General features: G+C 48.6%; 47 protein-coding genes and 2 tRNA genes (2 of these 49 cut by a window edge). 19 read left to right on the forward strand and 30 right to left on the reverse strand.

The window, feature by feature from the left end:
• Both trxA and ITJ87_RS06590 read left to right on the forward strand, forming a co-directional pair.
• On the forward strand, window positions 1-290 hold the 3' portion of the coding sequence (gene trxA, locus ITJ87_RS06585; protein ID WP_005824191.1) for a thioredoxin. It extends 25 nt beyond the left edge of the window; the window shows 290 of its 315 coding nt (coding positions 26-315); the start codon falls outside the window, past its left edge; the stop codon is at window positions 288-290.
• A gap of 118 nt (window positions 291-408) precedes the next feature.
• The gene (locus ITJ87_RS06590) at window positions 409-741 is read left to right on the forward strand and encodes a hypothetical protein (protein ID WP_005824189.1); all 333 of its coding nucleotides are present in this window, start codon (window positions 409-411) and stop codon (window positions 739-741) included.
• A gap of 61 nt (window positions 742-802) precedes the next feature.
• Here the strand turns inward: ITJ87_RS06590 and ITJ87_RS06595 are convergent, their stop codons facing one another.
• From ITJ87_RS06595 to ITJ87_RS06615, 5 genes are all read right to left on the reverse strand, one after another.
• Window positions 803-1,021, reverse strand: a complete 219-nt coding sequence (locus ITJ87_RS06595) for an immunity 17 family protein (RefSeq protein WP_117964911.1) — start codon at window positions 1,019-1,021, stop codon at window positions 803-805.
• A 49-nt stretch (window positions 1,022-1,070) separates the two neighbouring features.
• On the reverse strand, window positions 1,071-1,496 hold the full coding sequence (tsaE, locus tag ITJ87_RS06600; protein ID WP_117964909.1) for a tRNA (adenosine(37)-N6)-threonylcarbamoyltransferase complex ATPase subunit type 1 TsaE: 426 nt from the start codon (window positions 1,494-1,496) through the stop codon (window positions 1,071-1,073).
• Window positions 1,497-1,509: 13 nt separating this feature from the next.
• Entirely contained in the window at window positions 1,510-2,322 is an 813-nt protein-coding gene (locus ITJ87_RS06605) for a metal ABC transporter permease (RefSeq protein WP_016274158.1), read from the reverse strand.
• A 50-nt stretch (window positions 2,323-2,372) separates the two neighbouring features.
• Window positions 2,373-2,801 carry a hypothetical protein gene (locus ITJ87_RS06610; RefSeq protein WP_055288493.1) on the reverse strand — a complete coding sequence of 143 codons (429 nt, stop codon included), beginning with the start codon at window positions 2,799-2,801 and terminating at the stop codon, window positions 2,373-2,375.
• Window positions 2,802-3,055: 254 nt separating this feature from the next.
• Window positions 3,056-4,372 (reverse strand): 3-phosphoshikimate 1-carboxyvinyltransferase, encoded by a 1,317-nt coding sequence (locus ITJ87_RS06615; RefSeq protein WP_117877836.1) that lies wholly within the window; start codon window positions 4,370-4,372, stop codon window positions 3,056-3,058.
• Window positions 4,373-4,548: 176 nt separating this feature from the next.
• Here ITJ87_RS06615 and ITJ87_RS06620 point away from each other — a divergent pair, with 176 nt between their 5' ends.
• The gene (locus ITJ87_RS06620; protein WP_057097244.1) at window positions 4,549-4,938 is read left to right on the forward strand and encodes a DUF2721 domain-containing protein; all 390 of its coding nucleotides are present in this window, start codon (window positions 4,549-4,551) and stop codon (window positions 4,936-4,938) included.
• 5 nt (window positions 4,939-4,943) lie between these two features.
• On the opposite strand, the gene ITJ87_RS06625 is transcribed toward ITJ87_RS06620, so the two are convergent.
• From ITJ87_RS06625 to ITJ87_RS06655, 7 genes are all read right to left on the reverse strand, one after another.
• Window positions 4,944-5,540 carry an aminotransferase class IV family protein gene (locus ITJ87_RS06625; protein ID WP_117964907.1) on the reverse strand — a complete coding sequence of 199 codons (597 nt, stop codon included), beginning with the start codon at window positions 5,538-5,540 and terminating at the stop codon, window positions 4,944-4,946.
• Window positions 5,524-6,513, reverse strand: a complete 990-nt coding sequence (locus tag ITJ87_RS06630; protein ID WP_117964905.1) for an aminodeoxychorismate synthase component I — start codon at window positions 6,511-6,513, stop codon at window positions 5,524-5,526. The genes ITJ87_RS06625 and ITJ87_RS06630 overlap by 17 nt, the downstream gene beginning before the upstream one ends.
• A gap of 3 nt (window positions 6,514-6,516) precedes the next feature.
• Window positions 6,517-8,115 carry an aspartate:alanine exchanger family transporter gene (locus tag ITJ87_RS06635; protein ID WP_117599288.1) on the reverse strand — a complete coding sequence of 533 codons (1,599 nt, stop codon included), beginning with the start codon at window positions 8,113-8,115 and terminating at the stop codon, window positions 6,517-6,519.
• Window positions 8,116-8,282: 167 nt separating this feature from the next.
• Window positions 8,283-11,555: a S41 family peptidase gene (locus tag ITJ87_RS06640; protein WP_117964903.1), complete on the reverse strand. Its 3,273-nt coding sequence runs from the start codon at window positions 11,553-11,555 to the stop codon at window positions 8,283-8,285.
• A gap of 76 nt (window positions 11,556-11,631) precedes the next feature.
• Window positions 11,632-12,411: a DnaJ domain-containing protein gene (locus tag ITJ87_RS06645; RefSeq protein ID WP_117964901.1), complete on the reverse strand. Its 780-nt coding sequence runs from the start codon at window positions 12,409-12,411 to the stop codon at window positions 11,632-11,634.
• Between the two features lie 201 nt (window positions 12,412-12,612).
• A tRNA-Pro gene (locus tag ITJ87_RS06650) sits at window positions 12,613-12,686 on the reverse strand.
• Window positions 12,687-12,869: 183 nt separating this feature from the next.
• The gene (locus ITJ87_RS06655; RefSeq protein ID WP_195690836.1) at window positions 12,870-13,619 is read right to left on the reverse strand and encodes a NigD-like protein; all 750 of its coding nucleotides are present in this window, start codon (window positions 13,617-13,619) and stop codon (window positions 12,870-12,872) included.
• A 373-nt stretch (window positions 13,620-13,992) separates the two neighbouring features.
• On the opposite strand from ITJ87_RS06655, the gene ITJ87_RS06660 reads away from it, so the two are divergent.
• Window positions 13,993-14,523: an HU family DNA-binding protein gene (locus ITJ87_RS06660; RefSeq protein ID WP_008665685.1), complete on the forward strand. Its 531-nt coding sequence runs from the start codon at window positions 13,993-13,995 to the stop codon at window positions 14,521-14,523.
• 51 nt (window positions 14,524-14,574) lie between these two features.
• Here the strand turns inward: ITJ87_RS06660 and aroB are convergent, their stop codons facing one another.
• Window positions 14,575-15,636, reverse strand: coding sequence for a 3-dehydroquinate synthase (gene aroB, locus ITJ87_RS06665; protein ID WP_117974686.1), 1,062 nt, complete (start codon window positions 15,634-15,636; stop codon window positions 14,575-14,577).
• A gap of 207 nt (window positions 15,637-15,843) precedes the next feature.
• Between aroB and ITJ87_RS06670 the strand changes: the two genes are divergently transcribed.
• The 3 genes from ITJ87_RS06670 (at window position 15,844) to cls (ending at window position 20,907) form a co-directional block, all read left to right on the forward strand.
• A complete protein-coding gene (locus tag ITJ87_RS06670) occupies window positions 15,844-16,257 on the forward strand; it encodes a hypothetical protein (RefSeq protein WP_016274145.1) in 414 nt (137 codons plus the stop codon).
• Window positions 16,258-16,365: 108 nt separating this feature from the next.
• Entirely contained in the window at window positions 16,366-19,290 is a 2,925-nt protein-coding gene (locus ITJ87_RS06675) for a TonB-dependent receptor (RefSeq protein ID WP_117964895.1), read from the forward strand.
• Window positions 19,291-19,467: 177 nt separating this feature from the next.
• A complete protein-coding gene (cls, locus tag ITJ87_RS06680; RefSeq protein ID WP_117964893.1) occupies window positions 19,468-20,907 on the forward strand; it encodes a cardiolipin synthase in 1,440 nt (479 codons plus the stop codon).
• 64 nt (window positions 20,908-20,971) lie between these two features.
• On the opposite strand, the gene rsmD is transcribed toward cls, so the two are convergent.
• The 3 genes from rsmD to ITJ87_RS06695 are packed head-to-tail and all read right to left on the reverse strand — an operon-like array spanning window position 20,972 to window position 22,995.
• A complete protein-coding gene (gene rsmD, locus ITJ87_RS06685) occupies window positions 20,972-21,520 on the reverse strand; it encodes a 16S rRNA (guanine(966)-N(2))-methyltransferase RsmD (protein ID WP_117964891.1) in 549 nt (182 codons plus the stop codon).
• The gene (locus ITJ87_RS06690; protein WP_117588673.1) at window positions 21,511-22,290 is read right to left on the reverse strand and encodes a DUF3822 family protein; all 780 of its coding nucleotides are present in this window, start codon (window positions 22,288-22,290) and stop codon (window positions 21,511-21,513) included. The genes rsmD and ITJ87_RS06690 overlap by 10 nt, the downstream gene beginning before the upstream one ends.
• Window positions 22,291-22,308: 18 nt before the next feature.
• The gene (locus ITJ87_RS06695) at window positions 22,309-22,995 is read right to left on the reverse strand and encodes a hypothetical protein (RefSeq protein WP_117964889.1); all 687 of its coding nucleotides are present in this window, start codon (window positions 22,993-22,995) and stop codon (window positions 22,309-22,311) included.
• A 95-nt stretch (window positions 22,996-23,090) separates the two neighbouring features.
• Between ITJ87_RS06695 and ITJ87_RS06700 the strand changes: the two genes are divergently transcribed.
• Together ITJ87_RS06700 and ITJ87_RS06705 are read left to right on the forward strand one after the other, a co-directional pair.
• Complete coding sequence (locus ITJ87_RS06700; RefSeq protein ID WP_117964887.1) at window positions 23,091-24,509, forward strand: ATP-dependent RecD-like DNA helicase; 1,419 nt, start codon at window positions 23,091-23,093, stop codon at window positions 24,507-24,509.
• A 76-nt stretch (window positions 24,510-24,585) separates the two neighbouring features.
• Complete coding sequence (locus ITJ87_RS06705; protein ID WP_117588670.1) at window positions 24,586-25,395, forward strand: hypothetical protein; 810 nt, start codon at window positions 24,586-24,588, stop codon at window positions 25,393-25,395.
• A 453-nt stretch (window positions 25,396-25,848) separates the two neighbouring features.
• On the opposite strand, the gene alaS is transcribed toward ITJ87_RS06705, so the two are convergent.
• The gene (alaS, locus tag ITJ87_RS06710; RefSeq protein ID WP_117680640.1) at window positions 25,849-28,467 is read right to left on the reverse strand and encodes an alanine--tRNA ligase; all 2,619 of its coding nucleotides are present in this window, start codon (window positions 28,465-28,467) and stop codon (window positions 25,849-25,851) included.
• A gap of 171 nt (window positions 28,468-28,638) precedes the next feature.
• On the opposite strand from alaS, the gene ITJ87_RS06715 reads away from it, so the two are divergent.
• Together ITJ87_RS06715 and ITJ87_RS06720 are read left to right on the forward strand one after the other, a co-directional pair.
• Window positions 28,639-29,607 (forward strand): M23 family metallopeptidase, encoded by a 969-nt coding sequence (locus tag ITJ87_RS06715; protein WP_117964885.1) that lies wholly within the window; start codon window positions 28,639-28,641, stop codon window positions 29,605-29,607.
• Window positions 29,608-29,636: 29 nt separating this feature from the next.
• A complete protein-coding gene (locus ITJ87_RS06720; protein WP_005824060.1) occupies window positions 29,637-30,026 on the forward strand; it encodes a MerR family transcriptional regulator in 390 nt (129 codons plus the stop codon).
• A 17-nt stretch (window positions 30,027-30,043) separates the two neighbouring features.
• On the opposite strand, the gene ITJ87_RS06725 is transcribed toward ITJ87_RS06720, so the two are convergent.
• The 7 genes from ITJ87_RS06725 to ITJ87_RS06755 all read right to left on the reverse strand — a co-directional run bounded on the left by ITJ87_RS06725 (window position 30,044) and on the right by ITJ87_RS06755 (window position 38,727).
• Window positions 30,044-32,302 carry a bifunctional (p)ppGpp synthetase/guanosine-3',5'-bis(diphosphate) 3'-pyrophosphohydrolase gene (locus ITJ87_RS06725; RefSeq protein ID WP_117588666.1) on the reverse strand — a complete coding sequence of 753 codons (2,259 nt, stop codon included), beginning with the start codon at window positions 32,300-32,302 and terminating at the stop codon, window positions 30,044-30,046.
• Window positions 32,303-32,378: 76 nt separating this feature from the next.
• Complete coding sequence (locus ITJ87_RS06730; RefSeq protein ID WP_117964881.1) at window positions 32,379-33,695, reverse strand: lytic transglycosylase domain-containing protein; 1,317 nt, start codon at window positions 33,693-33,695, stop codon at window positions 32,379-32,381.
• Between the two features lie 31 nt (window positions 33,696-33,726).
• On the reverse strand, window positions 33,727-34,506 hold the full coding sequence (locus ITJ87_RS06735) for a DUF5683 domain-containing protein (protein WP_117964879.1): 780 nt from the start codon (window positions 34,504-34,506) through the stop codon (window positions 33,727-33,729).
• Entirely contained in the window at window positions 34,507-35,391 is an 885-nt protein-coding gene (locus tag ITJ87_RS06740) for a ParB/RepB/Spo0J family partition protein (RefSeq protein ID WP_061411439.1), read from the reverse strand. It lies immediately after the preceding gene.
• A gap of 185 nt (window positions 35,392-35,576) precedes the next feature.
• Window positions 35,577-36,350 (reverse strand): ParA family protein, encoded by a 774-nt coding sequence (locus ITJ87_RS06745; RefSeq protein WP_117964877.1) that lies wholly within the window; start codon window positions 36,348-36,350, stop codon window positions 35,577-35,579.
• 421 nt (window positions 36,351-36,771) lie between these two features.
• Window positions 36,772-37,245, reverse strand: a complete 474-nt coding sequence (locus ITJ87_RS06750; protein WP_117964875.1) for a DUF456 domain-containing protein — start codon at window positions 37,243-37,245, stop codon at window positions 36,772-36,774.
• A gap of 45 nt (window positions 37,246-37,290) precedes the next feature.
• Complete coding sequence (locus tag ITJ87_RS06755) at window positions 37,291-38,727, reverse strand: DUF1080 domain-containing protein (protein ID WP_117964873.1); 1,437 nt, start codon at window positions 38,725-38,727, stop codon at window positions 37,291-37,293.
• 157 nt (window positions 38,728-38,884) lie between these two features.
• Between ITJ87_RS06755 and surE the strand changes: the two genes are divergently transcribed.
• From surE to ITJ87_RS06770, 3 genes are all read left to right on the forward strand, one after another.
• Complete coding sequence (gene surE / locus ITJ87_RS06760) at window positions 38,885-39,649, forward strand: 5'/3'-nucleotidase SurE (RefSeq protein ID WP_117964871.1); 765 nt, start codon at window positions 38,885-38,887, stop codon at window positions 39,647-39,649.
• Window positions 39,650-39,673: 24 nt separating this feature from the next.
• Window positions 39,674-40,819 (forward strand): lipid-A-disaccharide synthase, encoded by a 1,146-nt coding sequence (lpxB, locus tag ITJ87_RS06765; protein ID WP_117964870.1) that lies wholly within the window; start codon window positions 39,674-39,676, stop codon window positions 40,817-40,819.
• A 98-nt stretch (window positions 40,820-40,917) separates the two neighbouring features.
• Complete coding sequence (locus ITJ87_RS06770) at window positions 40,918-41,667, forward strand: NigD-like protein (RefSeq protein WP_174646336.1); 750 nt, start codon at window positions 40,918-40,920, stop codon at window positions 41,665-41,667.
• Between the two features lie 117 nt (window positions 41,668-41,784).
• On the opposite strand, the gene ITJ87_RS06775 is transcribed toward ITJ87_RS06770, so the two are convergent.
• The 3 genes from ITJ87_RS06775 to rsfS are packed head-to-tail and all read right to left on the reverse strand — an operon-like array spanning window position 41,785 to window position 45,001.
• The gene (locus tag ITJ87_RS06775; RefSeq protein ID WP_117599303.1) at window positions 41,785-42,627 is read right to left on the reverse strand and encodes a phosphatidate cytidylyltransferase; all 843 of its coding nucleotides are present in this window, start codon (window positions 42,625-42,627) and stop codon (window positions 41,785-41,787) included.
• Entirely contained in the window at window positions 42,617-44,632 is a 2,016-nt protein-coding gene (ftsH, locus tag ITJ87_RS06780; RefSeq protein WP_016274133.1) for an ATP-dependent zinc metalloprotease FtsH, read from the reverse strand. Before ftsH ends, ITJ87_RS06775 begins: the two co-directional genes overlap by 11 nt.
• A gap of 9 nt (window positions 44,633-44,641) precedes the next feature.
• Window positions 44,642-45,001 carry a ribosome silencing factor gene (gene rsfS / locus ITJ87_RS06785; RefSeq protein ID WP_117599304.1) on the reverse strand — a complete coding sequence of 120 codons (360 nt, stop codon included), beginning with the start codon at window positions 44,999-45,001 and terminating at the stop codon, window positions 44,642-44,644.
• A 217-nt stretch (window positions 45,002-45,218) separates the two neighbouring features.
• Here rsfS and ITJ87_RS06790 point away from each other — a divergent pair.
• Window positions 45,219-45,289: transfer RNA gene (locus ITJ87_RS06790), tRNA-Gln, on the forward strand.
• Between the two features lie 185 nt (window positions 45,290-45,474).
• A complete protein-coding gene (locus ITJ87_RS06795; protein ID WP_117599305.1) occupies window positions 45,475-46,653 on the forward strand; it encodes a phosphoribosylaminoimidazolecarboxamide formyltransferase in 1,179 nt (392 codons plus the stop codon).
• 88 nt (window positions 46,654-46,741) lie between these two features.
• On the opposite strand, the gene ITJ87_RS06800 is transcribed toward ITJ87_RS06795, so the two are convergent.
• The 3 genes from ITJ87_RS06800 to rsmA form a co-directional block, all read right to left on the reverse strand.
• Window positions 46,742-48,595 (reverse strand): DUF349 domain-containing protein, encoded by a 1,854-nt coding sequence (locus tag ITJ87_RS06800; RefSeq protein ID WP_117599306.1) that lies wholly within the window; start codon window positions 48,593-48,595, stop codon window positions 46,742-46,744.
• Window positions 48,596-48,712: 117 nt separating this feature from the next.
• Complete coding sequence (mgtE, locus tag ITJ87_RS06805; protein ID WP_165491386.1) at window positions 48,713-50,059, reverse strand: magnesium transporter; 1,347 nt, start codon at window positions 50,057-50,059, stop codon at window positions 48,713-48,715.
• 26 nt (window positions 50,060-50,085) lie between these two features.
• Window positions 50,086-50,880: a 16S rRNA (adenine(1518)-N(6)/adenine(1519)-N(6))-dimethyltransferase RsmA gene (gene rsmA, locus ITJ87_RS06810; protein ID WP_117599307.1), complete on the reverse strand. Its 795-nt coding sequence runs from the start codon at window positions 50,878-50,880 to the stop codon at window positions 50,086-50,088.
• A 135-nt stretch (window positions 50,881-51,015) separates the two neighbouring features.
• On the opposite strand from rsmA, the gene ITJ87_RS06815 reads away from it, so the two are divergent.
• From ITJ87_RS06815 to ITJ87_RS06825, 3 genes are all read left to right on the forward strand, one after another.
• Window positions 51,016-52,002, forward strand: a complete 987-nt coding sequence (locus tag ITJ87_RS06815; protein WP_117599308.1) for a lysylphosphatidylglycerol synthase transmembrane domain-containing protein — start codon at window positions 51,016-51,018, stop codon at window positions 52,000-52,002.
• A gap of 337 nt (window positions 52,003-52,339) precedes the next feature.
• Window positions 52,340-53,797: an aminoacyl-histidine dipeptidase gene (locus ITJ87_RS06820; protein ID WP_117599309.1), complete on the forward strand. Its 1,458-nt coding sequence runs from the start codon at window positions 52,340-52,342 to the stop codon at window positions 53,795-53,797.
• A gap of 699 nt (window positions 53,798-54,496) precedes the next feature.
• Window positions 54,497-57,671, forward strand: partial view of an alpha-2-macroglobulin family protein gene (locus ITJ87_RS06825; protein WP_117964866.1) — the 5' portion only. 2,723 nt of this gene lie beyond the right edge of the window; only the first 3,175 of its 5,898 coding nucleotides appear in the window; its start codon is at window positions 54,497-54,499; its stop codon lies off the right edge, out of view.

Genomic DNA, 57,671 nt, shown 5'->3' on the forward strand with positions numbered 1-57,671 from the left:
ATTTTCAAGAAATCTTGGCAGAGGGAAAACCGGTAGTTATGGATTTCTGGGCACCTTGGTGCGGCCCTTGTAAGATGGTGGGACCAATCATCGATGAATTGGCTACTGAATATGAAGGAAAGGTAATCATTGGCAAATGTGACGTGGATGAGAACGGCGACGTGGCTGCCGAATATGGTATACGCAACATCCCTACAGTCTTGTTCTTCAAGAATGGAGAGCTGGTGGACAAGCAAGTAGGTTCTGCTCCGAAATCTGCTTACGTGGCCAAGATAGAAGCGATATTATAAGGTACTATTTGACGATTTACTATTTACGATTTACCCTTTCGGCATCATAGCGCAGCCAAATAGTAAATCGTAAATCGTCAAATAGTCAATAACATTAACCCTTTAAGCAATAGTAAGTATGGGAATGGAAGACGATTTTTTGCAGAATGATGTCGATGATGAAAAGACCATCGAGTACATCAAGAATTATTTGCCGCAGGAGTTGAAAGAGAAGTTCTCTGACGACGAGTTCTATTATTTTCTCGATTTGATTGACGAGTACTATTCCGAGAGCGGCATCCTTGATGCGCAGCCGGATGCGGATGGGTACATCGAGATTGATTTGGGGAAAATCGTGGACTATATTGTCAAGGAAGCCCATAAGGATGAGATGGGTGACTATGATCCGGAAGAAATCCTTTTCATCGTACAAGGTGAGATGGAATATACGGAATCTTTGGACGAAGAATAGTCTGTATCAAAAGTATAGGAAAATCGCGGATGAGCATGGCTTCATCCGCGATTTTTTGTTTTTATGTAGCCGGTGGCGTATTCAGAAAAAAGAAGATGGACGTGCCGATGAGGATGACACCCAATACGCCGTAGAACAGGCGGGCTTGTCGCCGCCCTACATTTTGTACGATAAACTGGGTGTTTCGGGCAGTAAAGAACCAGTTCCAGTCCAATATGGCTGCCAGCAAGGCGGTGATGCCCGCGACGGCAAAAATTCCTTGAACGATGTATTGGCTCATCAGAAATAACAATTAAGAATTAAAAATTAAAGTGGGGGAAAAGCATGCCTTATTCAAAGTTCTCTAACGTGACTTTCCGCTCTCCGTTCTCCACTTCTTCGATGGTGACCTTAATGGTGTTACCCGGCAAGAGCTCCTCTACCAGCTCCGGCCATTCTATGAAGCAGAGGGCGCCGCTGTAGAAGTAATCTTCGTACCCCATGTCATACACTTCTTCCAGTTTCTTGATGCGGTAGAAGTCAAAATGGTAAATCAGTTCGCCGGCAGTGTCGGAACGGTATTCGTTGACAATGGCGAAGGTAGGGGAGGTGATGACGTCGGAAACGCCCAATTCCTTGCAAACGGCTTTGATGAAAGTCGTCTTGCCCGCCCCCATTTTTCCATAGAGGGCGAAGACGGTATTGTCACCCATTTCAGCGATGAACTGGCGGGCGGCTTCGTGAATCTGGTCTAATGACTGAATTTTGATTTCCATTGTGTCTTTTGATTTAGCGTTGCAAATATAGCCAAAAACTTTTTCCCGTCTTGCAAATGGCATAGATAATGATGGAAAAGAATATGATGGATGCACCCGAGGGGACATTCAAGTAGAAAGAAATCATCAGCCCGCCCAGGCAACTGAGGTAACCGATGCCGATGGAAAGCCAGATGATGCGGTGGAACCGGTGCGAGAACAAGTTGGCGGTCATCTGCGGAACGGTGAGCAGTGAAATGACCAGCACGATGCCCACCATGCGCAAGCATGCCACGATGGTCAGCGCAATGAACATCATCAGTACATATTCGAATACCTGCACCGGAATACCTTGCGAGCGAGCAAACTCCCGGTCGAAAGCCACGTAGATGATGGGATGGAGATACAGCGCGAAAAACAGTATCAGCAGCAGGGCAAGCCCGCCCAATAGAGCGATGTCGCTCCAGGTAATCGTGAGAATGTTGCCGAAGAGATAGGCGGACAAGTCGGGTGCGAATCCCGGCGAAAGGAAAGTGAACATGATGCCCAGTGCCATGCCCAATGTCCAGAATACGGCAATAGCGGAGTCTTCCCGCATATCCTTTCGTTTGCTGAGCCACTCTACACCGAAAGCGGACAAGACTGCAAACAAGGCTGCCGACAGAATGGGAGAAATGCCGGTATACAATCCCAGACCGATACCGCCAAAAGATGCATGCGTCAATCCGCCGCTGATGAACACCAGTCTCCGGGTGACGATGTATGTGCCTATCAGCCCGCAAGCAATGCTTGCCAGCAGACTGCCGATGAGGGCATGTTGGAAAAAGGTGTATTGCAGTAGCTCCATTTATTCAATTAAAAATTAAGAATTACAAATTAAAAGTTGGATGTGGAGTGTTAGGAATGGGGGGTGAGACGACGTTCGCCGATAATGAGGAATACTTCATCCTTGATATTCTCCGGCAGGGCTATGCCACGCAGTTGCAGGCTGCGCACCCATCCGGCTACGTCCGTGTCTTGCATGGTGTAGAACACGTCGCGGAACTCGTCTTCCTGCTCGGGAGTATAGGCATCGGGAGCGGTGCCGATGTATTTGTCCAGTTCTTCGTCATCGTAATATTCTATTTGCTTGCTGACGGCTGCCAGTAAGCTGTCACGTTCGCAGATTTCATGCTGTCCGCAGCATTCGGAATCCACTTCCTGCACTTCGGGCATGGCGTCCAGTTCGCCGCGGTCTATCTTCTTCTGCAGTTTCCGGTTGCGTATAATTCCGGCTGTGGCTGCCACGAGGGCAAGGACAATCAGGCTAATAATCAATATCCACATGGGCTTCCTTTTCTTGAAAAACATGTTCCATTAATAGAACGGACAAAGATACACATTGTTTTGTACACGACAAAATAATGAGTCAGATTGCAGGTAGGCAGATTACTTCCACCCGACGCAGGCATTACTTGCCTGGAACGCAGTATAAAACTACTTTGGATGCATCCTAATCTTAGAATGTATCCTTTATTCCTAAGAATAAAGGTTATATTCTTAAGAATAAAGGCTGTATTTCTAAGAATAAAAGCTTTATTCTAAGATTGCATTGCATCTTGGCAGACTTTAAATCCCGCCTTTTGCAAGTCTTCCCAGTAAGCAGGGTAAGATTTGGTAACGACCTGTGGTTCATTTATCCGTATTTGGGGCAGTACAAGGCAGGCGGGGGCAAATGCCATGGCCATACGGTGGTCTTCGTAGGTGGCGATGACGGGGTCAGCGTCTGCCGGGCAGCGTTCGCCATCCCACAACAAGATGCTGTCTTGCTCGGAGCGCACGACGTAACCCAGTTTACGCAGTTCCGTAATGAGGGCGGTGATACGGTCGGTCTCCTTTATTTTGAGGCTTTGCAGTCCGGTGAAGCGGAAAGGGATGTCCATCAAGCAGCAGGTGACGACAAAGGTCTGCGCCAGGTCCGGGATGTCCACCATGTCTTCGTCGAGACGGGTGGCGGGAGTACCCTTCCGGGTCAGTTTTACTCCCCGGTCTGTATATTCGGTATGGACGCCGAGGCGGGTAAAGACTTCCGCGCCGCGGCTGTCGCCTTGATAGCTGTGGGCGAAGAGACCGAGCAGTTCGATTTCTGCCGTGTGCGCTTCTTCCTTCGTGCTGTCTTCACTTTCTTTTGCGCTACTTCTGTCTCCCCCTTTTATTTTTTCATTTTTAATTCCTTCTATTGCCATCATCTGATACCAGTAAGAGGCGGCGCTCCAATCGCTTTCTACGGTGAAAGGGGTATCCGTGTATCCGCCGGGGCTGACGGTGATGCAATCTTCGGAGACCCAGTCGGCTTGGGCGCCGAAGTCGCGCATCAGTTGCAGGGTCAGGTTGATGTAGGGGCGGGAGATGATGTCACCCGTCAAGTGCAGGCGCAGGCCTTTGGGAAGGACGGTACCAATCATCAGCAGGGCGGATATGTATTGTGAGCTGACATTGCCGGCGAGGGATATTTCGCTGCCGGTCAGTTCTGTTCCGGTGATGCGCAAGGGAGGGAACCCTTCGTTTCCGACGTATTCTATGCGGGCGCCGAGCTCTCGCAGGGCGTCTACCAGTATGCGGATGGGGCGTTGCTGCATGCGTTGCGTACCGGTGATGATTCGGGTGCCAGGAGTTACGCTGAGGTAGGCGGTGAGGAAACGCATGGCGGTGCCGGCGGCAAGGATATCTATATGTCCGGGATTTCCGTCGAGGGCGCGAGTCATCACTATGGTGTCGTCACAATCGCTCAGATTGCAGGGCAGGATATTGCCGTGGGCAAGGGAGTGGAGGATGAGTGCCCGGTTACTGATGCTTTTGGATGCCGGGAGCTGTATGGCTGCGTGCAGTGAGGCAGGAGCGGAAACGGTATATCGCATGGTCGTATTTGTTAAGTTACGGTGGTAAGGCGTTTTTTATTGTCACTGCAAAAGTAGGATAAATCTTTGGGAAATGGAAAAAAGGAAACTTGTTTCTGTGGTTTCAATCTTTCGTTTATCTTTGCGGAAGTAAGTCCTGCTATCGGGACGGATAGATATAATTAAGCATCATTCTTATGGAAATAGATTTAACCACCCCCGCTTTGCTGTTTTCGGCCATATCGCTGATTATGCTGGCCTATACCAACCGTTTCTTGTCCTATGCCCAACTGGTGCGCACCTTGAAGGAACAGTACATGGAGAACCCGTCTTCGGTGAAGGCGGCGCAGATTGCCAACCTGAGGAAGCGGCTCTACCTGACGCGTGCCATGCAGGTGGCGGGTATCGGAAGCCTGCTGCTGTGTGTGGTCAGCATGTTCTTTGTCTATATCCGTCTCCATCTGCTTTCGGCCTATATCTTCGGTTTAGCGCTGATATTGCTGATTGTTTCGCTGGCCATATCAGTGTACGAAATATATATATCGGTGAAGTCTTTGGAGATACATCTCAACGATATGCACGAGTAGCGGCTCTATGGGATGATGTTCCGTACGGGGAGCTCCAGTTCTCCCCAGTCAATCATGGCATTGAATAGTCTGACGGTAGAGAATGAAGGCAAGTCTTCCGGTCTGATGTCTTTTTCCTGCAAGATTCCTTCTTCCAGCAAGGCTGCCCGTTTGGTTCCTTTCAGCAGGGGATGTGCCGGCGTGTACCAGTGGGTGCCGTCGGAAAGGGCGATGTTGGCGATGGAGGTGTCTGTCAGCAGGCCTTGTTTCACAATCAGAATGTCGTCGCATGCGTCGCGCAGGGCAAAGAGGCGGTTCAGCGGTTCGCGTCCGGCGCTTTTGTAGGTGTAGTCGATGTGGTCTGCCTGTATCAGTGCCAGCGAATGCACGTGCCGCATGGTGTAGGGGGAGTAGCTGACATCTTCAATACCTTTCTCACCATACACTACGCGTGCCTTGACGATACCTGCCTCGCAGCCGAGAGACGACAAATGGTCACGCAGTTGTAGCGGTGTACTTTCCGGCCAGAAGTGGGCGCGGGTATCGTTCAGCCTCCGATTGTGGCGGGAAAGGTTGCAGGCTTTTCCGTGGTCGATGCGTATGGTTTCAATAAATAGGCACATATATTTTCTGTATTACTTCGTTGTATTCGCTTTCCCACCGGCTTTTGGCGGTGATGCCGCCTCCTGCCTTGAAGTGGAGCCGGCCGTTTTCCTGCTCGATGAAGCGTATCATGACTGCGCTGTCCAGCTGTCCATCGGCATAATGCCCCATGATGCCGGTGTAGAAGCCCCGTTCGTAATCTTCGGCTTCGGCAATGATTTCCACGGTTTTGGGCTTGGGGGCACCGGTGATGGAACCGGCGGGAAGCAGGCGGAAGAGGATGTCGCCGATGTGTGCGGTATAATCTTCGGGGAGGGTCCCGCATATTTCGGAGCTGGTCTGGAGGATGGGGCCTTTGTTGGTTTGCAGGCGGTCTATGTATCGGTAGGAGGTTACCTCTACGTGCTCTGATACCATACTTAGGTCGTTGCGTATCAGGTCGACGATGGTGGCGTGCTCGGCGGCCTCTTTGGCATCCTGCATCAAAAGCTGTTCCGCATCAGGCAGGGTAGCGTCGATGGTGCCTTTCATGGGGAAGGACTTTATCTTGCCCTTCTCTATGCGGACAAAGATTTCGGGGGAGAAGCAGACGAATCGGTCTTTCAGCCACAGCTTGTACAAGGCTTCGGAGTGGAGGAATATTTCGTCCATTGTCAGATTGGTGCTGACGGGCACCCGGCAGGTGAGGTTTGTCAAGTAGCTGTTGCCCGCCAGTAGATTTTGCTTCACGAGGTCAAACGAGTGTTTGTATGCGGCGGGGGAAGGGGGAGTGATGTCCCACTGAATAAGACCGGCGTATCGGGCGGCTGTTGCAGCTACCCCCACGTTGCCTGCCTTCGGGAATTGGAAAAGGCAAGTGGCGGGATTTATCTGGTCGAGGGGCTCTACGTGCGACTGCTCTTGTGCGTAGTCTACGATGAAGAGGAAGGGCACATTGTCCCCGGCCAGTGCGTTCATGCGGGCGATAGCTTCTGTTCGGTTGTAAGTTTTCATATATCAGTAGACTGCAGAGGATATCACCTGGATTATCAGAATGAGGAATACCATTGCAATGGGATATACCGTGGCATAGGCTACGCTCGGTATGTTGCTGTCCGTCATGGAGTCGGCGGCGGCAAGGCCGGGCGTGCTGGTCATGCCACCGGTGATGGTGCCCAGCAGGTCGAGAATGTTTATCTTGAATACGAACAGTCCGACGATGACGGCCACCAGCATGGGTACCAGCGTGATGGCGGCACCTACGCCGAACAAGAGCCAGCCGCTTTCCTGGAATGTGGCTACCAGGTTCCGTCCTGCCGAGGTTCCCACTTCGGCCAGGAAGAGCAGCAGTCCCAGCTGGCGCAGCAGTTGGTTGGCTGGGCCGGACATAGACCACAGAATGGGACCGGTCTTTCCGATGGCACTGAGGAAGAGGGCCACCATGAGGATGCCTCCCGTCAGTCCCGGTGAGAACGACAGACTGTCCGAGAAGGAGATGTTCAGCTTGCCGAAGAGCACGCCCAGCACGATACCCAGGGCGATGGGAAAGAAGTCGGTGTCGGACAGTTGCTTGTTGTCGTTGCCCAGCAGGCGTGCCACGCCTTTAATACCGTCTTTCTCGCCTACCACCATCAGCTTGTCGCCGAACTTCAGTGCCAGATCTGGCGAGGGGGAGAGGTCGATACCGCTTCGGCGGACGCGGGTGACGGTACAGCCGAAGTTCTTCATCAGGTTGAGGTCGCCCAGTTGTTTGTTTATCATGTCCTTCTTGGTGAGCAGTAGAGATTCAATCTCCTGCATGTCTACGAGTGGCAGTTCGCCTTCTTCGCGCTGGCCCACGAGGACGGCGAGCTGGTTCAAGGCCTCTTCGCTGCCCACGGCTTGTATGTAGTCTCCCTCGTGAAGTATGGTCTGGGCGGTGGGGATGGCTATCTGCTCATTGTGCTTATGGCGTGAGATGACAGCTCCGGTCATGGCGCGCGCATTGATTTGCATCAGGCTCCGGTCGAAGACGGCGGGGTTGGTTACACGGAACAGGCAGGTTGTCAGTTCCGGGAACTGGCTGCGGCGTTCCTTCTCCAGTCGGCGCGCCTCCTTGTCGAGGTCGATGCGCATAATGCGGGGCAGCAGCTTGACGAAGAGGATGACGCCGATGACACCGAAGGGATAGGCGATACCGTAGGCGATGGAGGCTAGCGGAGAGTGGGTGCTGTCGATGGCTACGGCGAGTCCCGGCGTACTGGTCAGCGCGCCGGCTATGAGACCGACCACGCTGGGTGTGTCTATATCGAAAGCGTACTTCAATCCTACGGCTGTGAGGGCGGCAGAACAGATAATGAGCAGGGTGATGACGATAAGTGTCTTGCCCTTGCTCCGGAAGGAGTCGAAGAATCCGGGACCGGCCTGGATACCGATGGTGAAGATAAACAGCACCAGTCCGAAGTTGCCTAACTCTTTGGGGATGATGACGCCGAAGTGTCCGAACAGCAGGGCAATGAAGATGACAGCGGAGACGTCGAGTGAAAGCCCTTTAATCTTGATTCTTCCCAACATGAAGCCTAAAGCCACAATAAGAAAGAGCGCGAAATAGGAGGAGTTTAACAAGTCAGCAAACATAATCAGTTAAAGAGTTAGGAGTTTATGCCACAAAGATAGTGCAAAAAAGTGAGATAGAAAAAGGCATTGTTTTCTTGTGGTATATATTAAGGAGTTAAACCACGGTTTAACTCCTTAATATATATTGGCCTATATGGCCGGTATTCCTGCGTGGGGCAGGGCGGTACTTATTTTTCGAGTTCCTTCAGCAGTTCCTCTACGGCAGCTTTCAGTTGTGTGTCTTCTCCCTTCACGATGGTCTCGGGTGAATTGGCTACCTTGATGTCCGGCTCCAGCTGCGAGTTCTCCAGATAGCTGCCGTCTGGTAGGCGGTAGCCTACGACGGGGATGCCGAATACCAATGACGGGTCTTGCAGGCGCTCCCACGACACGCTGGTCATGGTTCCCGGCACGGGCATACCTACCAGCTTGCCGATGCCGCGGTGGCTGTATACCCACGGCGTGCCGTGCGCATTGGAGTAGTTGGCCTCGCACATCACCATGATGGAGGGTTTGTTCCAGCGGCGGCTGGGCATGTCGCACGCCTCGCGGCCGCGCACCACCTGGGTGAAGTATTTCTGTCCGCTGAAAAGTATTTCTATATCCTCGTGCAAGCGTCCGCCGCCATTGAAACGGGTGTCGATGACGATGCCTTCGCGGTTGTTGTACTTGCCCAGGATGTCCGAGTAGACAGAACGGAAACTGTCGTCTCCCATAGACTCAATGTGCACGTAACCCAATCGGCCACCCGACCATCGGTCAACGTCTGCCGCGCGCTGTTTCACCCAGCGGCTGTAGAGTAAATCGCTGAACGCACCGTTCGTAATGGGGATAATGACCTCTTCCCAGTGCTCCTTGGTCTGCGGGTCGAAGAGAGAAACAAGTGTTTTCTTCCGTGCCTTGTTGTTGAGCAGCGTGTAATAGTCCGCATCGGGGGTGATTTCCACGCCGTCTATCTTTTCGATGACTGTGCTGGCTTTCACCCGGGTGTTGGCTGTGTCGAAGGGGCCTTTCTCTACTACTTCGGCAATGAGCATGCCCCGGCCCGTGTAGTTCCAGTCGAAGAACAGTCCCAGACTGGCAGTAGGCTCGGACTGCCCTTTGGGATAGAAACGGCCGCCGGTGTGAGATACGTTCAGCTCGCCCAGCCATTCGCTCAGCAGTTCGGCAAAGTCATAATTGTTGTCGATATGGGGCAGGAAGCGGCGATAGGCGGCGGTCATCTTCTCCCAGTCCACTCCGTGCATATTGGTATTGTAGAATCGCTTCTGCTGCTGGCGGTACACGTGGTCGAACATGTATTCGCGCTCCGCAGCCAAATCCATCTTGGCATCTACCTGGAAGGTGATGGGGGTCAGCGCATCGGATGAAGTGTCCATTTTCTGCATCTTACGGCTGCCCAGCAGGAAGAGGTTTTTACCGTCCTTGTCCAGCTGCATGTCTGCCCATCCGGCATCCATCTTGTGCAGCAGTTTGGTTTCCTTCTTGCGGAGGTTCATCTTCCAGAGGTCGTAGCCACCTTCGAAGGCTGCCAGGTAGTAGAGTGTCTCGCCATCCTTGGAGATGATGGTGCTGCCCATGTCGGAAGAGTTCGGGGTGAGGCGCACCACACGGTCTTCGATGCCTTTCAGCTCTACGACGATGTCTTTCGGCTGGTCATCTTTTTCGTCAGCATTGCTGTCTTTCTTGTCGTCTTTCTTCTTTTTATCCTTGTTTTTTCCTTGGGGGGTGTCCTTCCCGGCAGACTTCTTCTGCTCCTTCTTCAGCTCCTTGTGCAGCTCGTAGTCTTCTTTGCTCAGACAGTATTTGTCGTAGGCGTCTTGGTTGAGGAAGACGAGCATGGCGTCGTTCAGCGAGCCCCATGAGGCGTGGGCACGCATGCCGTAGCGTTCGGTGGTGAAGAGGATGGCGTTGCCGTCCAGCGCAAAGCGGGGATAGCCGCTCATGTAGCCGCTATTGGTGAGGTTGATGATGTCTTTGCCTCCCTCTGCGTTGACCAGGCCGATGTCGGAGTAGGGGTCGTGCTTGTTGCCGGTGAACTCAAGTGTAAACCACTTGCCGTCCGGCGACCATGCGTAGTCAAATCCTCCGCCGGTGCTGTACCAGGTGGAGCCGTCCGTAATCTGGCGCACCTTCTTCGTTTCCAGATTGAGCACCATCAGCCGGATGCGGTCTTCGATAAAGGCGAGTTCCTTACCGTCGGGCGAGAATTGCGGATAGGCACGTTCCACGGTGGTGGAGGGCAGCAGCACTTCTTCTTCAATCAGCGTGGCGTTCGGGAAGTTAGGGTCTTCCTTGCGGACTATCTTGGCAAGGTAGAGCTGCCAGTTGCCGCCTCGCTCGCTGGCGTAGGCCAGGGTGCGGTTGTCTGGCGCAAAGGAGAGGCCCGCTTCGCGTGCCGGTGTGTGTGTCACTTGCTTGGTAGTGGCATAGTCTGCCGAAGTGACAAAGACTTCGCCGCGCAGCGTGAAGGCAATCTGCTTTCCGTCCGGGGACACAACGGCAGAAGTGGCTCCGTCGGAAGACTGCAGGTTGGCGAATTGCGGCCGGTCATCGCGCACAATTTCTATGGCGACTTTCTTCGGGGTGGCATCCGGCTGCTGGGTATAGATTTCGCCGTCGTAACCGTAGCACAACGTCCCGCCGTCACTCATGGAGAGGAAGCGCACGGGATGTGTCTTGAAGCTGGTGATGGGCTTCACCTCTCGGGGCTGTGCCAGCGGGAAGGCATACACGTTGAATGAGCCGCCGTTTCTCTCACTCAGAAAGTAAACCGTTCTTCCATCGGGTGACAACACCGGGTTGCGGTCTTCGCCCGCGCGGTCGGTGAGGTTGGTATGGATACCCGTCTTTGCATCATACAGCCAGATGTCGCGGGTGATGGAGGAGGTGTGGTGCTTTCTCCATTCATCTTCAAATCCCTTGCGGTCTTGGTAGAGGAACTGCTGGCCCGCCTTGTCGAAGCAGACCGCTTCGGCAGGGGTGCCCAGCACTTGTTCCGTACGCCCTCCCGTTGCAGGTACTTTGTAAAGCTCGGTCATGGCCGACGTGGGGAAAAGAGCGCTGCTTGCCGGGTCCTGGATGGAGGCGGAAAACAAGATATACTTTCCGTCCGGAGTGAATGTGGAGGGTATCTCACCGGTGGAGTGGGTAGTGAGCCGTTGGGCGGTTCCGCCGTCTGCCGGCATCACGAATACGTCGAAGTTGCCGTATCTGTCGCTGGCAAAGGCTATTTGTTTGCCGTCCGGCGACCATATGGGGGTACATTCGTAGCTCTCTTGGGTAGTAAGCTGTGTGGCGGTTCCACCTTTGGCAGGCACCTTGTAGATGTCTCCTTTGTAGCAGAATGCGATTTCCGTACCGTCGGGAGAGATTTGTATATCACGCATCCAGAGCGGCGTAGCGGCATGTCCGGCAATTGCGGTAAGGCCTAGTGCAAGGATTGCAAGGGGTTTCTTCATAAGTGTGTGGGTTGATGTTAATATAGAATGTTTATAAACGTCATGATGCTGTCCACAAGGCAAGGCACGAGGTGCGTCATTTCATACCTCGTGCCTTGTATATCTGTTCTTTGGCATTGTTGATGCTTTGGAACTTCTCTTCTGCGGCTTTCTTGATGTCTTCGCCCAGCGTTGCCACCCGGTCGGGATGGTGTTTCAAGGCCAGACGGCGGTAAGCGGCACGCACTTCGTCATTGGTGGCGGTGGGTTCAATTTCAAGTACTTTATAGGCCTCGTTCAGTGAGCTACCGCCCAGGTTGAGCATGGATTCCACTTCCTTGACGGATAGTCCCATGTACATGGCCACTTCTTTCAAGGCTTCTATCTCCTCGTTGCAGACGTGTCCGTCGCTTTTGGCAATTTCTACCAAGAATACCAGCAGTTGCAGGCGTTCCTCGTATGTCAGGTTGGCGGCAATCTGCGTTCCGCAGTCACGGATGGTGTTTTTAAATGCCAGTGGGTTTTGTCTGTCCATCTGCTTGCGCTGTTCGAAGAGGTTGAGCAATATCCGTTCTCCCTCGCCCATGGCAGCCTCACCGAATGTGCTTCTCAAAAAGCGGCGGACGAATTCCATTTCACTATGCATGATGCGCCCGTCTGCACGGATAATGTACGAAGACATCACGAGCATGGAGAAGAGGAAACTGTTCCGTTGCCCGGTATAGGTAGTACTGTGTGTAGGTTCTTCTCCATAATAATTGCCTGCTTCATTTGAATCGGTGTCGAACAATGAACCGAATACAAAACCTGCCAAGGCTCCCAGCGGTCCTCCGGCCATGAAGCCGATAATGCCGCCTATCCATTTAGCTGCTCCCATAATTTTTCTTGTTTAAAATGCAAAAATAGAGATTTCTTACGAGAATTCCAGTAATTTGATGGGCTATTCCCACTGAAGCGAATAGGCACCGTCTTCTTTTTGTACATATTCAGCATATTCATGGCAGCAAGTCTGTCATTAAGAAATACTATAAAAAAATGAGGAGCTAAGTTTATAACTTAACTCCTTAATGCTCAACAGTCGGGATGACAAGATTCGAACTTGCGACCACACGCCCCCCAGACGCGTACTCTACCGGGCTGAGCTACATCCCGAATTGCGGGTGCAAATGTACGGCTTTATTTTAAAATAGCAAATATTTATAGTGCTTTTTTTATTGAATGAACCTATATTTTGCAGTTTTAAGGCTTTCGGTCAACGTGTCCTGCTCTCTTTTTACTTGTATGCCTGCTTCGCAAGGCAATGGCTTTGAGCGGGCAGGCATACTTTGAATGAAGTTATTGCAGGTTTAGGCTATTTCTTACGGAAGTGACAGCCGGACTTTCGGACGTTACGGATTTCCGGGTACAATAATCGAATTCCGCAGACTTTTCGCCGCTGAATGATTTCCATTTCAGTTTCAATTTAACGGTCTTGCCTTCTGTATCAGGCAGGGCATCCAACTTGAAAGCAACCAGACCGTCCGCATACCTGCCGTAAATATCGCCCTTGGCATTGTGGCGGAATTCTACTTCATACGGGTTTTCCGGATTCTCGCTCAGCAGCAGATTGACAAAGTGCTTTGTTTGATAGTCTCCTTGCTGAGTTCTAAAGCGAAGGGTTAGATAACCGTCTTCTGCAATGGTCACCCAATCGTTCACAATTTCCACCGGGTCGGTGCCGTATACGGTATCGTTCTCTTCACCCAAATCCGGGGCGATGGGTTTGGTAAGGATACTGTCTATCCAGTTTATATGTACAGCTTGGGTGTAGATATCGCTGGGCTCGTCCACTTCCTTGTAGTTTACCAAAGCGCGGACTTCCTTTTCGCCATAGGGAGATTTCGTCATGTTGGTAGGCAGCAGAGTGGTCTTGTCATCCAATTGCAGAAAGACTGTCTGGTCTGCATCGGTCTTTACCGTTACCAGGGCATTGGGGAATCTCATGGCATAATTATCATCGTCGTCCAGGCATGATTGGAGGCTTAAGGAACTGATGGTTGCAATAGCGATTAAAATTTTCTTGTTAAAGATTGACTTTATTTTCATAGTGTACTCTTTTAAATTAAACATTCGGAATAGGCTTCACTTTTATAAAAATAGCATATTTGCGAAAACCCTGCATGCGGCATTGTTAATTAATGATAAGAGCCGGAGTAAGCTGGTGCGGAACATTATTCCCCGATACATGAAAGATATTTGTATATCAGGTGGAATATGATTATCTTTGCTGTATGAGATGCACATCTCGCGTGTGTTGAGATGTATGTCTCGAACTGCATGAGATGTGCATCTCGTGCATGTTGGGGAATAGCTGTCCGGCAGTATGGAAACTGGCTTTCTGTTGAGGGGAAGTAAACTTCGGGTGGGGTGTCGGCAGTCTGGTTGCAGTAAGAAACATTATGTTCATTGTGAAAAGAGTATGAGTATAGTCTATTTGGTTCGAAAGAAGGTTTTCCGCACGGCGGAAGGGGTGAAGCAACTCTATTATGCTGTGCAGCGTGTGTTACAGCGGCGTGGAGGTGTGACGGCAGAGCTGCTGGCGCAGCGTATGGCATCCAGAAAAGGGATGAGTTCGGGAGACGTGCAGAGTGTATTGATAGATTTGCCGAAGTTTATAGAGGAAGCGCTGATGGAGGGAGAGTCGGTGACCATTAAGGGGCTGGGTTCCTTCCATGTGGCGGTGACGAGTGACGGGTTTGAGCATCCCGACGATGTGATGCCGGGCAAGGTGCGCTTATCTCGTGTCTATTTTCGTCCGGATAAGTCGCTGGTGGCGAGGCTGAACAGCGGGATGGATTTCTACCGTTATCCGCTTAGCCGATATTTCCCTCACGATATGTTGCGGCCGGAAACGCTGCGAAAGGAGCGGGCCGAGGGAAAGACGGGAATTCCGGATGAAGACCCGGTTGGGATGGAAAATGATACGGAGGACTTTTCGGGGGAGGAGTGAGCGATGAATGTGGAAGAATTCAGAGAATACTGTCTCTCCTTGCCGGGAGTGCTATGCTCCCATGCACTCCCTATAAAAGTCGAACATCTCGAAGATAGTATCCTTGTCTGCCGTCTGGTTGAGACAGATGTTACCCACTTCTTTCAATAGGGTGAAGTTGATGACTCCGGCGGTATTCTTCTTGTCATGCTTCATCAGTTCGTACAGCTGGTCGTACTGTTTGCAGTTGAAGGAGAAGCTGCCATAATTCTCTTTGACGAATTGGATGGTCTGGCGCATCTTGTCCTTCGGGAATCCGGTCTTTATATAAGAAAGGTATAGTTCGCAGACCAGCCCCCATGCCACTGCATAGCCGTGCAGCACCGGACGGTTTTCGGCAAGGGCGAGGCTTTCGAAGGCGTGTCCCACGGTGTGCCCCAGGTTCAGGGCTTTGCGGATGCCATGTTCCTGCGGGTCTTCTTCTACGATGTGTTCCTTTACCTGCACGGAACGTCCTACCATGGACTTCAGCAAGGCATAATCTATCTTCTCCGTATCGAAGGCCAGCAGTTCTGCCAGATGTTCCGGGGTACTGATGAGGCCGTGCTTCAGCATCTCCGCATAGCCGGAGAAGAAGTTATGAGCATCGAGGCTGCGCAGGAACTCGGTTTCCAGCAGCACGCAGGCGGCAGGAGCAAAGACGCCGATTTCATTCTTCAGACCGTTGAAGTTGATGCCCGTCTTGCCTCCCACGGAAGCGTCGACCATGGCGAGCAGCGTAGTGGGAACGTTGATGTAGGCGATGCCCCGCTTGAAGGTGGAAGCGGCAAAACCGCCAAGGTCGGTCACCATGCCACCGCCCAGGTTGATGAGCAGGGAGTGGCGGCTGGCCCCTTTCTCACTCAGGGCTTGCCATACGGCAGCCAGCGTTTCCAGATTCTTGTGTACGTCTTCTGCACCGATAATAATTTCTTCCGCTTCTTCCAAGGCGGGGATACCGTCCAGATGCGGGCGGCAGAGGCGGTGGGTATGCTCGTCGGTAAGGATGAAAAGCTTGTCATGGGGACACTTCGCTATGGCATGCGTCAGGCTGTTTGCCAGTCCTTCGCAAAGGATTACTTCTTGTTTACTCATCTTGTTAATTACAAATTACGAATTACCAATTACTGATGTTACGGATTATGAAGGAAAGGGGGCCTTCTTCATTATATTGTGGCACAAAGATAGCTCTTTTGGCAATAAAACGTTATCTTTGTCCCGTGAAATTCTATGGGTGGCAAGGCGTTTCCGTCATCTGCCTCCCACTATTTGTAATTAGTAATTTGTAATTGATTGATAGAAATGAGAGCATTACTTCCCGTTTATTGCCGTCCGCTGGGTTATTTCATCATAGCTTTGGCGTTGTTCCTCCCTTTCATATTCCTATTGTGGGGAAAAGTGACAGATGCCAACTTGCTGTTTTACAAGGAATGCTCCAAACTCCTGATGATGATGGGGGCACTGATGATAATCTTTGCCTTGACGAAGAACGAGAATAAGGAGATAGAGCAGGTGCGCAACAAGGCCACGCGCAATGCCATCTTTCTGACCGTTCTTTTTATCTTCGGCGGTATGCTCTACCGGGTGGCGCAGGGTGACCTCCTTTCGGTCGATTCTTCTTCTTTTCTCATATTTCTTATATTGAATGTGCTTTGCTTGGAATTTGGTATAAAGAAAGCGACAGTTGATAGATTATTTAAGCGGAATAGTCGATAAACGGAGCAAATCGTCATGTGGGGCATTAAACCTTTTGCCCGGAAGTCTGTCAAATGAAACAGTGAATAAAAGGCATTGTTCATTTAAGAATAGACAAAGAATAGACACATGAAGAAAATTATCACGGGGATGGCGTTGCTGTTGGTAACAACGCTGTCTGCATTCTCACAGACCAAAAACATTACGGTATCGGGCCGTGTCGTGGAGGACACCAAGGAGCCCGCGATACAAGCTACCGTGCAGTTGCTTTTGTTGCCAGACAGTGTCCAGGCATCGGGTACGGCTACTACGGCACAAGGTTATTTCACTCTTCCCAAAGTCAGTGCGGGTAAATACGTGCTAAAGGTTTCTTATATCGGGTTCAAGAGCCGGTACATCCCTTTACATCTTTATGCCACGACAACCGCCAAGAACGTGGGTACCCTGACACTGGAAACGGATGCGGTGATGCTGGCCGAGGCTGTGGTTACGGCAGAAGCGCCGCAAGTGCAGGTGGTGGAAGATACATTGGTCTATAATTCCTCTGCTTATCGTACCCCCGAGGGAGCCATGCTCGAAGAGCTGGTGAAGAAGTTGCCCGGTGCGGAGATTGATGACGAGGGGAATGTGAAAATCAACGGTAAGGACTTGTCGAAGATTATGGTCGACGGGAAGGAGTTCTTTGGTGGAGACGTAAAGACCGGTTTGAAGAATCTGCCGGTAGATATGATAGAGAAGCTGAAAACCTACGACAAGAAGTCCGATTTGGCACGTATCACCGGTATTGACGACGGTGAGGAGGAGACGGTGCTCGACCTGACCGTAAAGAAAGGCATGAACCAGGGGTGGTTCGGTAATGCCGATGTGGCCGGAGGTACGGAAGACCGCTACATGGGACGTGTTATGCTGAACCGTCTTGTTGAAAATACTCAAGTTACTCTTATTGGCTCTGCCAATAACGTGAACGACCAAGGCTTTTCAGGCGGTGGCGGTCCTCCGCGCTGGCGCAGGAACAACGGACTTACTGCAACGAAAATGCTGGGTGTAAACTTCGCTACCCAGACCGATAAACTGGAACTGGGTGGTAGTGCACGCTACAACTATCAGGATGGGGACATTGCAAGCATTGGCTCTACCGAGGACTTTCTGCCGGACGGCAACTCTTACTCCAACTCGAACAGCAAGCAACGTAACAAAGCCAAGAATTTCAATGCCGATTTCCGTATGGAGTGGAAGCCGGATTCGATGACGAATATTATTTTCCGCCCCAACTTCTCGTATGGTAAAACGGACAATCTCTCCAATTCTGAGAACGGTACGTTCAATTCCGACCCTTACAGTCTGGTGAGCGCCCCCAATAACTGGCTGAATCTGGAGAAGATTCTCAATCCGGACGATGACCCGTTGAGAAGTATCCGTATAAATGCCATCAATAGCGGTTCGCTGAGTGACAATAAGAGTGTGTCTACGGATGCAACCTTGCAGTTGAACAGAAAGCTGAATGACAAAGGACGCAATGTCACGTTCCGTGGAAGGTTCGGTTATACCAATACTGACAACAACCAGTATACGGAGTCGGAAACGCACTACTTCCAGTTGTTGAATGCTTTGGGAGGAGACTCCATCTTGGTACGTAACCAGTACATCACTACTCCTACCAAGAACTACAATTACAGTGCACAGCTGACTTACAGCGAACCGATAGCCCGTGCCACTTTCCTGCAATTCAGCTATCAGTTCCAGTACAAGTACAGTGAGAGTGACAAGACGACGTACGATTTGCAGGGCTTTCCGGATTGGGGATTGTCAACCCAGCTTCCCACGGGATATGAAGAGCATGCGGTGGACAGTCTGGGTAAGTATGCGGAATATCGCTACTACAACCACGATGCATCCGTGTCCTTACGCTTTATCCGCGAGAAGTATCAGCTGAGCGCAGGTATGTCGTTTCAGCCGCAACATTCTGTGTTGTCCTATAAACGTGGCGACTATATGATTGATACCACCCGCAATGTGTTCAACTTCGCTCCGAACCTGGACTTGCGCCTCCGTTTCTCCAAAGTGAGCCAGCTGCGTATAACATACCGCGGGCGTAGCAGCCAACCGAGTATGGAGAATCTGTTGCCGATTGTGGACAACTCCAATCCGCAGAATGTGCGTATCGGTAATCCGGGCTTGAAGCCTTCCTTCACGCACAGCATGAGATTTTTCTATAATACGTATAATGCCGAAAAGCAACGCGGTATTATGTCGCACGTCAATTTCTCGGCAACGCAGAATAGCATCAGCAACAGCCGTGTGTACAATTCGGAAACCGGTGGATGGACTACAACTCCGAAGAATATCAACGGTAATTGGAATGCGTTCGGCTTGTTCGGCTTCAATACAGCGCTGCCCAATAAGAAGTACACCATCAGTTCTTTCTCCAATGCCAGATATCAGAACAATGTGGCTTATCTGACGTCCGGTAAGGGAGCAGATGCCGTGGAACGGAAGAATACGACCACCAACCTGACGCTGGGCGAACGTCTGAATGCCGCCTATCGTAACGACTGGTTTGAATTCGGCTTGAACGGAAGCATCTCCTATTCAATAGAGAAGGATAAACTGACGCCTGACAATAACCAGGAGCCCTATACCTTCTCCTACGGTGCCAATACGCAGATTTCCATGCCGTGGAACATGACGCTCTCTACCAACATTGCCAATCAGAGCCGTCGCGGATATACGGACAGTAGTATGAACCGTAATGAGCTTATCTGGAATGCGCAGTTGTCGCAGACTTTTCTGAAAGGAAATGCCACTGTCAGCTTCGAGATGTACGACATTCTGAAGAAGCAGAGCAACATCAGTCGTTCGCTGACTGCAAGCGGTCGCTCGGTGTACGAATATAACGGCGTGAACAGCTATTGCATGCTTCACTTCATCTATCGTCTGAATATTTTCGGCAGCAAGGCCGCACGCGACAAGATGCAGGGTCGACGTGGCTTCGGTGGTCCGGGCTTTGGTCCGGGGCATGGTCCTGGCCGTTTCGGAGGGCATAGGCCGTTCTAAAATCCTTTTCTGTATAAGGTTTGTAAAAGACACAGAGGCACAGAGCTTATTCTTTATATTATATAAGCTCTCTGTATCTCTGTGTCTTTGTGATTTTCCTTTTCTTTTTCTTTCATTTCATTTTTTGTACTTCATTTCTTTTTCCTACATTTGTTTCACACTTAATTGTCTGTGAACATGCTTGATTGGAACTTCATTGCCAGCCAGATTGCTACGATAGCCTTCGACATTGTTTATTTCGGTGCCATCATCGGAACGATTGTCGTCATTATCCTCGACAACCGCAATCCGGTGAAAACCATGGCATGGATACTGGTATTGATGTTCCTTCCTATCGTGGGGCTGGTGTTTTACTTCTTCTTCGGGCGTAGTCAGCGCCGTGTGCGCATGATAGGGAAGAAGAGTTACAGTCGCTTGTTGAAGAAACCTATGGCGGAATATCTGGCGCAGGATTCATGTACGCTTCCCATCAATTACAGCCGTCTCATATCTTTGTTCCGTAATACCAACCAGGCTTTCCCCTTCGATGGAAACCGGGTGGAAGTCTATACCCTGGGGCTCTCCATGCTGCAATCCCTGCTGCGCGAATTGGGGAAAGCAACGAAGCATATCCACATGGAATTCTATATCTTTGAGGACGATGCCATCGGGCGCTTGGTGCGTGATGTCCTGATGGAAAAGGCGCGTGCCGGGGTAGAGGTACGTGTGATTTATGATGATGTGGGTTGCTGGCATGTTCCCAACCGTTTTTTTGAAGAGATGCGCGAGGCCGGTATCGAGGTACGCAGCTTCCTGAAGGTACGTTTTCCGCTTTTCACCAGCAAGGTGAATTATCGTAATCATCGGAAAATAGTTGTCATTGACGGGCACATCGGCTTTGTGGGGGGGATGAATCTTGCCGAACGCTATATGCGCGGATTCTCATGGGGCATCTGGCGGGATACACATCTGCTGCTGGAGGGCAAGGCTGTTCACGGATTGCAGACCGCCTTCCTGCTCGATTGGTACTTTGTGGACCGTACACTGATTACGTCTACCCGCTATTTCCCGAAAATAGAAAACTACGGTACTTCCTTGGCACAGATTGTAACGAGTGAGCCCGTGGGCCCATGGAAAGACATTATGCAGGGCCTCGTCATATCCATTTCCAGCGCAAAGAAATACTTCTATATCCAGACTCCCTACTTCCTGCCAACCGAAGCCGTACTTGTTGCCATGCAGACAGCTGCCTTATCAGGTGTGGATGTGCGTCTGATGCTGCCCATGCGTGCTGATAATCGCTTGACACATCTGGGCTCCTGCTCTTATCTGGCAGATGTGCTCTATTCGGGAGTCAAGGTCTATTTCTATAAGAAGGGCTTCCTACACTCCAAACTGATGGTTTCGGATGATGAGTTGTCCACGGTAGGCTCCACGAATGTGGATTTTCGCAGTTTTGAACATAACTTTGAGGTGAATGCCTTCATCTATGACACAGAAACAGCGCTTCAGATGCGCGAAATCTTCCTCCAAGATCAGCGCGACTGCGTACAGGTATTCCTGAAGAACTGGGTGAAGCGCCCTTGGTATCGTAAGGCTGCAGAGAGTGTGGTGCGGCTGATGGCGCCGCTTTTGTAAGTGGAAAGTTGAAAATGAGATAAAAATCAATACCTGATACATTCTCACCATTCATTTCCCATTTTCAATTTTCACCTTTCCGTTTAAAGAATGAGAAGTTCACGCTCCCGTACACCCTTCTCTCCACAAAGTGCGGATGTCCTTCGAAACTGTTTTTCTTCCCGTGTTCCAGAACGAAGAGGCCGTCTTCTTTCAGCAGGTTGTTTTCGAAGATAAGGTCGGGCAAAGTTTCCAGCCCGGCAAGTTCGTAGGGAGGATCGGCAAAGATAAAGTCGAATTGCTCCCGTTCGCTTTTGAGGTATTTGAATACGTCACCGCGTATGGGCAGGCACTTGTCCGTCTTTAATTCCTGCATAATCTTGCAGATGAAGGCATAGTGGTCGCGGTCTTTTTCCACGCTGATTACTTGGTCGCAGCCTCTGGACACAAGCTCGATGCTGATGCTGCCCGTACCGGCAAATAGGTCGAGGGCACGGATGCCGTCCTCAAAGTCCATGTAGTTGGAGAGTACATTGAACAGATTCTCTTTGGCAAAGTCTGTGGTGGGGCGTGCCTTGAAGGAGTGGGGCACGTCGAAACGTCGTCTTTTGTATATTCCACTGATTACTCGCATAGGGTTATGGCTTGCAGGTCAAGATTAGTGGCGGGATTCATGATGAATACCTGCCGGATGAATTTTCGCAGTTCGGGCAGTAGCAGCTCTTTGTCGTTCAGGTCACCGGTTAGGTGCAGCTCATCGCGCTCCTGCTCGAAGCCGAGTTGTTTCCATATATATAATAGGTAGTAGACGCGGTCGGGTGTGCTTCTGCACTCAAAGGAATTGGCTAGAAGCAGGCGTCCGCGCTCGTAGCCGTATACGTCTACGGCATCTTTTCGCAAGTGTGCATACATTTTCCGGCTGTTGCCCAAGCGGCTCTTTGAAGAGAAGAACTCAATGAAGGGGCTGGCTTGGGAATAGAACTTGACACCGGGATACTGTTCGCGAAGGAAGGAACAGGCACTCTTATCCATGCCGAACAGTACGACAGTGTTGTTCTTATGCAGTATGTTGTATTGTACGGTTTCATTTTCCCGTTTAGGGTGGTTGTGATAGAAGATGATTTCCGTTTGTTCGTCTTCGAAGAACTCCAGGGGAATGAACGTGAAGCGTTTGTCTGCCATGAGCACATTGACACGGCGGAAGGGGCGTTTCAGCCACTCCAGCTCGCGGAAAGTCTGTTTCAGATTGGCAGTGAGGGAGAGGGACTCATCCACTTCACGGTCGTAGTAAGAAAACTCACCGTCGCCCAGAGGATTGAACACAGAAAAAGAAAATCCATCCGTGCTGAGACGGATGGATAATGTATACTGTTCCGATTTATTAAAATCAGTCGTTTCTATCATACGTTTGTCGGGGTGAGATTATTCCCAGTTACCGGCGTTGTTGTTAGCTGTTTCCAAGCTACCAATCATCAGACCGCAGTACTTGCCAAGTTTGGTTTGTACGTCCTTGATGTTAGCAATTTCCTGCTTATCCAGACCGTTCAAGTAAACTTCATACGGAGTCTTCACTTCGAGCAAACAGAAAGGAGCACCGGATTTGGCTGTATCGTTCTTGATGGCCATTTCGAATTGTGCACCGTTTCCGAAGGGAACATATCTCATTGAATCGGGGTTGAAACCTTTCGGGAAGATAGTGTCCAATACGGCTACCCACAAGGTATCACGTTTGAAGTTTTCCAATCCCCATTTCTTTACTTCATCATATTTGCCGGTCTTCTTGGCTTTATTGATGATGTTGATGGCTTTCTTTTCAGTCAGACCGTCTTCCAGCTGCTTATCGTTCAGTTCTCCTTGCTTGAAGATGAACGGAAGTTTCTGGTTTTTAACAAAGTCAATCAGAGAGTCGAAGCTTGCAGTATATTGCTGGTCATGTAAAGTACGATATTCCAATTGTGCTTTACGGATGTCAATCAGACGTGCAATGACAGCTGCATCTCTGTGCTTCTTTGCTTTTTCAAAGTTGATAGGACCCATAATGCTGGCGTAACAAATATAAATTAGCACCAAAGCACATAAGCCTAAAATGACATTAAATACTGTTTTCATGATAAATATGTTTTTTAGTTGTTATATTCGCACCGCAAAAATAAAAGAAATTAATTTAAAAACGATAGTTCCCTTTACTTTTTTCTGTTACAAAAATGATAAATAACTATTTAGAAAGGCAAATTAAGGAAAATTTTCCTTACCAACCAACTCCTGAGCAAGAAATTGCTGTAAAATCTTTATCGGAGTTCCTTCTATCACCTCGTAGCGAGGTGGTTTTTATGCTTCGTGGTTATGCGGGGACGGGCAAAACATCGTTGGTCGGTGCCTTGGTGCGGACGTTGGATAAGCTGCAACAGAAGTCGGTATTGCTGGCACCGACCGGGCGGGCGGCAAAAGTTTTTTCATCGTATGCGGGGCATCCGGCGTTTACAATTCATAAAAAAATCTATAGACAGCAATCTTTCTCCAACGAGCTGAGCAATTTTTCTGTGAACGATAATTTGACAACTCACACTCTCTATATAGTGGATGAGGCCTCGATGATTTCCAATGGGGGACTGTCCGGTTCCATGTTCGGCACGGGCAGGTTGCTGGACGACCTGGTGCAGTTTGTCTATTCCGGCCAGGGATGCCGTTTGCTGCTGATGGGCGATACGGCACAGCTGCCGCCAGTGGGGGAGGAGCAGAGTCCTGCCCTCTTTGCCGATGCCTTGAAAGGCTACGGGCTGGAAGTGGTGGAGGTGGACTTGACGCAGGTAGTGCGTCAGGAGCAGCAGTCGGGTATCTTGTGGAATGCCACCCGCCTGAGGCAGTTGATAGCGGAAGACGATTGTTACAGCCTGCCAAAAATAAAGGTTTCGGGGTTTGCCGATATTAAAGTTCTGCCCGGTAATGAGCTGATAGAAACGCTGAGCTCTTGCTACGACCATGACGGGCTGGATGAAACCATCGTGGTGTGCCGTTCCAACAAGCGGGCGAACATCTACAACAAGGGCATCCGTGCGCAGATTCTCTGGCGTGAGGATGAATTGAACACCGGTGATTTGTTGATGGTGGCGAAAAATAACTACTTCTGGACGGAAAAAGAGAAGGAGATGGACTTCATTGCCAACGGTGAGACTGCCGTAGTGCGCCGCGTGCGCCGTACGCGGGAGCTGTATGGTTTCCGCTTTGCGGACGTGACGCTGGTCTTTCCTGACTATAACGACTTTGAACTGGAAGTGAACATGCTGCTCGATACGCTGCATACCGACTCGCCTGCGCTGCCTAAGGCAGAGAACGACCGGCTTTTCTATTCCGTCCTCGAAGACTATGCCGACATCACCGTGAAGCGTGAGCGGATGAAGAAGATGAAGGCAGACCCGTATTACAATGCTTTGCAGGTGAAGTATGCCTACGCCGTGACTTGCCACAAGGCGCAGGGCGGGCAGTGGAGGAATGTATTTCTGGACCAGGGCTATATGACGGACGAATATTTGACACCCGATTACTTTCGTTGGCTCTATACGGCTTTTACCCGTGCCACGGGAACGCTCTACTTGGTGAACTATCCGAAAGAACAAATCGTTTGAAAAAGAGAGGGGTACCGATGCAGTATTCCGGTATTTTTTGTATTTTTGTAGATAGAACAACTATAACAGAACAAGTATGAAGAAGCTATATTCTCTCTTTGCCTTGATAGCACTACTGTTTACCGCTTCCGGTTGCGAGGACGATTACCGGAGCATGGTACTTTTCGAAGGCGTGGAGCCTATTTATCAGATTGGGACATGTGATAATCTGGTGTCTAATCTTTCTTATTATCTTTCTGAAACAAACGAAGATACAGTGCTGGGCATTGACGGTGGTGACGGTTCCTATAATGTGATTAACGAACATGAGTCGGTGGCTTCCGTGACTTTTACCGATGAGGTCAACGGTTATCAGCGTATCAAAATTCATCCGTTGGCAGAGGGAGAGACGATTGTGAAGGTGATGGATGGTTCCGGTGAGGAGACCCAACTGCGCATCACGGTGAAAGGTCGCAGGCAATATACGTTGACGAAGATGGGCTCCGAGTATGGTATCAGTAATGGTGCACTGACGGAACTGCTGAGTGATGTCTCTAAGGCGCTTGCCGAGCGTCCTTGGGTGAAGGATGGCGGGTATTATGTGCTGGTACCCGAAGATTTCTCCAATAGTATGTGGAAAGGTGTATTGGAAATCTATCCGACGGGGAAAGAGGAGGAACCGCTAATGGGAATATACGAGACAGTTCCAGTGGAAGATGAGAACGGAGATACATATGCACTGTGGCAGTTTACTTATAATGGAGAGAAGAGGCTCTTTACGCGGACGGTCTCGGGAAATGGTAAATGTGTACTTGCGGAAAATGTAACTCCTTTCTGTCCTTCCGGTTTGTTGCCCGAAGGTGCACTGGTGGTTTATCGCGAGATGTTTCTACTTCGGACGGAATGAGGTTTTAGTGAAAATCTTGTCAAGAGTAGATTTACGAAAGATTAACAGACGGGAGGCTTAGGCTTCCCGTTTTTGTTTCTGTTGTGCATCATCTGTCTGTTCTGTATGCATCATTCGTTTGCTTCGAATGCATTGTCTGTTTGTTCTGGACTAATCATCCGTTCCCTCCACTTCACTGTCCCAAACCTTAGGGTTTTTCACGGAAACCCCAGGGCTTTGGAGGGTAAATGCCAGCCATTTCACTTGCTAAGGTGTGGCATTTAGGATGGTAAGGTGTGGAGTTTGGGGAGCCGGCATGTGGCATTTCAAATGGAATACCGTGGAGGATAAAAAGAAAAGGAGAAGCAATGCTCCTCCTTTCCCGGTAGTTTAATTTTGAAATATCTAAAAAATGACATTACAAATATACAACATCACAGAGGCGATGTCAAGTGTTTCGCCAATTATTTTCAATTATAATCCTGCCAATTCCAAAACTTTGTCAATGGCAGCGTTCAGTCCGTCAGCATTCTTACCGCCGGCAGTTGCAAAGTGGGGCTGGCCACCGCCACCGCCTTGGATAAGTTTGGCAGCTTCTTTCACCAGGTTACCGGCTTTCAGTCCGCCTGCCACGAGGTTGTCGCTCAGCATGACGGTCAGCATCGGCTTGCCTTCGGCTTCTGTTCCCGCTACGAAGAACAGGTTTTCCGTAATCTGGCCACGCAACTGGAAGGCGATGTTCTTCACTGTTTCTGCCGACAGGGGAGCACAGAACTTGATGACTTTAACGCCATTGACTTCCTGCACGTTCTTCAGCAGTCTTTCTTTCAGCTGTGCTTCTTTCTCTTTCATGAAGTCCTCTACCTGCTTCTTCAGTCCGGCGTTTTCGTCAATATACTTACGGATGGTTCCGGCAAGGTCGGGTGCGTTGTTGAAGAGCGCCTTCAAGTCGTGCAGCGTGTCCTCGATGGTGTTCATCAGTTCCTCCACGCGTGCACCCGTGTAGGCTTCGATACGGCGCACACCGGCAGCCACGGAGCTTTCGGAGATAATCTTCACCATACCGATGTTTCCGGTTGCAGCCACGTGCGTACCACCACAGAATTCTACGGAAGAACCGAACTGGATAACGCGTACATGGTCGCCGTACTTCTCGCCGAACAGAGCGATGGCGCCCAGTTCTTTGGCTTCTTCGATAGGAATGTTGCGGTATTCCTTCAAAGGTATGTTGGCGCGAATCTTTGCATTAACGATGTGTTCCACCTTGCGGATTTCCTCGTCCGTCACCTTCTGGAAGTGTGAGAAGTCGAAACGCAGGGAGTCCGGTGTAACCAAAGAGCCCTTCTGCTCTACATGCTCGCCCAATACTTCGCGCAGCGCAGCATCCAGCAAGTGGGTGGCAGAGTGGTTGGCGGCACAAGCGGCACGCTTGTCGGTATCCACGCATGCCATCATCGGAGCTTCCATGTGTTCGGGCAGCTTCTTGGTGATGTGGATAGGCAGGTTGTTCTCCTTCTTGGTGTCTACCACTTCGATGGTTTCAAACTCGTTCACCAATACACCGGTGTCACCTACCTGACCGCCGCTTTCGGCATAGAACGGAGTCTTGTCCAGTACAATCTGATACAAGGTTTGGTTCTTCTGCTTCACTTGGCGGTAGCGCAGAATGGATGTTTCGTATTCCGTATAGTCATATCCTACGAATTCGGTAGTACCCTCCTTTAGCGTAATCCAGTCACCAGTCTCTATGGCGGCGGCATTGCGGGCACGCTGTTTCTGCTGCTGCATTTCGGCGTCAAACTCCTTGATGTCGGCAGTCATGCCGTTTTCGCGGAGAATCAGTTCCGTCAAGTCGAGCGGGAAACCGAAGGTATCATATAAGGTAAAGGCATCCTTTCCGCTGATTTCGTTCTTGCCGGCGGCTTTGGCGTCTGCCATGGTCTTTTCCAGCAGGCGGATACCCGTCTCCAGGGTGCGGAGGAAGGAATCTTCTTCTTCCTTGATAACTTTGGCAATCAGTTCCTTCTGTGCATCCAGTTCGGGATAAGCGGCGCCCATGTTCTCGATGAGTACGGGGAGGAGCTTGTACATGAATGCCTGCTTCTGTCCGAGGAACGTGTAACCGTAGCGCACGGCACGGCGGAGGATACGACGGATGACGTAACCTGCCTTGGCATTGCTCGGAAGCTGTCCGTCGGTGATGGAGAAGGCGATGGTGCGGATGTGGTCGGCAATTACACGCATGGCGATGTCCGACTTCTCATCTTCGCCATACTTCTTGCCTGCCATGTCTCCGATGGCTTTCAGTATCGGTTGGAATACGTCGGTGTCGTAGTTGGAGGTCTTTCCTTGCAGTGTGCGCACCAGTCGCTCGAAGCCCATGCCGGTGTCGATAACCTTGGCGGGAAGTCCTTCCAGGCTGCCGTCCGCCTTGCGGTTGAACTGCATGAACACGAGGTTCCAGATTTCAATCACCTGCGGGTGGTCTTTGTTCACCAGCTGGCTGCCGGGTACTTTGGCCTTCTCTTCTTCCGAACGGGAGTCCACATGGATTTCCGAACACGGACCGCACGGTCCCGTATCACCCATTTCCCAGAAGTTATCGTGTTTGTTGCCATTCAGAATGTGGTCTTTCGGCAAGAACTGCTCCCAGTAAGAAGCGGCTTCGTTGTCGCGTTCCAGTCCTTCTTCGGCGCTACCTTCGAATACGGTGGCGTAGAGGTCTTTGGGGTCGAGTTTCAATACATCCACCAGATACTCCCATGCCCAGGAGATGGCTTCCTTCTTGAAGTAGTCGCCAAACGACCAGTTGCCCAGCATCTCGAACATGGTGTGGTGGTAGGTATCGTGACCCACTTCCTCCAGGTCGTTGTGCTTTCCGCTTACGCGAAGGCATTTCTGCGAGTCAGCAACTCTTTTGTATTTCGCCGGGTGGTTGCCCAAAATGATATCTTTAAACTGGTTCATTCCCGCATTGGTGAACATCAACGTGGGGTCATCCTTAATCACCATCGGGGCCGAAGGCACTATCTGGTGGCCTTTACTTTCGAAGAAACTCTTGAAAGAGTCTCTGATTTCGTTTGCAGTCAACATACTCTCTATTGATTTATCTGATTCTAATTTGATTTACCTTCTCTTGTCGTTTTTTGCCCGTTTCTTACTACTAACTACTTGCTACTTAGTCTTAATATTCTTGAAAAAACTGTGCAAAGATAGCTTGTTTTTATTACTTTTGTCGCATTGACAAGCGAAATATTTCCTAAGATGCGCAAAGTTTACTACATTTATAATCCCCAGACGCAGACGTACGACCGTATTTATCCTACCGTGAGGCAGCGGGCGCTGAGCATTCTCCGCCGTTTGTTCATCGGTATGGGGCTGGGTGCGGGCAGTTTCATCGTATTGCTGCTTATCTTCGGCTCTCCGTCGGAGAAGGAGTTGCGAAAGGAGAACAGCAAACTGCAGGCGCAGTACAACGTCCTCTCCCGCCGGCTGGACGAGGCTATGGGAGTGCTGCAAGACATACAGCAGCGTGATGACAATCTGTACCGGGTGATTTTCATGGCCGACCCTATTCCTTCTGCCATCCGTCAGGCTGGATACGGCGGTACCAACCGCTATGAGCATCTGATGGATATGGCTAACTCCGACTTGGTTATCAATACCACGCAGAAAATGGATATGATTAGCAAGCAACTCTATATCCAGTCCCGCTCCTTTGACGATGTGGTGGAGATGTGCAAGAATCATGATGAAATGCTGCGCTGCATTCCTGCCATACAGCCGGTTTCCAATAAAGACCTCCGTAAGACCGCTTCGGGTTACGGTACGCGTATCGACCCCATTTATGGTACCAGCAAGTTCCATGAGGGTATGGACTTTTCGGCTCCCCAGGGCACGGATGTCTATGCCACGGGAGATGGCACCGTGGTGCAGATGGGCTGGCAATCGGGCTATGGCAACAGAATTGTGATAGACCACGGCTTCGGTTATCAGACGGTGTATGCACACTTGCGCGATTTCCGGACGAAGTTGGGCAAGAAAGTGGTACGTGGTGAGGTCATTGGCGGGGTAGGCAGTACGGGCAAGAGTACTGGTCCGCACTTGCACTACGAAGTACACGTCAAGGGAAAAGTTGTGAATCCCGTCAACTACTACTTCATGGATCTCAGTGCTGAGGATTATGACCGCATGATACAGATTGCTGCGAACAATGGTAAGGTGCTTGATTGACGGATGATTGATAAAGAAAGGATTACATCATGTTGAATACAGATAAGAATTTGAAGTTATATTACTCCATCAGTGAGGTGGCTGCCATGTTCGACGTCAACGAATCGCTGCTCCGTTTCTGGGAAAAGGAGTTTCCGCAACTCAATCCGAAGAAAGGAGGGCGGGGAATACGCCAGTACCGTAAGGAGGACATTGAGACAGTGAAACTTATCTATCATCTGGTGAAGGAGCGCGGAATGACCTTGCCCGGCGCCCGCCAACGGATGAAAGACAATAAAGAAGCTACGATACGCAACTTTGAAATCGTAGATCGCCTGAGAGCTATCCGCGAAGAACTGGTAGGCATGAAACTGGCATTGGATGAGTTTACTTACGAGGATGTGGAGAGCTTGAAGGAAAATATTCAAGGACTGAAGTAGAATAAATACCACTCCGTTTATTCCTCTACTCTCGTCACTTGTTTTATATTCTGTATCTGCTTCAGATTATTGCAGATAGTGCGCACGTCGTCCACATCGTGTACATAGAGTTGTATCTTTCCTTCGAAGATACCGTCGTTGGTTTCGATGGTCAGTTTACGGATATTCACGTTGAGCTGGCGGGAGATGACTTGAGTTACTTCGTTCAGCAATCCCATGCTGTCTATACCTTTTATATATATGGTGACGAGGAACGACAAATCCTTGTGAGTGTCCCACTCGGTGGCGATGATACGGTTTCCGTAGCTACTCTTAAGGCGGGTGGCAACGGGGCATTGGCGCTTGTGGATGACAACACGGTTTTGCTCGTCGATGTATCCCAGTACGTCGTCACCCGGAATGGGATGGCAACAGTCGGCCATAATATAGTTCTTTGAGATGGTCTCTTCCGTCAGCTTCAGAATCTGCTTGGTGTTGATTTTCTCTTGCGGTGCTTTCTCTTCCGGTTGTTCTTTGGCATCCTTGTTGTCCTTGTTACCGAAGGAGAAGGTCAGGAACTTCTTCCAGTTGCTGTTCTGTTTTTCCTTGAACACATTCTTGTCGGCATCGCCCAGCACAACCCGCTTGTTACCAATGGCAACGAACAACTCGTCTCGGGTGTGGAAGCCGTGCAGCCTGGTCAGTTTGTCCAGAGCGGCATCATCCATACGTATATCCTCGTTTTTGAAGAATTCGTTCAGTATGGTTTCACCTTCTTTTTGATAGGCTTTTGCTTCTTTACGCAAGATGGCGGCAATCTTGGTACGGGCACGGGCAGTGGTGGCATATACTTCCCACTCCGGCTGCACGCGTTGCGATTTGGAGGTCAATATCTCTACCTGGTCACCGCTTTGCAGTTTGTGGCTTAGGGGGACCAATTTGTGGTTTACCTTGGCGCCGATGCAGTGGCTGCCGATGTCGGTATGCAAGGAGAAGGCAAAGTCCAGTGCCGTAGAGTTCTGCGGCATGGTCTTGAGGTCGCCTTTCGGGGTGAAGACGAAAATTTCCGACGCGAACAAGTTTAGTTTGATGGTATCGAGAAAGTCGATGGCGTCCGGTTGCGGGTCATCCAGAATTTCTTTGATGGTACGCAGCCATTTCTCCAGTTCGCCTTCATCTTCGCTGCCTCCGCCTTCTTTGTATTTCCAGTGGGCGGCAAAGCCTTGTTCGGCAACGTCATTCATACGCTCACTGCGGATTTGTACTTCAATCCATTGCCCGTTGTTACCCATAAGGGTGACGTGCAGGGCTTGGTAGCCGTTGGCTTTGGGATGGCTCACCCAGTCGCGCAGGCGGTCGGGGTGGGGCTTGTATATCTTGGATATGGAGACGTAGATGTCGAAGCAGTCGTTTAGCTCTTCCTCTATATTGCGAGGCTCGAAGATGATGCGGACAGCAAGCAGGTCATAGATTTCCTCGAAGGGGACATGTTTGGTCTGCATTTTGTTCCAGATGGAGTAGATGGACTTTACACGGGCAAGGATACGGTATTTCAGTCCCATTTTGTCCAGTTGCGCCCGTATCGGAGCGGTGAACTCATTGAATACCTTGTCGCGCTCCACAGCGGTGGCTTCCAGTTTCTCTTCTATCTCGTGGTACTCTTCCGGATGTTCGTACTTGAAGCTCAGGTTTTCCAGTTCTGTCTTGATTTTGTACAAGCCGAGGCGGTTGGCGAGAGGAGCATAGATGTAGAGTGTTTCGCCTGCAATCTTAAACTGTTTGTTGGGCAGCATGGAGCCGAGTGTACGCATGTTATGCAAACGGTCGGCTATCTTGATAAGGATAACCCGGATATCGTCGGACATGGTGAGCAGCAGCTTCTTGAAGTTCTCCGCCTGCGCCGAGGCACGGTCGCCGAAGATACCGCCGGAAATCTTTGTCAGCCCGTCTACAATCTGGGCGATTTTGGGACCGAAGATGTTTTCGATATCCTCTACGGTGTAGTCAGTGTCTTCCACCACATCGTGCAGCAATGCCGAGCATATGGAAGTAGACCCCAGTCCTATCTCATTACAGACAATCTTTGCCACAGCAATGGGGTGCATGATGTAGGGCTCGCCGGAACGACGCTTGATGCCCTTATGCGCCTGGTTGGCAAAGTTGAATGCTTTGGTTATTATTTCGATGCGCTTGCGGTGTTTGGTGGCCAAATAGTCGTTCAACAGTTCTTGGAATGCTTGTTCGATCATTTCCTCTTCGGCTTTTTCCTTTTCCTTCTGACTTATATTTTCTTCCATATACTGCTTTCTCCTTTCTTCACTTCACTTTTTGCAAAAATAAGCAATTTTCAACACCGGGCAAGCGTTTATGTCTTTATTTATAAATCTTCAAGCGCTTTCCTGCGGAGATTCTGGTACTACGCAATCCATTCCAACTTTTTAACTGATTGACTGTGACGCCGTATTTTCGTGCAATGCTGCCGAGATTGTCACCCTTGCGTATCTTGTAGTAAGTGACATTCCCCGTAGTGGTACTGCTTTTGCTGCTGCGTGCCGTCGGGCGTGTATTGGAAACGGCCACGACTCTGCGGTTCTTGAACAGCTCATTGCTGCGGTGGGCATAGATTGTATCTTGTTTGTCGATGAAGGCACTGATATAATTGATGGGGAGGCGTAGCGTCTGTGGCTTGCTCTCTCCGGGGATGATACTTTTCTTGAATTGAGGATTCAGACTCTTTATCTGATCCAGACTGATGCCGCATAGGTCGGAAATCTGTTCGAAATGAAGGTTACGGCTTACCTGCACCGTATCGGTTGCTTCCGGAATGTCGGTTTCCATGGGGCAGATGTTGTGCTTGCAGTAGTAGGTCATTACGTAGTTGGCGGCAATGAAGGCGGGCACGTAGCCACGTGTCTCTTTGGGCAGATAGTTGTAGATTTCCCAATAATCGGTTTTCCCTCCCGAACGACGGATGGCTTTGTTGATGGTGCCCGGACCGCAGTTATAGGCGGCAATCACCAGGTTCCAGTCTTTGTAAATGTCGTACATGTCCTTCAGGTAGCGTGCTGCCGCCCAGGTTGCCTTTATCGGGTCGCGGCGTTCGTCTACGAGGCTATTGCTTTCCAGTCCGTATATCTTCCCGGTGGCGAGCATAAACTGCCATAGTCCGCAAGCTCCAGCGCGGGATACGGCAGAAGGGTTGAGAGCGGATTCTATGATGGGCAGATATTTCAGCTCGAGCGGCAGACCGTAGGCATCCAGCGCTTCTTCGAAGATGGGCATATAGAAGTTGCAGGCGCTCAGCATGAAGGCAACTTGGTTGCGCAGGCGTCCGGTATACATGTCGATGAATTTGCGTACAATCTCGTTGTACGGCATTTCCATGACGGTCGGCATGCGCGACAACCGGTCTATGTATACAGAGTCACTGAACATCGGGTTTACGGTAGAGGTGCTGCAGTCTTTTCCCAAGTCTATGTAATTCTTGGCTTTCCAGTCATTGAGCAGGCTGTCCAGCGGATAGGTCATGCTTTTGGGCAGCTCGATGGATTCCTGGCGTTCTGTACCGTTTTCGCGGATAAGTACTTCCACGCTTTCTTGCGCATGCATGGCCGGAACGGCGAAGAGGGCGCAAAACAGAAGCGAGGAACCGAGAATAATTCTTTTCATATATATGGCCTTGTGTATCATTAGGTAATAATTTATGCTTTAATTTTCGTTTTTAGAATCGGAAACTGCATTGCACGCCGACGTTCTTATTAGAGGAACCGGTCATCTGACTGTTGATTATGGCAGGTTCCACTTTCATGCTGAGGTCGGGGGTGATGTCGAAGTTGGACAGTTCTGCGTCTACGTATGCGTCGACAACGGACAATAGATATACACCGATAAAGGCGAAGATGCTCAAGTCGCGGTATCGTCGGAAGGTGTCCTTACGCTTCCGCAGTGTCTCCGTCAGCTGGCTTTCGGTATAGTTATAGTTGGGAGGCAGCAGGTCGGTAATGGTACTGGAGTTGAAATTACCATTTACGGCATCCTTGTAGGCGGCCGAATAGTCCTTGTACATCTTGCTGTTCCACGTGAGGGCATAGGCACAACCGGCAAATCCTCCATAGAAGATGGGCAGTTTCCAATATTTGCGGTTGTAGATTTGTCCACCGCCGGGAATGACGAGGGCAAGCCAGGTGGCTTTTGTGGGGTTGGGCACCCATCGCTTGGGGTCGATGGCCTTTTGCAGGCTGTCTGTAGGTACGGGCTGTTCCTTCAGGTCGGGGCTGGCGGTCATTTCCAGCATCTTCCGTTTGTTTTCGGCCGCAAGACTGTCGGCAACAGCGAGGCTGTCCCGGTTTACCACGGTGTTGAGTGTATCGGTCTGATGCCGCTGCGCACGCTTGGAAGCGGCACGCGGACGGTCCTGACCATACATAGCAATCCCTGCCGTCTGTAAAAAACAGAGCAGCAGGGTAATGGCTAACTGATATATTCTTCCTTTTTTTCTCATTTATTTCTTCAGCGTATCAAGAATGCCGATGATACGTTCCAATTCTTCTTCGTTATTGAACGGGATACTGATTTTGCCTTTTCCTTTCTCCGAGCAGGTGAGTTGCACCTTGGTACTGAAAAAGCCCGAGAGTTGTTGTTTCAGCATATTGAATTCTTCGGGCAGTTTGGCGCGCTTGGGAGCAATCTTACGACCACCGCTTTTCACGGTTTCGCCTTCACTCAGTGACTTTACTATTTCTTCCACTTTGCGTACGGAATACCCGTGCTCCAGGATTTCCTCGAAAATCTTTACTTGCAGTTTGGGGTCGCCGAGCGTTACCAACGCGCGGGCATGTCCCATGTCTATCTGCTTGTTCTGCAGCCCCATCTGGACGGGAGCTGGCAGTTTGAGCAGCCGCAGGTAATTGGCGATGGTGGTGCGCTTCTTGCCTACACGTTCGCTGAGGCGCTCTTGCGTCAGCCCGTATTGCTCCAATAGATGCTGGTAAGCGAGAGCTATTTCTACGGAGTTCAAGTCTTCGCGCTGTATGTTTTCGATGAGCGCCATTTCCATGACGTTCTCATCGTCTGCAGTGCGGATATAGGCGGGGATGCTGGTCAGTCCGGCAAGCTGCGAAGCGCGGAAACGACGCTCGCCGGCGATAATCTGGTATTCGTCGTCGCTAAGCTTGCGCAGGGTGATGGGCTGTATGATGCCGATTTCGGAGATGGAATCAGCTAACTCCTGCAACGCAACCGGGTCGAATTCATGACGGGGCTGGTTGGGATTGACCGTAATCTTCGACAACTCTATTTCATTGATAGAAGAGGAGCCTTCGGTCTTTACTTCATCCATGGAGAAGAGGGCGTCCAGCCCGCGTCCTAATGCATTTCTTTGTGCCATCTATTTATTTACTATTTATTCCCTACGGTCATGACACATTTCTTATCTTTGACACATAGGTACGTTGACGATTTACAATTTACTATTTAGCCATACGGGGTGATTTTGTTGTGTATTGTAAATATGGTATTTATCACTACCCCCTAATCATTAATCACTAACTGCTTATTCCTTATCCCTAACCGCTAATCCCTTCTTTCGTTTCTGCTTATCAGCTCCTTGGCAAGTGCCATGTGGTTCTTGGCTCCGGTTGAGTCTGCGTCATAGAGAATGGTGGGCAGGCCGTAGCTGGGAGCTTCGCTCAGTTTCACATTACGCTGGATGACGGTGTTGAACACCAATTCCTGGAAGTGGCGTTTCACTTCATCGTAAATCTGGTTGGCTTGGCGCAGACGCGAGTCGTACATCGTCAGCAGGAAGCCTTCGATTTCGAGGGCAGGGTTCAGCTTGGACTTGATGATTTTAATGGTATTCAGCAATTTGCTGATGCCTTCTAGTGCAAAATATTCCGCTTGTACGGGGATGATTACTGAATCGGCGGCAGTCAGTGCGTTGACCGTAATCAGGCCCAAAGACGGGGAACAGTCTATCAAGATATAGTCAAATTCATTCTTCAGCGGAGCGAGTACCTCTTTCAGTATCTTTTCGCGGTTTTTCAGATTGAGCATCTCTATTTCGGCACCTACCAGATTGATGTGGGAGGAGATTACCTTCAGTGTGTCTATCTCCGTGTCATGAAGGGCTTCGCGTACGTCTGCACGGTCAATAATGCACTCGTAGATAGTACATTCCGACTGCTTGATGTCCACACCCAATCCTGAGGAGGCATTGGCCTGAGGGTCGGCATCCACAACGAGCACTTTCTTTTCAAGTGTGGCGAGTGAGGCTGCGAGGTTGATCGTCGTCGTAGTCTTGCCTACACCACCCTTTTGGTTAGCCATAGCAATTATTTTTCCCATAATCTCAATATTTATTGGCAGCGAAATAAGTGATAATTCCGGATAGCGCCTACAAATTTGGAGAAAGATTGCAAAAACGGTTGATAAGTCGGCTGTTTTGTTAATAACTCACAGACGTTTACCGCTGTTTTTCTTCCTGTAAATTACTCGTAAAGCGTTCTTTCTCTGTTTAGTGGGCAAATATACGTATTTATCTTGAAATGAAGCTGTTTTTTTGTCTCGCTTGCAGAAGATTAAGATTTGTAAACCAATGGAAGACATTGGCTTGGACTATTCTCTCTACTTGCATGAGATGTACATCTCGTGTTGTTTGAGACGGGCATCTCATGTTGCTCGAGATGCACATCTCATGCAGATGGACTACTGTGTGGATGGCGGTCGGCAGATAAGTTGTTCCCAGGCGGAAGGAGAGGAGATGGTGTCAGACCAAGGCTTTGACGAACTCCCAGCAGAAGTATGCACATATGACACATTTCACTACTGTGCCCAGCAAGAATCCAAGCAGCGAGCCCAGCCCCGATTTCAAGGCCTGGTCTGTCTTGCTGCCTCCCATCAGTTCGCCGGCAAAGGCTCCGAGAAAGGGGCCGAGGATGATGCCCCAAGGCATGAAGAACAACCCTACGATGGTGCCTATGAGGCAGCCGCGCGTTCCCCACCGACTGCCTCCGCTATATTTGCTGCCCAGCATCGGGACGAAATAATCCAGTATCTGTACAAGGACGACTGCTGCCAGCCATAGAAGTAACTGCGTGGTGGAAAACTGCGCCTTGTCCGTGAAATGTAGAAGCAACAAGCCTGCATAGGCTACGGGCGGTCCCGGAATCATAGGCAGGATACATCCTGCCAATCCGACAATCAGGCAGAGGATGCCTAAGATGATGAGAAGAATGTCCATAGGTGTATCGTTTCTGTTGGTGAAGATGACAGCGGTTGTTCCCTGCTACTCGAATCGGTTGTATATGACAATGGGGCGGGAGCGGCGTGTGCTCATCGACGGGAACCATATATCGTCGGCTGTGAGGCCGCATTGCTTGATGGCTTCGGCGCAGTATTCCAGTCGTCCGAAGTCGGCATTGACATTGTTTGTACCGAATGTGAATTTGATTCCACGTGCTTTGGCGCGACGGATAATATCGAAACTGGGAATCCGGTAGCGTGCATTGATTTCCAGAGCGATTCCATGTTGTTGCAATACATTCAATACGCGTTCAATGCGTCCGTCCGTCCAGTACTTGTCGTAATCATGCGCCATAGTATCGGGCAAGAAGGTAGGGTTGGCATAAATGTCGGCTGGCTCGTTGGTCAGAATCAGAACTGTTTGGTCGACAAGGTGGTCCATATACTGTTCAAGCGTAATGTCATCAAAGAGTGCTTCTTCGGCCCGGTAGATACGCGAATTACGTCCTTTGTGGTCTATGATGGTCATGGCGTCGGTAAACAGGTAATCGAAAATCCCCAAGGCTTCCTGCGAGAAAGTTGCCGTCCATTTGCGTCCCTCACCTTGTACACCGCACAGGAATGGCATCCCTTTTACTTCATTAAAATAGTCGTACACTTCTTTGTCATCGGCCAGCATACGTCCTACGCCTCCTTCTCCGGCATTGGGGGCGACACCATAGTTGATACCGTAATTCATGGACATGGCGTGTGCCGTTTCCTTCGTCAGCCCTCCTTTCAAGTGAACGTGGTAGTCTATAACTGGGAAATCGCGCTGCTGTAGCCTGATTATCTCATCCGTGCGCTCGTCTACCGGAGCAAGCGTGTCGGCTTCGTTGCGTGCTTCCTTGGCAAGCTGTTCGATGGCGAGATTCCGGAATGACACTTCGCCGTGTATGCCTTGCAAGGCTATGGAACCTTGACTCAACAGTTGCCGGGCGTGCTCCTCTGTGCGATATGGATGTTCGGGTTCGGTATAGCAGACAACTTCGGTTCCGTTAATGCAGACAATGATGTTTTGTCCGCGTACGGTTATCTCGAAGTCAAACCATTCTCCATCTTTTGCGAGTGAGCGATAGAGGTTGCGCACCGAGGCGAGTGAGCCGCTCTTGCGTGTGCCGTCGATGTCTCCGTTACGGAATATCATTTCATAACCGGACTCGCCGTCCGTATGAAAGAGGAGGCCTGCTTCGGAGCCGGGTTGTGTGAGGGCTTCTCCGGTGAGTCGGAAATTTTGGTATTCTTTGTCGTTGAAGAGCTTCCGGTCTTCTGCAATGACCGGGTCTGCCGTGTGAAGCGTAGATGTCCCGTCATTCCATTGGTCAAGTGGCTCGGGAGAACTGCTCCTGCCACAGCTTGTCAGGGTTGTTAGAAACAGAATAATTGCGGCAGCTGCCGTCTCGATGCGTGCAGCAATGGTAGAATGGCAAAAAGTGTTCATTATAGCATGGATTTTATGAATGATTATATTCCAATTATTGTCGGTACAAAGTTAGCCTTTTCTGAAAATATCTTTGAATACAAAAGAATTATTATCTTTGTAGTATTCTGTTTAAAGCCTTTTTAGCTACTTTTGCACGATAATAAAAAAGAAAGTTATGGAAAATCAGAGACCTTTGATATTGATTTCCAATGATGACGGCATCATTGCGAAAGGTATTAGCGAGTTAATCAAATTCCTCCGTCCGCTGGGTGAGATTGTGGTAATGGCGCCGGATGCACCCCGCTCTGGAAGTGCGTGTGCGCTGACAGTAACGGAACCTATCCACTACCAGCTGGTTCGTAAGGATGTTGGGCTGACGGTATACAAGTGTTCCGGTACGCCGACCGACTGTGTGAAGCTGGCTTTTCATACGGTGCTCGACCGCAAGCCCGACTTGGTGGTAGGCGGCATCAATCATGGCGACAATTCTTCCGTAAACCTGCATTATTCCGGTACGATGGGCGTTGTGATAGAGGGATGCCTGAAAGGAGTGCCTTCCATTGGATTCTCTCTTTGCAGCCATGAGCCGAACGCTGATTTTGAGCCTGCAGGTCCTTACATCCGAGAGATAACCCGGCTGGTATTGGAGAAAGGACTCCCTCCGTTGACGTGCCTCAATGTCAACTTCCCCGATACCAAAGAACTGAAGGGTGTGAAGATTTGCGAACAAACCAAAGGGCAATGGACTAATGAATGGGAAAACTTTGCCCATAGAGGAGATGCCCATTACTACTGGCTGACCGGTGAGTTTGAGAACAACGATGCCGAAAATGAGAAGAATGACCATTGGGCGCTTGATAACGGTTATGTGGCAATCACCCCGACCACGGTGGATGCAACGGCATACGGCTTGATTGATGAACTGAAAGCATGGTTCTGAATTAATTGACAATTATCAATTGATATGAAGTATTACTTGATTGTCGGTGAAGCTTCCGGCGACCTGCATGCCTCCCATCTGATGGCTGCATTGAAGGAGGAGGACTCGCAAGCGGAGTTCCGTTTCTTCGGAGGCGACCTCATGGCTGCAGTGGGCGGTGTGATGGTGAAGCATTACAAAGAGTTGGCGTATATGGGGTTCATTCCCGTATTGCTGCATCTGCGCACCATCTTTGCCAATATGAAGCGCTGCAAGGAGGATATTGTTGCGTGGCAGCCGGATGTGCTGATTTTGGTGGACTATCCGGGCTTTAATCTGGATATAGCCAAGTTTGTCCATGCCAACACGAGGATTCCTGTCTTTTATTATATCTCTCCCAAGATTTGGGCATGGAAGGAATACCGCATCAAGAATATTAAACGGGATGTAGATGAGCTGTTCTCCATCCTACCGTTCGAGGTGGAGTTTTTTGAAGGGAAGCACGGGTATCCGATACGTTATGTCGGCAATCCGACAGTGGATGAAGTGACGGCTTTTCTTGCTTCCAGCTCAGAGACATTCGACGACTTTGTCCGGGCAAACGGACTTCCTACCAAACCCATTATTGCTCTGCTGGCTGGTAGCCGCAAGCAGGAAATCAAGGACAATCTGCCCGACATGCTTCGTGCGGCAGCTTCTTTTCCCGATTATCAACTGGTGCTGGCCGGTGCTCCGGGTATTTCCCCCGAGTATTATAAACGTTATGTGGGTGGGGCGGACGTGAAGATTATCTTCAACAAGACATACCCTTTGTTGAGGCAGGCAGAGGCTGCACTGGTCACTTCGGGGACGGCAACGCTGGAAACAGCTCTGTTCCGTGTGCCGCAAGCGGTGTGCTACCATACTCCGATAGGAAAGGTTATCGCTTTCCTGAAGCGGCATATACTGAAAGTGAAGTACATTTCCCTGGTCAATCTCATAGCCAACCGGGAGGTGGTGAAAGAGCTGGTTGCAGATACCATGACGGTAGAGCAGGTACGCTCGGAGCTGAACCGCATTTTGTACGATAAGGAATACCGCCGTCAGATGCTCGAGGGATATGAGTATATGGCATCCCGTCTGGGAGAGGCAGGGGCACCCAAACATGCTGCCCGCGAGATGGTGGCATTACTGAGAAAGAGGGAAGAATAATCGAAAAATTAAGAATTTGTTAAAATGGGAAAAGCCGGTGCAGTAAATGCCCGGCTTTTGTATTTTCTATACAGAAACAAATGAAAAGGACTTTGATTATGAAAAAGCTACATTGGTTATTTATGGCAATATGTTTGGCAGTGATGCCCGCTTTGCAATCATGTGATGATAACGACGGATATTCTTTGGGTGATTTCACCCCGCCTTTGTGGGCTACTGTGCGTGTTACGGGAAATGCCTTTTATTTAAACTGCGATGTCTGGGGGACACTCTGGCCGGTGAATACGGACATTGGGTGGTATGATGCTGTGGATGGGCAGCGTGTGATTACCATGTTCAATCCTTTGTGGGACGACTATGCAGGGTATGACCATGCTGTGAAATTGTTACGCTTGCAGAATGTTCTGACGAAAGAGGTGGAGACGCTGACTCCCGAAACAGAAGAGGAGTTCGGCAATGATTCCGTACTTATATATAAAGGTGACATTACCATTAGCGGTGGCTATATGAACATTTTTTTCATGCAGAACCTGCCGTCTTCGGCTGATAATAAACATCGCATCAGTCTGGTACGTCCGCAAGAAGATGATGCTTTGTATGGTGAAGACGGATACATCCACTTGGAACTCCGCTATAACGACTATGATGACTTGACGGGTTATCGCAGCCCCGGTGCTGTTTCTTATAATCTGAACAGTCTGGACATTCCCTTTGAAACCAAAGGTATCAAGTTGAAACTCAATTCAGAGGAGAATGGAGAGGTGGAAGTAACCTTTGATTTGAAAACTGTGGGTACTAATGAAAAGTTGACTACTAATGTGGATTTGTCCAATATGCAGTTGAAGTAAGAAAGAGTTTGCGAGAGTATATAGTTAGAAAGAGCACCCGGGATTTTGATGTCATTCACCTTGCCCGGGTGCTCTTTTTATATTTGTTTTATGTAAGTTTGGTCATGTGAGTCGTCGTTAGAACATCGTCAAGGCATATAGATAAACAACTGCTGCAGGAATTGCCATCAGTGCACTGTCGAAACGGTCGAGCATCCCTCCATGCCCCGGCAGAATGTTACCGGAATCCTTTATGCCCAATTGGCGTTTCATGAGTGATTCGGTCAGATCGCCCCAAGTGCCGAAAATGACGACAACGATTGCCAGACCTACCCATTGCCATTCTGACATAAATGGAAAGAAGTGTGCAAAGCCAAGAGAGGAGGCGATGGAGAATATTCCGCCGCCGATGCTGCCCTCCCAAGATTTTTTAGGTGAGATACGTTCGAACAGACGGTTTTTGCCTATCAGCGAACCTACGCAATAGGCACCTGTATCGCTCAACCAGATAAATACGAAAATGGAAAGCGGTAGAATAGGGTTATAGGTTACACTGCCCGTTTCCGAGGAATTTTGAAAAGCAAGTACGTTCAGCAGGGCAAAGGGGAGTGCCACGTATAATTGGCTTAGCATGGAGTAGGCCCAGTTACCCGTCGGATTCTTTTTCTTGAGGTAAAGTTCCGTAATCATCATGTAGAGCAATAGTCCCAAATAAGGAAGGAATACCCGTGCTCCTACAGACTGCTGGGTACAGAAACTCATTAATGCAAGGAAAAGGTAGGCTCCCCCCAATGCAGTGATGGTTTTGTTAATGCTTACTTCGCCGCTTTTGCTGACTAATTGGGCAAACTCATGTACGCTCAGTGCGCTGATAATGGTGAACAGTATACCGAACGAAAGGGGGCTGTAAAGAATACAGCCCACCAATACTATGACGAATAACACGCCGGTAACGGCACGTTGGATAAAGTTATTTTTCATGCTTTTCTTCTTCTTCCTTGACTTCCTTTTCTGCTTCTATGGCTTTTTGCTCTTCTTCTTGCTCTGCTTTTTTTAGCTCGGCAGCAGTCTTGTTTGCACTGATTTCCTCCGAGCGGGAAGCCCATGGACGTTTCCCAAAGATGTGCTCAACGTCTTCGGCAAAGATTACTTCTTTGTCAATCAGCAGTTGTGCCAGCCGGTTGTGCCCTTCTTGGTTTTCGGACAATATTTTCTTGGCACGTTCGTACTGTTCGTTGACCATCTGCTTCACTTCTTCGTCAATCAGTTCCGCAGTCTTTTCGCTATACGGGCGGTTGAAGGAATATTCCTCATTATTATAGTAACAGAGATTGGGGAGTTTTTCGCTCATACCCAGATAGGCAATCATACCGTACGCCTGCTTGGTCACGCGTTCCAAGTCATTCATGGCTCCGGTGGATATTCTACCTAAGAATAGGTCTTCGGCAGCACGTCCTCCCAAGGTGGCACACATCTCATCAAGCATCTGTTCCTTGGTGGTGATTTGCCGTTCTTCCGGCAGATACCAAGCCGCGCCCAAAGCGCGTCCACGGGGTACAATGGTTACTTTAATCAGTGGATTGGCGTATTCCAGTAACCAGGAGATACTGGCATGGCCGGCTTCGTGTATGGCAATGGAACGGCGTTCGGCCTCGGTAGTGATTTTGGTTTTCTTTTCCAACCCACCCACAATACGGTCTACAGCGTCCAGGAAGTCTTGCTTTCCGACAAACTTTTTGCCGTGGCGGGCGGCTATCAAAGCTGCTTCGTTACATACATTGGCAATGTCTGCCCCCGAGAATCCGGGAGTCTGGCGTGCCAGAAGGTCTACATCCACACTATTGTCTATCTTGATGGGGCGCAGGTGTACACCGAATACTTCCTTACGCTCATTAAGGTCGGGTAGGTCTACATGTATTTGGCGGTCAAAACGTCCGGCACGCAACAATGCCTTATCCAAAACGTCCACACGGTTGGTGGCGGCTAAGATGATAACACCACTGTTGGAGCCGAAACCGTCCATCTCGGTCAGTAACTGGTTCAATGTGTTCTCGCGCTCGTCGTTGCCACCCATAGCGGCTGCTTTGGCACGGGCACGCCCTACAGCGTCAATCTCGTCGATAAACACGATACAAGGCGCTTTTTCCTTTGCTTGGCGGAACAAATCGCGGACACGGGAAGCTCCCACGCCGACAAACATTTCTACAAAGTCGGAACCTGCCAAAGAGAAGAAAGGTACGTTGGCTTCTCCGGCCACAGCCTTTGCAAGCAGGGTCTTTCCGGTTCCCGGAGGGCCTACTAGCAAAGCGCCTTTGGGTATCTTACCTCCCAAATCGGTATATTTCTGGGGCTCTTTCAAGAACTCGACAATTTCTTCTACCTCTTGCTTGGCTTCGGCAAGTCCTGCCACATCTTTGAATGTAATCTTGATGGGGGAACCTTTTTCAAACAATTGGGCCTTGGACTTTCCTACGCTGAAGATGCCTCCACCTCCACCCATGCCTCCACCACCGCTCATGCGGCGGGACATGAAAATCCAGAAACCGATAAGGAATGCAAAAGGGAGAATCTGCCATAGAATGGCACCGAAGTAGTTCCGTTTTTTTTCGTAGTTAATAGAACCGTCAAAGTGGGCGTCGTCTCTTTCCTTTTGCAGGAAATTGCCCAGGCTCTCGCGTGAAGGGGCCTCGGTCGTAATAAGCGGATTCTTACCTACGCGACTGGAGTCCTGACGAAATACGTTTCCTACGTGTTGCGGTTTGACGTATGCTTCGACAGAATTGTCGTCGTAGCCGATGACTTTGCTTATATAACCGTCTCGTACATATTGCTGGAATTCATCATAAGAAATATTTTTAGTTGCCGTACCACTTTCATTAGTCAGGTACAACCCCAGCAACATCATTGCTATAATCATATACAGCCAGTTCAGGTTGAACTTGGGCATATTCACTTTATTGGGTTTCTTGTTGGTATTATTGTCCATACGTTTTGATTAATCGAGGTCAGGAATTTGAGTTAATTTGGCGTCTGCCCAAAGGTGTTCCAGATTGTAGAATTCCCTTGTTTCAGGCAGGAAGACATGCACCAATATGTCCGGGTAGTCCATAGCTACCCATTCGGCATTGCGCAGCCCGTCTACGGCAAAGGGCTTGGTGTCGGCACCCTTGCGTGTGAAGTCCCTGATGGATTCTACAATGGCTGTCACTTGGCTGGGAGAGTTTCCTTGGCAGATGACGAAATAATTGCATATTGTATCGTCGATTTTTGTCAGATCTGCGATGACGATTTTTTTTCCTTTTTTATCTTGAATACCTTCTGTTATCTGTTGAATCAGTTTTTTCGTTTCGTTCATTATACAGTATTATATTAAAACTGTTGACAAATATACGTTGATTTCTCATATCAAACACGCAAAAGAGGAAAACTCTTTCAATTTTTGATTTTTTTTAGTTATATAATCCTTTGGATTACGGTATCTTATCAGTTTTTTGCGAAAAAAATACTCGTTTTTGTTTTGATTTATAGAAATCTTTGTATCTTTGCAACCGCAAAACGGAAATAACAATAATTGGGCTATGGTGTAATGGTAACACTACAGATTCTGGTCCTGTCATTCCTGGTTCGAATCCAGGTAGCCCAACTATCAAACAGCTTATTTAAGTCAAAAAACCACTAAAATCGCAAGTTTTAGTGGTTTTTTCGTTACTGTTCAATCATGTACGAAAATTTCAGTGTAGGCATTCGGTGGCAAATTCAGTGACAAGGCTTCTGTAAGCCGGAAATATTCTGTAAATTTGTAGCATTTCAACATTAAAGCAGAATTTTATGGCAAAAGAATTAGCACTGAAGTACGGCTGTAACCCTAACCAGAAGCCGGCTCGCATTTTCATGCAGGAGGGGGAGTTACCTATTGAGGTTCTGAACGGACGTCCGGGGTATATTAATTTTATGGATGCCTTGAATGGATGGCAGTTGGTAAAGGAACTGAAAGAGGCGACCGGTATGCCTGCTGCAACTTCATTCAAGCACGTCAGTCCGGCGGGGGCCGCCATCGGTTTGGAACTCGACGAAATAATGAAGAAGATTTATTTTGTGGATAATCTTCCGCTCTCTCCGCTTGCTTGCGCATATGTGCGTGCCCGCGGTGCCGACCGTATGTCTTCTTATGGTGACTTTATCGCTTTGAGTGATGTGTGCGACGAGGCTACTGCACGTTTTATTAACCGCGAGGTCTCGGATGGCGTTATTGCTCCGGGGTATACGGACGAAGCACTGGCTATCTTGAGGGAAAAGCGTAAAGGAACTTACAATGTGATTCAGATAAGTCCCGGCTATAAGCCTGCCCCGATTGAACATAAGGATGTCTTTGGTATCACGTTTGAGCAGGGACGTAATGAGATAAAGCTGAATGGAGATGAACTCTTTGCGAATATTCCTACTCGGAATAAGAATTTCCCGGAAGCAGCGAAACGTGATTTGATGATAGCCCTTATCACTTTGAAATATACGCAGTCGAATTCTGTATGCTATGTGAAGGACGGTCAGGCTATCGGTATTGGTGCCGGCCAGCAGAGCCGTATCCACTGTACTCGCTTGGCGGGCAACAAGGCCGACATTTGGTATTTACGCCAGCATCCGAGGGTGTTGAATTTGCCATGGGTAGAGAAAATCCGCCGTGCCGACCGTGATAATACGATTGATGTCTATATCAGTGAAGACCATGACGATGTGCTGGCTGATGGCGTTTGGCAGCAGTTCTTTACGGAGAGACCTGAAGTGCTGACTCGTGAAGAAAAACGGGCTTGGTTGGATACATTGAAAGGTGTTTCTTTGGGTTCGGATGCATTCTTTCCTTTTGGAGACAATATTGAGCGTGCCCATAAGAGTGGAGTAGATTACATTGCCCAAGCGGGTGGTTCTGTACGCGATGACCATGTGATTGAAACTTGCGATAAATATGGCATTGCCATGACGTTCACGGGTATCCGTCTGTTCCATCATTGATAAGACTTAATAAAAAAGTAGACCCGCCCCTACAGCTATACAGCCGTGGGGGCGGGTCTACTTTTTTATTAAGTCTTATCTTGTTGCGTTATCCTTGATTTTTGATATTCTCGTCCACCACTTTTATCTTTTCTTTTACAAGTTCGATATCTGCTTTCAGCTTTTCCACCTTACGGTTGATTTCTGTCAGCAGACTGTTTCCCTTTTTGGAAGAAGTGGTTAGGAAACCGAGATTGTTTTCATATGTCTGAAGCTCGTTCTTCATATTGTCGAAGGCACGTACCAGCTTCTCACGTTCCCGGTAAAGGGCTTGTGGACTACCTTCCTGAATGGAGCTGATAGTCGACTTGAAGTTGCTTAGCTTCTTGTTGGAGGCGCTGATGTTGAAGCGTTCAAACAATTTGTCTACCTGGCTGTGGTATTGCTTATAGATTCGGTCTTTCTCTTTGAAAGGTACATGTCCTACGCCGTTCCACTCTTTCATGAGGTCGCGTACCAGTTGGGTAGCTTCCTCCGTATCCATTTGGTCATCGATAACATTCAGTTTCTCGATGATGGCTTTTTTCTTTTCCAGATTTTCCTGCTCTACGCTGCGCTGTGAAGAAGTGGCTTTGTTCTTTTGTTCGAAGAAGTAGTCACAAGCGGAGATGAAACGTTTCCATACGGCATCCGAATATTTTTTTGCTACCGGACCAATGGTTTTCCATTCTTTCTGAAGTTTGGTCAGTTCATCGGCGGTTGCTTTCCAGTCGGTACTGTCCTTCAGAGCTTCTGCTTTTTCGCACAAGGCACGCTTCTTTTCCAGGTTTTCGTTCATACCTTCCTTCAGGCTCTTGAAGAACTCTCCCTTTCTACGGAAGAACTCGTCGCACGCTTTGCGGAAACGTTCGAAAATCTTCACGTTCATTTTTTGCGGAGCGAAACCAATGGTTTTCCATTTGTTTTGAAGTGCGATGACTTCTTGCGTCTTGCTCTCCCAAGAAGCAAAGCTTGTCAGTTCTTTGTAGTCAATGGCTTCTATGATTTCGCAAATTACAGTCTTTTGGTCAAGATTGTGCTGTTCCACTTCCTTCAATGCTTCGAAATGTTGCTGGTGACGTCGGTTTACGGTTGTAGAGGCAGCTTTGAAACGTGCCCAGATTTCGTCGCGTAGTTCCTTGGCTACCGGCCCTGTATCACGAAATTCTTGATGTAGCTTCTGTAACTGATGGAAAGCTGAAACTACATCCTCTTCATCCGCCAGCTTTTCGGCAGCTTCACAGAGATGTGTCTTGATTTCCAAATTCTTCTTGAAATCGTATTCGCGGAATTCATTGTTCAGTTTCAGAAGGTCATAGAATTTCTCAACATACAATTGGTAGTTTTTCCAAAGCTCGTTGACCTTAGCTTGCGGAACGAGTTTAACTTCGTTCCATTGCTGCTGTAGTTTCTTGAACTCCGTATAGCTCTTGTTGGCGTCATCTGGAGATTCAACCAGCTCCTTCAGCTCTTCGATGATGGAAAGCTTTACCTGCAGGTTCATTTCCTTTTGCTTCTCCAGTTCGGCTGTGAGTGCACTTCTTTTTTCTTTGATGACGGACATGATATTCTTGAACTCTTCCTCCACACAGTCTGTTTGTGGAACAAAGTTCTCCGCGGCGCCTCCGTTTTCAATGAACAGTTTTCTGGCCGCATCCTGCTCAGCATTGTGCAGCTTGTAGAAAGATTGCTTCAAACCGTCTATTTCAGGTTTTGCCACGTTCTCCACGTCTGCAACCACCTCTTTGAGTTTGGCAAGTATTTCCTCTTTCGTGAGCTTCAGAACTGACTCTACCGGCTTTTTTGAAACGATTTCTTCAGCGGGAGTTTCTGTTGTTGCCGGTTCAGAAACCTCTGCTGTCTTCTTTTCTTCTTCTAATTCCACCGGCTTTTCGGGGAGATTAGTGTCATGAGTGTCCGTCATTGTATTTACTTTTTTAGAAACGGGTTCCTCCCGTTCGGGTTACATTAGGCTACAAATTAATGAAATAAAATGATTACTTCATACAATTTGCCTTGATTTTTTTCTATTTTCTTGTTTTTATGACAGTAAGACTGTGATACCCATGTACAGCATCATGCCTATAATGTCATTGGTGATGGAGATAAATGGGCCGGTGGCAATGGCCGGGTCAACCTTCAGCTTCTCTAAAGTCATGGGGACTAGCGTTCCGAAGATGGAGGCGAACATGACGACTGCAAAGAGGCTGATGGAGACGGAATAAGTGACCGTAGCCGTAGCTCCGAACCGGATAAAATTATAAATGTATACTAGCAGGGAAATGATGGTTGCATTGATAACCGCCACTACAGCTTCCTTAGCTACCTGTTTGAAGGTGTCTTTGGCATCCAGTGAGCTGTTGGCAAGGCCTTGTACGATGATGGCAGACGACTGGGTTCCCACGTTTCCCCCCGTACCGCCAATCAACGGAATATAAAGGGCCATTTCCGGGTGGGCGGCGAAAGTCGTGTCGAAGTTGCCCAATATCATGGAGTTGCCTATACCGCCCAGCATACCGATGAGTAGCCATGGAAGGCGGGCTGAAGTTTGGCGCATAACATTATCGTCCGTTTCTACATCTTGGGACAAACCGGATGCCAGCTGGTAATCACGTTCCGACTGTTCGCGGACTTCGTCCATGACGTCGTCTACGGTAATCTGGCCTACCAGGCGCCCGATGCTGTCTACAACAGGAACTGCCACTAAGTCATACTTTTCGATGATTTGCACCACTTCGTCAATGGGGGTATCTACATGGACGGAGATAGGATCTTTTCGCATCACATGCTTTACCTTGGAGACAGAAGGGGAAGTTATCATTTTCTTTAATGGGAATACTCCTTGCAGACGGTCTTCGTCGTCGATGACGTATACGTAGTAAATTTCATCCAGCTTTTCAGCTTGCAGGCGCATTTCCTTCAGACACTCCGGCATACTCCAGTTTTCATTGACAGTCACCATTTCCGTACCCATCAAACCACCGGCAGTGTCTTCATCATATTTCAGCAGGTCAACGATGTCACCGGCTTGTTCTATATCTTCGATGTGCGAAAGTATTTCCTCCTGCTTGTCTTCATCGAGTTCGCGCATCAGGTCTACGGCATCGTCCGTGTCCATATAATCCACGAAACGTTTGGCAATGGTCTCCGAAGGAAGAAGTTCCAGGAATTCTTTCCGGATGTCTTCGTCCATTTCAACCAGTACATCCGCTGCCGTTTCGTTGTCAAGGAGGCGGTAAACGAAGCGGGCTTCCTCCAAGCCGAGGTCATTGCATAGTTCTGCAATATCCGCCGGATGAAGGTCGGTCAAAAGTGTCTTGACGTTTTCCGCGTCTTTCTGTTCTATCAGGCTTTTGACTTTGTCTATATATTCTTCGTCTATTTCCATGATTATTCGTGTTTAATCACTAACCATTAATCATTAATTGTTCTCAATGCCTGCTCCACTTGGTTGGTCAGTTGAATAAATTCCTTTACGGACAGTTGTTCCGGGCGTTTATTAAATAATACGTCCTCCGTCAGTGGACAGTCTTTGCCGAGTATCGGTTTTATGGAGTTCCGCAGTGTCTTGCGTCGTTGGTTGAACGTGGTTTTCACTACTTGCTTGAACAATTTCTCGTCGCAGCCTAAATCGTGCGTTTCATTGCGCATCATGCGGATGACGGCACTTTTAACTTTTGGGGGCGGGTTGAAGACATGTTCGTGTACCGTAAACAAGTACTCCACTTTGTACCATGCTTGTATCAGTACACTTAGGATTCCGTATGTCTTGCTGCCCGGCCCAGCGGTTATGCGCTCGGCTACTTCCTTTTGTATCATACCCGTACAGCAGGGAATCAGATCCTTATATTCCAGCACTTTGAAGAATATCTGGCTGGAGATATTATAAGGATAGTTTCCCGTCAGCACAAAAGGTTGCCCGCCAAACAATCGTTGCAGATTCATTTTGAGGAAGTCGTCCTCAATGATGTTGTCTTCCAGTTGCGGATAGGCTTCCCGTAGGTAGGCCACTGACTCGTAGTCCAGTTCTACTACTTTGACGTTGCGTTCTTTGGGCAGAAGAAACTGGGTCAGCACTCCCATTCCCGGACCAACTTCGAGGATGGGAATTTCGGGACAGACATCTACCGTGTCGGCAATGTCTTGTGCCACTTTCAGGTCTTTCAGGAAGTGTTGCCCGAGAAACTTTTTAGGTTTAACTACTCTCATGTATCAACTAAATCATTACTTTTGCTCCGTAAACGTAGGCTGTAACGTGAACAACAACCTATCTTTACACGGAGCAAAGGTAGTTCTTTTCAATGAAGAATGAAGAATGAAGAATGAAGAATTTGGGAATATCGTATGAATAAGCTGCTAAAAAAGACGTTGAAAATCATCTTACCCATTTTATTGGGTGGTTTTATCTTCTATTGGGTATATCGTGATTTTGACTTTTCAAAGGCAGAAGAAGTTCTACTTCATCAGACGAACTGGTGGTGGATGTTGTTGTCCTTGTTCTTCGGTGTGATGAGCCATGTGTTGCGAGGCTGGCGTTGGAAGCAGACTTTGGAGCCTCTGGATGCTCATCCCAAAACAAGCGATTGCGTCGATGCCATTTTCGTATCTTATGCCACCAATCTGGTACTGCCCCGTGTGGGAGAGGTTTCACGTTGTGGAGTACTTGCCAAATATGATAATGTTTCCTTTGCGAAGTCCTTGGGGACGGTGGTGACAGAGCGGTTGGTAGATACGCTTTGCATTCTGTTGATTACGGGGATTACTTTTTTGGTGCAGATGCCCGTTTTTTTTCGTTTTTTTGAGGAGACGGGCACCAAGATTCCATCACTGATGCATCTTGTGACTTCTCCTTGGTTTTATGTGGCTCTTTTTTCTATTATTGGTGTTCTGGTACTTCTCTATTTTCTGTTGCGTATGCTCTCTTTTTTTGAAAAGGTGAAGGGGGTAGTCTTGAATATATGGGAAGGTGTGATGTCGCTTAAGAATGTGAAGAATGTGCCTTTGTTTGTTCTTTACACTTTACTTATTTGGCTATGCTATTTTTATCATTTCTATATAACTTTCTATTGCTTCCAGTTTACAGAGCACCTTAGTTTCCTTGCCGGAATGGTGATGTTTGTCGGAGGAACGTTTGCAGTCATTGTTCCTACGCCCAACGGGGCAGGTCCCTGGCACTTTGCTGTCATCACTATGATGATGCTTTATGGGGTAAATGCTACGGATGCGGGTATCTTTGCGCTGATAGTGCATGGCATACAGACGTTGCTGGTGATAGTGCTGGGCATCTACGGGGCGTTGCACCTGGTGTTGGCGAATAGGACAAAGAAATAGACGTTTCTTGTGGTGGGTTCCTATATTGTTATTTCTTATGTTAGAGGACAGAAACAGTTATTTATAGAGAACCACTGTAGTACTCCTTTAAAAGTACTGTAATACTTCTTTGCAATAACTTCGGCATTTCCTTATATGTACTGGAGTCGTAAAGGTTGTTGGAAGATTGGTTTCTTTAAACGATATTGTTGCTTGTATATGGAAGCGGGAGAAATTCCTAAATGATGTAAAAGCCATATTTAAGATAGCCGATGATTTAGTACTTTAGAAAAATCCCGGTTTATTGTACTTTCCGAGAATAAACCGTTATATTTGCGAAAACTAACTTTTTAGAATTATGAGTACAATCTTACAGTTAGCTCCACAGAATGTATGGAAGCACTTTTATTCACTGACCCAGATTCCCCGTCCGTCAGGACATATGGAGAAGATTACCAAATTCCTTATTGATTTTGGAAAAGGCTTGGGGTTGGAATCATTTGTCGACGAGGTCGGCAATGTTATTATTCGTAAGCCTGCCACTCCGGGTATGGAAAACCGCAAGGGCGTCATCCTTCAGGCGCATATGGACATGGTGCCCCAGAAGAACAACGATACTATCCACGATTTTACAACAGATCCCATTGAAACCTATGTTGACGGTGATTGGGTGAAAGCCAAAGGAACTACGCTGGGGGCAGATAATGGTTTGGGAGTGGCTGCTATTATGGCGGTACTTGAAGATAATAACTTGAAGCATGGTCCATTGGAAGCCCTGATTACCAAGGATGAAGAAACGGGAATGTATGGTGCATTCGGTTTGAAACCGGGAACTATGCAAGGGGAAATTCTGCTGAACCTTGACTCTGAGGACGAAGGAGAACTCTATATCGGCTGTGCCGGTGGTCTTGATATTACTGCTACTTTGGAATATAAGGAGGAGATGCCTATGGTCGATTTCGTTGCTCGTAAAATTACGTTGAAAGGTTTGCGTGGCGGTCATTCCGGTTTGGAAATCAATGAAGGGCGCGGTAATGCCAATAAATTGTTGGCACGCATCGTACATGATTTGCTGATTGAGTTTGACTCCCAGCTGGCAAGTTTTGAAGGTGGCAATATGCGTAATGCTATCCCCCGCGAAGCACATGCGGTATTGGTGTTCAATCCTGAGGATATGGACGGTTTGGAAGATTATATGAAGGAATACGAGGCACAACTGAATGACGAATATGCTCCGATTGAAAGTGGTATTACTCTGAGTGTAGAAGAGGTGACTCTACCTGCTGCCGTTGTTCCCTCAGAAATCCAGGATAATATGATTAACGTGTTGATGGCTTGCCAGAATGGTGTGATGCGTATGATTCCTACTGTTCCCGATACTGTAGAAACCTCCTCTAATTTGGCTATCGTAACCATTGCAGATGGTAAGGCCGAAGTTCGTATTTTGGCGCGTAGTTCTTGCGATACAATGAAGGATTTCCTGGCAGACAGCCTGACAGCTTGTTTCGCTATGGCAGGTATGAAGGTGGAATTGAGTGGTGGTTATTCCGGATGGCAGCCCAATGTGGATTCTCCTATACTGCATGCCATGAAGCTGTCCTATAAGCAGCAGTTTGGTGTGGAACCTGCCGTGAAGGTTATTCATGCAGGTCTGGAATGCGGTATTATTGGTGCCAATTGTCCAGGACTCGATATGATTTCTTTCGGTCCCACTTTGCGTTCTCCGCATTCACCGGACGAGCGTGCATTAATTCCTACTGTTTCCAAGTTCTATGATTTCTTGGTGGCTACATTGGAGCAGACTCCTGAAAAGTAGAGAATACTTTATGTTATGAATAGGGGCGGGGTGCTTTATAAGTATCCTGCCTTTTTTATCTGTGACAGTTTGTCCTCTTTCTGCCAGAATGTCTCGGACTTATTACAATGCATGTCAATATCCTTTCACTTTCTCCTTGAAAATTGACTTAAGTCAAGAAATGTGTTATAAAACATGTTTTCTATCCATTTTTTGCTTGCTATCTTGAACAAAGGCTCTATTTTTGTGTTGTAAAACATGAAAACAATAGAAAACTAGTAGATTTTTTAAGGATAACAAGATTGATTTTAGGAGGATAACAAAATGAAAGTGTTAAAGAGTTTTTTTAAGCATGTCGGCGAAGCCGATAAGAACATTTGGGGATATGTAATGCTTTAAGCATTCCTTCCCTTTCGTGAAGTATCGAATTTTAGTTTTCAGGTATTGGTTTAATTTTTTAAGATTATGAAAAAGAAGATTGCAAATTCATTTAAGCACATTCTTACCGCCGCTGGTAAGAATTGGATGGAGGCAATGAGATATTATAGCCTCCAAATGTGAGTACACTAACATTTAAGTATAGAACAAGGGATATGTTTGCAAACATATCCCTTGTTTTTTTGTAGGAGTAGAATAAGATTTTTTATATCTAAAAGTACATTTGTTTGAACTTTATTCACTTCCTTTGTTATTAATACAAAGACTAACAAACGAATAATCATGAGAGTAATTCAAAGAATTTGTAGCATATTGTTGCTGCTGGTTACATTCGGGGTTTCGGCATTGTATGCGCAGACGTACGATAAGTTGTGGAAGCAGGTGGAGCAGGCTCAAAAGAAAAGCCTGCCTCAAACAGTGATAAAACTGGCTGATGAAATCTATCGGAAAGGTCGGCAAGAGAAGAATGCTCCGCAAATGTTGAAAGCCTACATTTGTAGGGAGACTTATCAAGGGGGGCTGACTCCGGACAGCCTTTACTCCAGTCTGAAATATATGGAATCTTGGGCACAATCGGAGAGGAATCCGGTGAACAAGGCTATTCTACATTCTTTGTTGGCATATGAATATGCTGACTTGATGCGGAAGAATCGCCGTGTCTTGCTGTCACGTACTCTACTGGCTGTTGACGAGGTCCCGGAAGATATCCGTGAGTGGAGTATCAGCCAGTTTGTGGATAAAATAGATAGGTGTAACCGTGCATCCTTGCAGGATTCCATCCGCTTGCTTGATACATCTGCAGAAAAATATGTGCCTTTTGTGGTGTTGGAAGACGGTAGCCGGTTCTATGGGCACGATATGTACCATCTATTGGTAAGCCGTGCTGTTGATGCTTATCGGCAGCTGGATGGTTTCAGTGTGGATTCTTTGGTACAGACCCGTATCGAAAGGATTTATCTGGATATGATGAATGCTTATCGCCATCGTGCCGGTTCGGAAGATGCTATGTTGCTCTGTTCTCTTGATTATTGGAACTGGAAGTTGACCGGTGGTATCAGCCAGCAGCCTTATCCTACTTTCCGAATGCGTCAGGAAAAGGCTAATTGGGAATATCTTGAGGTTTTGAATAAATTGATAAAGGAATACGGTTCACGAGAGGTTTGTGCCGAGGTTTACATTCATAAAGCCAACCACCTGCGCCGTTTGGAACCGAAACGCGCTGATGAGGCTCTAAAAGTCTGTGAAGAAGGCTTGAAGCGCTATCCTGCGTATAAGCGTATCAATGAGTTGAAAAATATCCGTGAACAGATTTTACAGCCTGAACTCATTCTGACTATGAATGAAAGCGGTTATCCCGGCGATTCGGTGAATATGAGGCTGCATTATCGTAATGTCGAGGGCTTCACTCTCAACTTATATACCACTACTTTAAGTGAAGTACCTTGGATGGACCATGGTATAAATAAAGATACTTATAGAAAGTATGCCCGGAAGTTTTCTTCCACGCATTTTGGCTTAAAGCCGTTGCCAGGCAAGGATAAATTGCCTGAAGATGTCCCTTATCTTGCCTCGGACACTGTATTTAAGTTCATGATTCCTCGGGAAACGGGAGTCTATATTCTTCAAATAGTACCTGATACTGAAACGGCCCGTACAGATGATAAATTTCTGGTATCTACCCGCTTCAAGGTGCTGACATTGGATTTGGGTGACAACCGTATGGAAGTGGCTACATTGGATGCCCGTAGTGGACAGCCGATTGCTGGTGCCAAGGTGAGTTTCTACTCTTCTTATGATGAGAAGAATAGAAAAGCGATGGCAGAGGTACTGACTGATGCCGGGGGGAAAGCTGTATTACCCTGGCAGAGTGAAATCCGAAGTTATGTGGCGCGTAAAGGCAGAGACACAGCCATGATGCCGCAGAACGTTTATATGAATCATCCTTATTACGGTATTAAGGATACAGATTGGAGGCAGATGGCATTGCTGACAGACCGTTCGCTTTATCGTCCCGGGCAGACCGTTCATGTAAAAGGGATAGCTTACAAGCAGAATAGTGATAGTGCCCAGGTACTACAAGGAGTTGATTATGAGCTTGTCTTGTTGGATGCCAACCGCAAGGAACTTGCCACCAGGAAGGGGCGGACCAATGATTTCGGCTCTTTTGCTACGGAGTTTGTACTTCCGGCAGCTTGCCTGAATGGCATGTTCAGCATACGAACCAAAGAGCCTCAATCTACCGTCACTTTTAGGGTAGAGGAGTACAAGCGACCTACGTTCGAGATTGCCTTCACTCCGGTTTCGGAAGCTTATCGGCTGGGTGACAAGGTTGTGTTGAAAGGAAATGTCAAGGCCTTCAATGGCATGATGGTGCAGGATGTGCCATTGGCATATACGGTGACTCGCCGGAATCCGAGACCTGGTTATTGGAGCAATGCTGATAAACCATTATTGTCTGACACCATACAATTGGATACCAACGGGGATTTTTCCATACCCTTGACTTTGGAAGCTCCGGCTGTAGATACAGACGGGTATGGGAGTGTGTATACTTATCATGTGGAGGCGGTGGTGACGGATGAGGCCGGTGAAACGCAATCCGCTTCGTATAACTTGTTGGCAGGTCCTAAGGCTTATTCCTTTGATATTCGCTTGCCTCAATATGTTTGTAAGGAAGACAGTATGCTTTTCACTTTTGGAGTGAATAATGTAATGAATATTCCTCAGCACATTGAAGGTTCCTATTGCCTTTATCCATTTGCAGAACAAAATGGGGCAAGGAATATTGCAGGTTCTGAACCCTTGGATGATGTTGTATTGGAGGGTACCTTCACAGCCAATCGGCTCCAGGATTTTTCGGCTTGGAACAAGCTTCCTTCAGGTAACTATCGCTTGAAACTTTCTGTACGTGATAGTTTGGGACGTGAAGAGAATAACGGGGCATATGGCAGTGACAGTTTCATGCTCTTTTCAAAGAGTGACAAGCGTCCGGCTGCGTTTACAGATTTCTTTTATTATAAAGAAAATGAGGAATTTGATGTACAGTACCCTGCCGCTTTTCTTTTGGGGACTTCTTATCGGGATGCATATGTGCTGATGGATGTCTTTTGTGACAGAAAACGCATTGAAAGCCGTGTGTTGCAGTTGAATGATACTATTATTCGTATGGAATTCCCTTATAAGGAAGCATATGGCAAGGGAATCACCATTCTTTTCAGTTTTGTGAAAGCTGGCGAGATGTACAGTCATCAGGTTGAACTGAAGAAGCGGGAGCCGGAACGTGCTCTCGACATGAAATGGGAAGTGTTCCGTGACCGTTTGCGTCCCGGACAGGAAGAAGAGTGGAAGCTCGTCATAAAGACGCCTCAAGGTATGCCTGCTGCGGCTGAGATGTTGGCTACGATGTACGACGCTTCACTGGATAAGATTTATAAGAGTAACCAGATACTACGGGTTT

Source organism: Bacteroides sp. HF-162, from assembly GCF_015679285.1.
Taxonomy (GTDB): domain Bacteria; phylum Bacteroidota; class Bacteroidia; order Bacteroidales; family Bacteroidaceae; genus Bacteroides; species Bacteroides uniformis.

Coding starts and splice junctions, on each gene's coding strand:
- ITJ87_RS06590 (WP_005824189.1), top strand. CDS start 409: ATGGGAATGGAAGACGATTTTTTGCAGAATGATGTCGATGATGAAAAG.
- ITJ87_RS06595 (WP_117964911.1), bottom strand. CDS start 1,021: ATGAGCCAATACATCGTTCAAGGAATTTTTGCCGTCGCGGGCATCACC.
- tsaE (WP_117964909.1), bottom strand. CDS start 1,496: ATGGAAATCAAAATTCAGTCATTAGACCAGATTCACGAAGCCGCCCGC.
- ITJ87_RS06605 (WP_016274158.1), bottom strand. CDS start 2,322: ATGGAGCTACTGCAATACACCTTTTTCCAACATGCCCTCATCGGCAGT.
- ITJ87_RS06610 (WP_055288493.1), bottom strand. CDS start 2,801: ATGTGGATATTGATTATTAGCCTGATTGTCCTTGCCCTCGTGGCAGCC.
- ITJ87_RS06615 (WP_117877836.1), bottom strand. CDS start 4,372: ATGCGATATACCGTTTCCGCTCCTGCCTCACTGCACGCAGCCATACAG.
- ITJ87_RS06620 (WP_057097244.1), top strand. CDS start 4,549: ATGGAAATAGATTTAACCACCCCCGCTTTGCTGTTTTCGGCCATATCG.
- ITJ87_RS06625 (WP_117964907.1), bottom strand. CDS start 5,540: ATGTGCCTATTTATTGAAACCATACGCATCGACCACGGAAAAGCCTGC.
- ITJ87_RS06630 (WP_117964905.1), bottom strand. CDS start 6,513: ATGAAAACTTACAACCGAACAGAAGCTATCGCCCGCATGAACGCACTG.
- ITJ87_RS06635 (WP_117599288.1), bottom strand. CDS start 8,115: ATGTTTGCTGACTTGTTAAACTCCTCCTATTTCGCGCTCTTTCTTATT.
- ITJ87_RS06640 (WP_117964903.1), bottom strand. CDS start 11,555: ATGAAGAAACCCCTTGCAATCCTTGCACTAGGCCTTACCGCAATTGCC.
- ITJ87_RS06645 (WP_117964901.1), bottom strand. CDS start 12,411: ATGGGAGCAGCTAAATGGATAGGCGGCATTATCGGCTTCATGGCCGGA.
- ITJ87_RS06655 (WP_195690836.1), bottom strand. CDS start 13,619: ATGAAAATAAAGTCAATCTTTAACAAGAAAATTTTAATCGCTATTGCA.
- ITJ87_RS06660 (WP_008665685.1), top strand. CDS start 13,993: ATGAGTATAGTCTATTTGGTTCGAAAGAAGGTTTTCCGCACGGCGGAA.
- aroB (WP_117974686.1), bottom strand. CDS start 15,636: ATGAGTAAACAAGAAGTAATCCTTTGCGAAGGACTGGCAAACAGCCTG.
- ITJ87_RS06670 (WP_016274145.1), top strand. CDS start 15,844: ATGAGAGCATTACTTCCCGTTTATTGCCGTCCGCTGGGTTATTTCATC.
- ITJ87_RS06675 (WP_117964895.1), top strand. CDS start 16,366: ATGAAGAAAATTATCACGGGGATGGCGTTGCTGTTGGTAACAACGCTG.
- cls (WP_117964893.1), top strand. CDS start 19,468: ATGCTTGATTGGAACTTCATTGCCAGCCAGATTGCTACGATAGCCTTC.
- rsmD (WP_117964891.1), bottom strand. CDS start 21,520: ATGCGAGTAATCAGTGGAATATACAAAAGACGACGTTTCGACGTGCCC.
- ITJ87_RS06690 (WP_117588673.1), bottom strand. CDS start 22,290: ATGATAGAAACGACTGATTTTAATAAATCGGAACAGTATACATTATCC.
- ITJ87_RS06695 (WP_117964889.1), bottom strand. CDS start 22,995: ATGAAAACAGTATTTAATGTCATTTTAGGCTTATGTGCTTTGGTGCTA.
- ITJ87_RS06700 (WP_117964887.1), top strand. CDS start 23,091: ATGATAAATAACTATTTAGAAAGGCAAATTAAGGAAAATTTTCCTTAC.
- ITJ87_RS06705 (WP_117588670.1), top strand. CDS start 24,586: ATGAAGAAGCTATATTCTCTCTTTGCCTTGATAGCACTACTGTTTACC.
- alaS (WP_117680640.1), bottom strand. CDS start 28,467: ATGTTGACTGCAAACGAAATCAGAGACTCTTTCAAGAGTTTCTTCGAA.
- ITJ87_RS06715 (WP_117964885.1), top strand. CDS start 28,639: ATGCGCAAAGTTTACTACATTTATAATCCCCAGACGCAGACGTACGAC.
- ITJ87_RS06720 (WP_005824060.1), top strand. CDS start 29,637: ATGTTGAATACAGATAAGAATTTGAAGTTATATTACTCCATCAGTGAG.
- ITJ87_RS06725 (WP_117588666.1), bottom strand. CDS start 32,302: ATGGAAGAAAATATAAGTCAGAAGGAAAAGGAAAAAGCCGAAGAGGAA.
- ITJ87_RS06730 (WP_117964881.1), bottom strand. CDS start 33,695: ATGATACACAAGGCCATATATATGAAAAGAATTATTCTCGGTTCCTCG.
- ITJ87_RS06735 (WP_117964879.1), bottom strand. CDS start 34,506: ATGAGAAAAAAAGGAAGAATATATCAGTTAGCCATTACCCTGCTGCTC.
- ITJ87_RS06740 (WP_061411439.1), bottom strand. CDS start 35,391: ATGGCACAAAGAAATGCATTAGGACGCGGGCTGGACGCCCTCTTCTCC.
- ITJ87_RS06745 (WP_117964877.1), bottom strand. CDS start 36,350: ATGGGAAAAATAATTGCTATGGCTAACCAAAAGGGTGGTGTAGGCAAG.
- ITJ87_RS06750 (WP_117964875.1), bottom strand. CDS start 37,245: ATGGACATTCTTCTCATCATCTTAGGCATCCTCTGCCTGATTGTCGGA.
- ITJ87_RS06755 (WP_117964873.1), bottom strand. CDS start 38,727: ATGAACACTTTTTGCCATTCTACCATTGCTGCACGCATCGAGACGGCA.
- surE (WP_117964871.1), top strand. CDS start 38,885: ATGGAAAATCAGAGACCTTTGATATTGATTTCCAATGATGACGGCATC.
- lpxB (WP_117964870.1), top strand. CDS start 39,674: ATGAAGTATTACTTGATTGTCGGTGAAGCTTCCGGCGACCTGCATGCC.
- ITJ87_RS06770 (WP_174646336.1), top strand. CDS start 40,918: ATGAAAAAGCTACATTGGTTATTTATGGCAATATGTTTGGCAGTGATG.
- ITJ87_RS06775 (WP_117599303.1), bottom strand. CDS start 42,627: ATGAAAAATAACTTTATCCAACGTGCCGTTACCGGCGTGTTATTCGTC.
- ftsH (WP_016274133.1), bottom strand. CDS start 44,632: ATGGACAATAATACCAACAAGAAACCCAATAAAGTGAATATGCCCAAG.
- rsfS (WP_117599304.1), bottom strand. CDS start 45,001: ATGAACGAAACGAAAAAACTGATTCAACAGATAACAGAAGGTATTCAA.
- ITJ87_RS06795 (WP_117599305.1), top strand. CDS start 45,475: ATGGCAAAAGAATTAGCACTGAAGTACGGCTGTAACCCTAACCAGAAG.
- ITJ87_RS06800 (WP_117599306.1), bottom strand. CDS start 48,595: ATGACGGACACTCATGACACTAATCTCCCCGAAAAGCCGGTGGAATTA.
- mgtE (WP_165491386.1), bottom strand. CDS start 50,059: ATGGAAATAGACGAAGAATATATAGACAAAGTCAAAAGCCTGATAGAA.
- rsmA (WP_117599307.1), bottom strand. CDS start 50,880: ATGAGAGTAGTTAAACCTAAAAAGTTTCTCGGGCAACACTTCCTGAAA.
- ITJ87_RS06815 (WP_117599308.1), top strand. CDS start 51,016: ATGAATAAGCTGCTAAAAAAGACGTTGAAAATCATCTTACCCATTTTA.
- ITJ87_RS06820 (WP_117599309.1), top strand. CDS start 52,340: ATGAGTACAATCTTACAGTTAGCTCCACAGAATGTATGGAAGCACTTT.